The organism is Paraburkholderia sp. SIMBA_054 (assembly GCF_046534875.1).
Taxonomy (GTDB): Bacteria; Pseudomonadota; Gammaproteobacteria; order Burkholderiales; family Burkholderiaceae; genus Paraburkholderia; species Paraburkholderia hospita.
This window is the reverse complement of sequence record NZ_JAWRXV010000081.1, coordinates 1-42,993: the sequence shown is the minus strand read 5'-3', so window position 1 is coordinate 42,993 and position 42,993 is coordinate 1. Positions and strand designations below refer to the sequence as shown.

Below are 42,993 nucleotides of genomic sequence, written 5' to 3'. Positions count from 1 at the left end.
GGGGGTGGTACGGATGAGTTACCTGAAAACGTCGGCTTCCAGCGTCACTTACGGGCGCAGTTGTCTGCGGACTCCAACTCGCCGACCGAAAGCCTGTGGGGATCGCTCAAGCGAGCCCGCATCCTTGGCCAACGCTTTGCAACGCGTCGCGACGCCATGGACGAGGTAATCGACTGGTTGAGCTTCTACAATCATTCGCGCTTGCACTCGACCTTGGGCTACGTCAGCCCGATGCAATTCGAGCAGGACTGGTACGCCGCCCAGAATCAACGGGTGGCATAATCTCCGCTCAGTTAAGGGATCCGAAATTCGCGGGCAACGTCAAATAGCAACGGACCTCTTCTCGCGAAGAGGTCCGTTTTTCTTTTTTCACTGCCACTTCCTCTCAGGTCCGCCACTACGCCGACAAAATCGCGCCTTCAAGAAAGCTCACGCCGTCAAACGCTCTTCGAGCCGCTGGAAGATCCGCTTCGTCTCGCCCTTTGCATGCAACGAGAACAGCAACAGCGAACGGCCCGTCACCTGATACACATCGCCCGATCCGAAATCGGGCAATTCGTCGCGCTCCGGCGCATTCGTGTCAATCATGCAGCTCCACTGATCGCTGCCCGGTATCTCCGGCAACATGAAGTCGACGACGTCGTGATACGCGTTGATGACGAGCAACAGCGTCGCGTCGGAGGCCGGACGCCGGATACCGCTCGCCTGCGCACGCCCGTCGATCACGAGGCCGAAGCAGCGCATCGCCGAATCGTCCCATTGCTCGTCCGTCAGCACGACGCCGACGGGACTCAGCCATTTCACATCCATCACGCCGATGTCTTCGCGCATCTCGCCCGTGAGAAAGCGATTGCGCCTCAGCACGGGTAACGCGTGGCGCAGCGTCGTCAGCTTGCGCACGAACTCCGTGAGCGCGCGGCCGTTGTCGTCGATACCCGCCCAATCGATCCAGCTGACCTCGTTGTCCTGGCAATACGCGTTGTTATTGCCCTTCTGCGTGCGGCCGAATTCATCGCCTGCAAGCACCATCGGCGTGCCTTGCGAAAACAGCAGCGTCGCGAGCAGATTGCGTTTCTGGCGCTCGCGCAATGCGATGATTTCGACGTCGTCGGATGGCCCTTCCTCACCGCAATTCCATGAGCGGTTGTCGCTATGACCGTCGTTGTTGTCTTCTCCGTTCGCCTCGTTATGGCGCTCGTTGTACGAGACGAGATCATTCAGTGTGAAGCCGTCGTGCGCGGTGATGAAGTTCACGCTCGCCCAGGGGCGTCTGCCGCGTCGGTTGAAGAAATCGCCTGAAGCGGTGAGGCGTTTGGCGAGATCGGCGGCGGACGCTTCGTCGCCCTTCCAGAACGAGCGCACCGTGTCGCGAAAGCGATCGTTCCATTCGGCCCAGCCAGGCGGGAAGCCACCCACCTGATAGCCGCCCGGACCGCAGTCCCAAGGTTCGGCGATCAGCTTCACGCTGGAGATGATCGGGTCCTGCCGGCAACTGTCCAGAAAGCCGCCGCCTTCATCGAAACCATACGGCTCACGCCCGAGGATGGTCGCGAGATCGAAGCGGAAGCCGTCGACGTTCATCTCCGTCACCCAGTAGCGCAGGCTGTCCGTGACCATCTGCAGCACGCGCGGGTGTGAGAGATTCAGCGTGTTGCCCGTGCCTGTATCGTTGATGTAATAGCGGCTTTCTTCAGGCATCAGCCGGTAGTACGACGCGTTGTCGATGCCGCGAAACGACAGCGTCGGCCCACGTTCGTTGCCTTCGGCCGTGTGGTTGTACACGACGTCGAGTATCAGTTCGAGACCGGCGTCGTGCAGCCGGTCGATCATCTCCTTGAACTCTTCGATCACGCCGGGGCCGCGCGCGAAGTAACGCGGATCGGCCGCGAAAAAGCCGATCGTGTTGTACCCCCAGTAGTTCGTCAGCCCTTTGTCGAGCAGGTATGAATCGTTGACGAACGAATGAATGGGCAACAGTTCGAGCGTCGTCACGCCCACGCGTTTGATATGGTCGATCACGGCTTTCTGCGCCAGGCCGTCGAAGGTGCCACGCATCTTTTCTGGCACACCGGGATGCATCTTCGTATAGCCACGCACATGCGTCTCGTAGACGATCGTGCGATCCCACGGTACGCGCACGCGCGTCGGATGTGTCCAGTTGAACGTCTGGTCGACCACCTGGCACTTCGGCATGAACGACGCGCTGTCGCGCTCGTCGAACGTGAGATCGTCTTCCGTTTCGAGCGTATAGCCGAACAGCGACGGGTCCCAGCGCAACGACCCGACATGCGCCTTCGCATACGGATCGAGCAGCAGCTTGTTCGGATTGAAGCGATGACCGGCCTCGGGCTCATACGGACCATGCACGCGATAGCCATATACCGTGCCCGGCTTCAGGCCTGCCATGTGCACATGCCACACTTCGTCGGTGTACTCGGGCAGTTCGATCCGTTCGAGTTCCTTCTTTCCTTCATCGTCGAACAGGCACAACTCGACCTTCGTCGCATGCGCGGAAAAGAGCGCGAAATTGACGCCTCTGCCATCCCAGGTCGCGCCGAGTGGAAACGGCAAGCCCTCGGAAATGCGGGAATCGGTTGGCATAGTTGTGTTCCTCAGGCGAATTGGACGGGCGTGGCGCGTGATGTCTGCGTGCACACAACAACCATATACCTTTAGCAATCGTTGTGCCTGACAGGTCAACGAAATCCCGCAAGTGCCTGCGCGCAGAACCCGCAACGCGTATGCGAGAATGACGCGACCGTCACATGGAGAAAGCATGTCGAACGTATCGCGCGTCAACGAAGAGCCCACCGCAGACATGGAACGCGCGATGGTCGATTGCGCCCGCGAACCGATCCATATTCCGGGCGGCATCCAGCCGCATGGTTTTCTCTTCTGTGTGACGGACGACGGCATCGTCATTCAGGTCAGCGAGAACGTTGCGTCACTCGTGCAAACGCCGCTCGACGAAGTGCTCGGCAAGCCCTTGTCAGGCGTGCTCGGCGAAGCAGCGTCGCTGGCCATTACCGCGCTCGCATCGCTCGATACGGAAGGCGTGCCGCTCTATGTCGGCTCGATCGACGACCCGCGCCGCGCCGCGCAGCACGACGCACATCGCTCGCCGCTCGCCATCGTCGTGCATCGCTATCAGGGCATCGCCTTCGTCGAACTGGAACCGGCGCGCGGCACGGCCGATGTGTTCTCGTCGATGTATCCGCTGGTGCGCACCTTCATCAACCGCTTGCAGGAAGTACACAGCGTCGCCGATCTGGCCGCACTCGCCGCGCAGGAGGTGCAGCGCATCACGGGCTATGGGCGCACGCTCGTCTACGACTTCGACGACGAAGGCAACGGCCACGTGATCGCCGAAGCGCTCGAAGAAGGCTACCCGTCGTACATGGACCAGCGCTTTCCCGGCTCCGATATTCCGCCGCAAGCGCGCGCGCTCTACGTGCGCAACCGCATCCGCCTGATCGCCGATGCGGACTACGCGCCCGCCCCGCTCGTGCCGGCACTGAATCCTGTCACGCACGCGCCGACCGATCTCACTTACGCGTCGCTGCGCAGCGTGTCTCCCGTGCACGTGCAATACATGAAGAACATGGGCACATGGTCGTCGATGTCGATGTCGATCGTCGTGCGCGGCAAGCTGTGGGGGCTAATCTCATGCCACCACGCGAGCGCGCGCGTGCCGCCTTTCGAAGTGCGCACCGCATGCGAGCACATCGCGCAGGTGCTGTCGCTGCAAGTCGAAGCGAAGGAAGATTACGCGGAAGCCGAGCACCGGCTCGAACTGCGCCGCCGCCAGTCGCGCCTGCTCGCGACGATGGCGAACACCGATCACTTCATCGACGCGCTCACGAACGATCCGCGCGAACTGCTCGCGCTGACCAATTCGACGGGCGCGGCGATCGTGTTCGACGGACGCATCGTGCCCATCAGCAACGCCCCCGACGGAGCGACCATCGAGCAACTCGTCGCGTGGCTCGACACGCAAAGCGACGACATCTGGTCGACCGACGATCTCGCGCATGCCTGGGGACGCCCGGCGAACGCCGAGTACGCGGGCATGCTCGCGCTGTCCATCTCGAAGCTGTTTCGCAACTACGTGATCTGGTTTCGCGCGGAGGTCGTGCGCACGCTCAAATGGGCGGGCGACCCGCGCACAAAACTGTCGTCGCTGTCGGCGTCGCTATCGCCGCGCGAGAGCTTCGAAACATGGACAGAAACCGTGCGCGGCCGCTCGTCGCCGTGGCGGCAGGCCGAGCTCGAAATCGCCGGCGAATTTCGCACCGCGCTGCTCGGCATCGTGCTCGGGCGCGCCGAAGAACTGGCGCAGCTCGCGCTGGAACTCGGCCGCGCGAACCAGGAGCTCGAAGGCTTTTCGTACACGGTGTCGCACGATCTGCGTGCGCCGCTGAGGCACATCGTCGGCTTTGCCGATCTGCTGCGCGAGATGGACAGCGCGAAGCTCTCGGAACGCGGACGGCATTTTGTCGAGCGGATCATCGGGGCCGCGCGCTTCGGCGGCAAGCTGGTCGACGATCTGCTCGCGTTCTCGCAAATGGGCCGCGCCGCGCTGCGCCCGCAAAGCATCGATCTGCGTACGCTCGCACAAACGCTGGCCGCCGACGAGCAACGCAACACGGGCGAGCGCCCTATCGAATGGCGCATCGGCGATCTGCCGGAAGTCACGGCGGACCCCGTGCTGCTCCATGTCGTGCTGCGGAACCTGATCGAGAATGCAGTAAAATTCAGCCGCCTTCGCGACGACCCTAAAGCCCCTGCCATCATCGAGATTTCGAGCAAGGCGGGCGTTGGCGAGCTTGCGGGCCAGCGCGTCGTGTTCGTGCGCGACAACGGCGTCGGCTTCGACATGCGCTATGTCGACAAGCTGTTCGGCGTGTTCCAGCGGCTGCATCGCGCGGAAGAATTCGAGGGAACGGGCATTGGGCTTGCAAGCGTGCGACGTATCGTCGAACGTCATGGCGGCAAGACATGGGCCGAAGGGAAATTGAACGAAGGCGCGACGATCTATTTCTCGTTGCCGCTGACGTTTACGCCCGACATGTATCCGCGCGACGAGAGCGCGACGGCGGCCGTGGCACGGCTCGCGGCGCTTTCGCCGGGACAACCGTTCAGGCCGGTGCCAAAGGAACTCAACGCCGAGTTCAACACGGAACCGGCTCCAGATGGCGCGAACGACGCCAGGCGCGAATGACGCGCTCATGCTAACGAGGAACTACGCGTGCTAAGACCCATCCTGCTGGTGGAAGACAACGTCAACGACATCGAACTGACGCTCATCGCGCTCGAAAAGACGCGCCTGGCGAACCCCGTCGTATCGATTCGCGACGGCGCGGAAGCGCTCGATTATCTGCGGCGCGAAGGTCAGTACGCTGACCGCAAGGACGAGAATCCCGCCGTCATTCTGCTCGACAAGAAGTTGCCGAAAATCGACGGTCATGAAGTGCTGAAACACGTGCGCGCCGACGACAAGCTCAAGCGCATCCCCGTCGTGATGCTCACGTCGTCGCGCGAAGAGAAGGATTTACTGCGCAGCTACGACCTCGGTGTGAATGCCTACGTGGTGAAGCCCGTCGAATTCGACGACTTCATGGGCGCGATCAATGATCTGGGCATGTTCTGGGCCGTGCTCAACGAGCCGCCACCTTATCGCTAACGATAAAGCGGCAACGTCACCTTGAATGTGGCGCCCTGCCCGCGCCCCGCGCTTTCCGCCGTCACGCTGCCTTGATGCAGATCGACGAGATGCTTGACGAGCCACAGCCCAAGCCCGAGGCCCGCAACGCGTCCGCCGCTTTCGGGGTTGATCTGCTCGAAGCGCTCGAAAATGCGCGCCAGCGCATCGGGCTCGATACCGCAGCCCGTATCGCGCACGCTCAGTTCCGCCTGCTGGCCCTTCACCGTCACGCTGAGCTCGACTTCGCCCTGCGCGCAGAACTTCACGGCGTTCGACAGCAAATTCCACGCGACCTGCTTCATCCGGCTTTCGTCGGCCATCACGACGCACGGCGCCAGTTCGCCGACCCGCAGCCGCAGCCCTTTCGTTTCCGCCGTCATGCGAATGTCTTCGGCGACGTTGCCCGCGAGCGCGCCGAGGTCGACAGGTTGGAGGCTCACCGACAGCTTGCCCGTCGCGATCGCGCCGCTATCCAGAAGATCGTCGACCATGTGCGACAGTTGATGCGCATTGCGTTCGATCACGCCCGCCGCGCGTGTGACATGTGACAGATCGGCCGCGCGCTGCAGCAGCAGCGTCCACGACAAGATCGCCCCGAGCGGCGAACGCAGTTCGTGACTCACGGCCGTGACGAAGTGATCCATGGCGCGCGCCACTTCGTCGCTATGCTCTCTCGCGCGCTTCTCGGATTCGGCGATCGCGCGCTGTTCGAGTTCGGCCTCCTTGCGCGACGTGATATCGAGCGTGAAGCCGACGATCGCCTTCAGTGTTTCGTCTGCCTGGTAACGGCCGAGGCCGCGCAGCAGAATCCAGTGCACCGAGCCGTCGGGCCATGTGACGCGGAACTCCACTTCGAAGTGCTCGCGCTGCGCGAGCGCGCGATCCATCGCCTCTTTCACGCGCGCACGGTCGGCTTCATCGACGAGTTCATCGAACAGCAGCGTCTGCGTCAACGTGTCTGACGGTGCAAGACCGAGGTTCACCTTGCATTGATCGGTGCCTTCGATCATGCCTGTGGCCTGATCCAACTCCCACGCGCCGACATGCGCGAACGCAAGCGCCTGACGCAACTGCTCGCGATGCGCGCGCAATTCCGCATTCGCCTCGTCGACCAGCACCTGACGCAAGCGTGCCTGCGAACGCAGCTTGGCGCGCTCGCGCTGATCGCGCTCGGTGACGGCAATCGAATCGCTGACATCCATCACGCACAGGCCGATCATCGGCGCACTGCCGTCGCCGGCATCGATCATCGACGTGCGCACCTGCCAGTAACGTGGCGTCAGCGTGTCGTCGCGATGGTCCGGGGCGGGTGTGTCGTAGCGCAGCAGCGGTGAGAGGCGGGTTTCGCCTGGCGCGAGACCGGGCAGCATCGAATCGAGCCAGTTGCGTCGCAAATCGCGTTGCGATTGCGAGCCGAACTGGTTGATGTCGTAGACGGAACGACCCTGGATATCGGACAGCATGACGCCATGCATCTGGCGATAACGCGCGTTCGCCAACACGAGATTCGCAGTCTACCTGAAAGAAACCGGACACAAGGCGACCAACGGCAAGCAGGAGAGACTAACCAGCCAACAGCGCGCCGCGTTGCCGGTGAACACCACGCAGGTGTTCGAACTGTTGCCGGATGCATGGCTGATCCTCGACGAGCAGTTCGAAGATAATCGACACCGCAGCGCGTCAGAACTTACAACTATTCCTGCTCCGACGTAGCGGGAAACGCGCACAAAACGCGCCGCGAGCCGACGCGGATATTTTTTGCTAAACGCTCTTACTTGCAAGACAGCCGCGTCGGGCGCGCCATTCGTGCTCGCACGGTGAGCGACGGCTGGCTGGAAGTCCCGCTGCGCATGGCAGCGGGCTATGTTCGGCAGCGCGGCAAACCGTCCGCGCAGCGGCGTCAAACGTGACGCTGATTGGATTGGCACGGGTCATGCGTGCGTGCAAACCAATTGACGATGACGTTTCGCTTGCACCCGAGCCCGGCTGCGAGATCAGAAGTTTGCCTGTACCTATGGATTCGAACGCACTATCGGACAGCCGCCTTCCTACCATCCTGCTCATCGACGACGAGCCGGACCTGTTAATCGCGTGGGCGCTTCTGCTCGAACTGGAGGGTTTCCACGTACTCACGGCCTTCGAGCCGCGCAAGGGCGTCGAGCTTGCGCAGCGCGTGCACCCCGCCCTTGTCATCACGGATCTGATGATGCCCGGCATGGATGGCGCCGAGGTATGCCGCACGCTCAAGAACGACCCCGCTCTCGACGGCATGCCCGTGATCCTGTGGAGCGCATCGACCGACATTCCAACCGACCTGGATTGCGAATGCACGCTGCACAAGCCCGTTGCGCGCGAGACCTTGCTGGATCAGGTCGATCTGCTGCTGGGCCGTCTGCACGACGGCGCCAGGCCCGTACGCGGCGGGGGCGATGCGTCGTTGAACTAGCGCCACGCGCCGTTTCAATCCTCCCTGATCAGGCCGCACGCGTCTCCGGAAGCAATCCCAGCAACCGATCGAACGCCACCTTCGCGCCTTCACATGCACGCGCGATCTCGTGCGGCGTGACGACCTGCGCGCGCATGGCGTCGATGAAACTTTTCCAGCGCGGCCCCGGCGGCACGCCGTCGCCGCTCAGATAGCGCAACGGATGCGGTGCGAGCGTCTCGCTCAAACGCCGGTACAGCACGGTGCCGCCCAGTTGCGACCCTTCGATCACATAGCACACGCCCCAGCGGAAAGCGGCATCGTCGACATCCGGCGGCATTGCCTGTTCGAGAGGCTCATCCGCGATCTGTTCGGTACGCAATGAAGACTCAGCGAGATCGCGCACGATCAACGGCATCCGCGCAACGAAGGGCAATGCGCGTTGCGGTCCATCGTCGAAGTTCGCCAGCCATTGCTCCAGCGGCGCGAGCCATGCAGCAACTAGTTGCACGTGCAAGCGATAGTCGCGTAGCGTCGGTGCGTCGGCTGAGAGCGGCATCGCCGAATCGATCAGTGCATGGCGGCTGCCCGTCGCTTCGCGCAGCGCGGCGAGCACATCGGGCGTATCAGTAGAAAGCGTTGCAGGCGGCAGACTCACGCAGGATTCCGGTATGGGTTGAATGGACCGTTCATTTTAATGGCGATGGACCGCACGCACCGCGCGATCCGGCATTAACTCGACACAAAACGGGCCGCGCTTTCACGCGGCCCAGCGGGCTTCGCCCGTCTGCTTGTTCGCTCCCTATGATCGAACGGCCGGGCGGCCATTAACACAACAGAAGCGCCGCCCGGCAACGCCGCGATCAGTGATGCTTGCGGTTTTCGCGTGCGATGTCCTTTGCGTTTTCCTTTGCGTCTTCCTTCGCATCGCCATACGACTTCTGTATTTCGCCGGCGCCTTGCTGCAGGTCGCCCTTCAGTTCCTGGCTACGGTTGCCCGTGGCCTTGCCGACAGCCTCGTTGACCTTGCCCTTCACCTTTTCGACCGTACCCTTCACTTGATCCTTGTTCATGGCTGACTCCGTCTGGTTACGCCGACGCAACGGTTGCGCCAGTCATCGGGAATCGAGCATTCGCTGTGCCTGACCCACGCCGTACAGCCGCCGTACAGCGTCAACAACCGACGGCAGGCGCGCGCGCTTCGAGCGCCCGCAGCAATTCGTCGAGCCTGCTGGCACGCGAGCGTTGCGACGGCACCAGCCGTGCCGCCAGCACGGCGTTGAGCCGCGTGCGCCAGTATGAAAGCGGGAAACGATGTTCGGCGGCCATACGGGCGAGTACCCGCTCGAGATGTTGCAACTCGCTTTCCAGTTGATAGTTGTCCATTGTCGGTCCCCTGATATTGTTTCAGCCCGAGGGGCATAGGCGTGGCGTTCGTAATGTCGATCGCGCCTGAAACGAGCCACGCATGCGCTGGCCCTTATACAGCACCCGCCATACCCGGATGCACTGCGCATCGCGGGCGCGCTAGACGTACGGGCGCTCACGCATCCATTTCGTCATGATCCACTTGTCGCCGCTCGTGACGGGCGCGCCGCCGTGCAGCGTCAGCGGATCGAGCTGGCGGCGCCCGTTCATGTAGCGGAAGTAGATCGCGCCGCCTTGCCGCGCCATCACCGCGAGCCCCGCGTCCGGAAACACCGTTTCACCGCCGCCCTCGACGTCGCTCAGGTAGACGATCAGCGTCGCGACACGCTGGCCGCCGCGCGCCGTGTGCAGCACGCTGCCGTTCTGGCCTGGCGGGAAATAGTCGAAGTGCGGACGGTACTCGCCGCCTTGCCTGTAGTGCAAAATCTGCAGGCCTTCGCCGTGTTCGAGCGGCCAGTTCATCAACGCGGAGATGCGGTGGTCCAGCCGTTCGATGAACGCGTCCTCGCAGCGCTGGAACCAGAAGCCTTCGCTGGTGCGCAGCTGGATCACGTCTTCGCTGCCATTCTCGGGATTGACGGTGGTCGAACGCTTCAGCCGGTGCCGTGCGCGTTCGATCAACTCTGCGCATTCTTCGCCCGACAACACGTCGTCGAATGCGATCACCTGCGGGCGCTCGAAGCGTATGCGCACCGTCACGTCGCGGTCGTGCGCGTGCACCGTGTTGCCCGCCGCGACGGGACAGGCATCGTAGTGATAGGCGCGCGCTTCGTCTTCCGGCGAAGCAATGACGGCCGCCACCGCGCCCGTCTCCGATGTCGCGCGGCGCACGATTTCACGCGCTGCGTCGATCTCGAAGCCGCCCTGCACCATCGCCTCGATCATCGATTCCTGCGTACACCCGCGGCTCACGTTGGTCGCGAGCCATTCCCGCCATGCAGCATCCATCTCGCGCATCCCATCCCCCGCTGCTTCGTTGTCGCGCTCGCCGGGGCCCGGTCAGGACCGGCTCAACGCGCGTTCATGCTCCGTTCATGCCGCTTTCGCGCGAAACGCGGCCAGCCCGCGTTTTGCCTGCGCGCGGATCGCGTTCTGCACGAAAGGCGTCCAGCCGAGCAGCGCGCCCTTCGCGCCCAACGCCTGACTGGCCCAGCGCCACAGATCGAAACGGTCGTGATGCTCGACGATCAGTCCGTCGCGAAACACGAAACGCGCGTCGATCTGGTTGACCACCGTCCTGCCTGTCTGGCTGAACACATAGCTCGCGACCCAATGCGCGCTGCCGCTGTCGCCATCGGCAACGACATGGCTGAAGGCCAGCGTGAACTTCTGCGCACGCGACACCAGCATGCGCCACATGTCGGTCACTTCGCCGCCGTGCAGCTCGACGAACACGGGGTCGCTGAAGGTCACGTCGGGCGCGTAGCACGCTGCCATCGCGTCGACATCGCGCCGCTGGAATGCTTCGTAGAATCTCTCGATCAATGCCGCATTCGGATGAGTCATCTCGGTCTTGTGCTCGCCGTTTTCGTTTTTGCCAGCCTATATCAGGCTATACCAGGCTATATGAGCCTGTGTCTTCCGGCACCAGCCGCTCCGACAGCGCCGCATCGCGGCGCGTCGTTCCGGACGTCAGTGCCATTCGCCCAAGGTACAACACGCTCACGCGATTGCGCAATCGTCCAGATATGTCGCCGTCTTACGCCGCTTCCGGGTCCGAGCGATGAATCGCGATGCCTTCCATCGGGTCCGGCTCCTCGCGCCACGGCGCGCGTTCGATCATCCGTTGCGCGTCGGCATAGCCCGCTTCCCAGCGCCGCCGGATGCCGTCCTTCGAAAAATCGATGTCCTTGTGCATATCGTCGCGCCCGAAGTTCGGCGCATCGAGCTCGATCACCTGCATCGTGGTGCCGCAACCCCAGTTCAGCAGTTCCTTGACGGCAGCCGTGTCGCGCTGGTCTTCGGGCAGATGCTTGCCGAGTTCGCGGATCACGTGCCGCAGCCGGTGAATCTGCCGCTGCCGTTCGAGATGGCTCTCGGCGCGGCTCGAATACTGGATGTCGCGCTGGCGGCTCATCGCTTGCTGGATCGACGCGGGTTCGTCGCCATGCGCGGGCCACAGTTGCACGGTGAAGATCACGGAACTGTTCCGCGGCCGGTCGTCGAGCACGGCTTCGAGCGGCGTGTTCGAATAGATGCCGCCATCCCAGTACGCCTCGCCGTCGATGCGCACGGAAGGAAAGCCCGGCGGAAACGCAGCGGACGCCATCACATGCTCGACGTCGAGCGGTGCGTCGCGATTGGTGAAATAGCGCATATGGCCGCTGCCCACGCTGACCGTGCCGACCGTCAGCCGCGTCTGCTTGCGGTTCAGATAATCGAAATCGATCAGCGAAGCGAGCGTCTCGCGCAGCGGCTCCGTGTGATAGAACGCCGCCTGCTCGATGCCGACGGGCGCATGCAGCGCGAGCCATGCGTCGGCGCGCGGCGTGAAGAAGGCGGGCAAGCCTTGCGCCATGATCGACAGGTTGCGCAGCCACTGCTCGTAGCCGGGAATCCATGCGGCCCACGCAGTGGTCAGATACGCGGGCAGACCGAGCGCAGCGCAGGCGGGCGCGCAGGCCGCAACCCAGTCCGGCGCATGCTGGCCCGTCCACGTGACGCGGTCCCAGAATGTGCGCAGGCGGCTCATCCGGTCTTCGGGACGGTTGCCCGCGATGATTGCGCCGTTGATCGCGCCGATCGACGTGCCGATCACCCAATCGGGTTCGATCCCGGCATCGTGCAGCGCTTCGAATACGCCCGCCTGATAGGCGCCCAGCGCGCCGCCGCCTTGCAGCACGAGCACGACCTGGGCGTCGATCCCGGGACGCGCGGACGCGCCGCGCGTTTCCTCGCTCTTGCGTACCCCCGTAGCGGCGCGCGAGGCCTGTGCAGAAGGCTGCGCCGCCGCGTGCGCCGCGGTTTTCTTGACCATCGTGCTTCTCCGTCGAGAAACGAAGCGTTCATCTGGAGACCTGCGGCCGCGCCGCAGGCAATCACACGATAGCGCACCTTTATTGCGCGCGCACTTCAAGGCGCGCCTATCACGGCAACGCCACATGGCCCGGCTCCCGCCGCTACTTCGCGATGCGCAGGATGGCCGAGGCCAGTTGCGCGTAGCACGGCTTGATGTCGTCGGGAGTCGCCGCGTAGCAGTACACGCCGACGGGCTGCTTCGCGTCGTAGCAGCGGCTCGGCCCATCCGCCACGTTGGCGATGCATTTGAGAATGTCCTGGCCAAGCTCGCCGCTGCCCACGCCCGTCTTGGTCAACAGCGACGGGCCGTAGCCGAGCGCGAATACAAAGATGCCTTCCGCGCGCGCTTTCGCCGCCATCATTTCCATCAGATTGCGCGCCGCGTTGTTCACGTTGTTGAACTTCGTCGTCATGGCGGTGACTTGCGCGGGGGTCGGCTTGCCATTATTCACCGTGCCGACAATGGGCATCTGGCCGTCGACCGGCCGCGTCAGCGTGCCCGCGGCGGGCGACGCCGATGTAATGGGCAAGGTGGCTGAAGCATCCGATGCAGCGTGCACGTCGTAGGTGGCGGGCAGGCTCTTCACGTTGTCCGCATACTTGTCGTAGCAGCTGCTCTGCTGGTTTTGCGCCGTCATGCTGTCGAATGCGCCAGGGTTGCCATTCCAGCTGTTCGTATCCTTGCCCGTCGTGGACGGCGGACCGTCGCTCGTGATGATCGTGTATTTGCCCGCTGCGCACGTCGTGTTTGCTGCCGCGAACGAAGCCGCGAAGCTGTTCGGCGCGCCGTCCGAAAAGAACACGATCACGCGCAGGCTGGACGGCTGCGTGATGACGTGGTCGAGCTGGTACTTCGCATTCCAGATCGCATCCACGGATGCCGTATTGCCACCGAAGCTGTAATTCGTGATCTTGTTCGTCATCGTCGTGCGGTCGAAGCCGCGGCTCTGGTCGCTCTTGAACGGCACGTCGACGACCGTGCCCGCCGCGAAGTGCATCAGCGAGACGCGGTCGGTCGACGTATTGAAGTTGTTGAGAAACGCCGTCGACCCCGAGCGCACGGCCGCCTGCGTCTTCGTGTCGCTCATCGAGCCCGTCACATCGACCACGAACGACATATCCAGATCGCGCCGGATCGCCTCGCCCGTAGTCGCCACATTGAGCAGCTTGAAACCCTGAACCTGCATCAGCGTGAGCGGTACGCTCGCCTGCGCGGCGAGATCGATGGTCACCGTGCCCTTGTTGATGTTGACCGACGGCGCACTGAGCGTTGCCGTCGAGCCGAGAAAGCCCTGCGGATAGTTCGCGGCAAAGAACGCATTCGCGGCCGTGGTGGCGTTGCTGATCTGCTCGTCCTGGGTCGAGCCGCGCGTGACAGCCTGGCCCGCCGCGACCAGCGCGCCGTCCACCGCCGAATCCAGCCGCGCCTTGACCATGTAGCCGAGACCCGAGTCGATCGCGAGCCCCGCGATGCCCAGCAGCGCAATCAGCGACACCGCGACTAGTATGCTCACCGAGCCTTGCTGGCGCCTGAGCGCGCGCGTGTTTCTTTTGAATGTTTTCATTGCTTCCCCCGGTGCATCGAACTGCTTGACCTTCAGAACACGCTCATCGAATACAGGTTTGGCGACAGCGCGGGCGTCGTGATGCCGCCGCCCAGGTTGATCGCGCCGATCAGCGGCTGCTGCACATAGAAGCTTTCGACGGCATACGCGATCTGTCCGTCGGACAGCTTGCCCTTGAGCAGATCGACCGCTTGCGCGGGCGTCTTGCCGCCAAGCCCGTTGCATGCGCCGCTGCCGTCCGTGGCCCACGAGGTGCCCGCTGACTTGCAGTTCCAGATCTTGCTGGCCGCGCTGCCGTCGCTGCCGCCCGTCCATTTCCATTGCGCGACGACCGTCCCCGTGCAGCCGTTGCCTTTCGCGTCGCAGCCTTGCGAGCCCATGATCTGCGTGATGTAGATCATGCCGTTCGCGCTCATGTTGAGCGGCGGCGTCGTGGCCGCGAGCGACGACATGATGGTCTGCATCGGATACGTGGCCGCCGCGCGCGACGACAGGTTCGCGCCTTCGCGGCTCACGTTGATGAGGATCATCTGCGCCTGAATGTTGCGCGCGATGTCGTAGAGCGGCAGAGCGATGCCCAGCAGCAGCGGCAGCAGCAACGCAAACTCGACACTGACGATCCCTTTGGCATTGCCTCGTGCGTAACGGCGCCCCTTGAGCTGTGGTCTCGTCTTCATGTCAGAAGCCCTCGTTACGCATGGTCGCGGCGACGCTGAAGTTGAAGAAGCCGCCGGGAAAGAACGAGCGGATCATCGGCGTGATCATCGGCCACGCACAGTTGACCTGCAGCACGACGATGTCGCCGGGATTGCCGAACATGCTCGACGTGTAGCTCGCGTCGCTCGCATAGCTTTGCGCCTTGCCGCTGTTGACCGTGATCGCGTAGCTCGGATTGACGAGGGGATACAGGCCCATCGACTGCTCCCTGATCTCCTGAATCACGGCGAGATAACGCTGCGGACTCTTCTGGTTCGGGTCGAGCCCCGTCTGTCCCGTCACCGCGTAGCGCGCCCCCTCGCGCACCGCGTATTGCATGGTCAGGTTCACCCACAGTGCGACGCCGAGATCCATCACTATGCACAGCAGAAAGAACAGTATGGGCGCGATAAACGCGAATTCGAGCGTCGCGACGCCAAGTTGCCTGCGGCGGCGGCCTTGAGAACGGCTCGCGCATGGCACTCGCAGATGAGGACGCGTGGTTTTCATCGTGTCTCTCCCGCAATGGGTTCAGTGCATGCCGCCCATCGTCGGCAGCAGTTGCCGCGCGACCTGCATCGCAGCGGGCCCGATCAGCACCATGATCAGCGTCGGAAAGATGCAGAACATCAGCGGAAAGAGCAGCTTGAGCGCGATCTTCGCCGCCTGTTCTTCGGCGCGCATCCGGCGTTTGGTGCGCAGCGTGTCGATGAACACACGCAGCGAATCGCCCACGCTCGTGCCGAAGCGGTCCGCCTGGATAAGCATCGACGTGAGCGTGTCGATGTCCTCAATGCCTGTGCGCAGCGCGAGATTGCGCAGCGCCTTGTCGCGCCCCGCGCCGGCGCGCAGTTCGAGCAGCACCAGCTCCAGCTCTTCCTTCAACGCGTGGCTCTTCACGCCGATTTCCTCGGCGACGCGCTGCATCGCCGCGTCCAGCCCGAGTCCTGCTTCGACGCAGACGGTCATCAGATCGAGCGCATCGGGCAGGTCTTCGAAGAGGCTGCGCTGGCGCTTCTCGACGAGACGGCTCAACACCACGTTCGGCAGATAGAAGCCGAGCGCCGCCATCAAGAGCGTCGCCATCAGCAGGAATTTCTGCGCGTCGGGGCCCGCGAACAGCGTGACGCCGAGCAGCGCGAGCGCGGGCAGCACGAGCGCGAGCAGCGTCTTCGCGGCGAAGTAGATTGCGGGCGCGACTTCGCTGCGCATGCCCGCATTCGCGAAGCGCCGCCGCAACGCGGACTTGTCCCAATCGTCCTTCGGCAGCGACAACTTTGCGACGTGTTGCGAGACCTTCGTGACTGTTTCCATCCACGCCGGGCTGTCGTCGGCGTCCGCACCCGGCGTGCCTGCTGCAGCCCCCATCGCACCCGCCGACGACGACGCCGCAATGCCGTCGATACGGCGCTTCAACGGATCGGGACGCAGCAGCGACATCGCCTTCCACGCTGCGCCGAACACGATCGCAAACATCGCGGCCAGCACGGCAAGCTGTTCGGTTTCCATGATTTCCCCGTTGTGTTGCGTTCGTTATTTGTTCGCGTCGTTGGTCGGCTGCTAGACGTGGATGCGCACCGTTTTGCGCAGCCACAGAATGCCGAAGAACATCATCCCCAGCCCGAGGCCCGCAATCTGCTGGCCGGTGGGGTCTTCCCAGAACACCTTGCAGTAGCTGGGGTTCAGCACCGACAACGCGGCGATCACAATGAACGGCAGCAGCCCCAGAATCCACGCGGACAGCCGCCCTTCCGCCGACAGCACGCGCACCTTGGCGAGCAGCTTGAGCCGTTCTCGGATGATGCCCGCGATATTGCCGAGAATCTCCGCGAGATTGCCGCCCGCCTCGCGCTGGATCAGCACGGCGATCACGAAGTAGCGTACGTCGTCGACGGGCACGCGGTTCACGAGATTCAACAGCGCGTCGTTCATCGAGACGCCGTAGTTGATCTCATCGAAGGCGATACGGAACTCGCCGCCGAGCGGATTCGGCAACTCGTCGCCCACCATGCCGAGCGCGGCGGGAAACGAATGGCCGGCGCGCAGCGCGCGGGCGATCAGATCGGCGGCATCGGGCAGCTGGCGTTCGAGCTTGACGATGCGCTTCGCGCGCTTGCCGCGCAGATACACGAGCGGCAGCAGCGCGGCCGCGCCCGCCACGACGAGCGCGATGGCGAACGGCAGATGCATCGCGCCGACGCCGAACACGAGCCCCGCGCCGCCGAACGCGACCGTGTAGCCGACGAAGCGCCCGACCGACCACGTCAACCCCGACTGCTGCAGATACAGATCGAGCCGATGCACGCGCGGCATGCGCAACAGCATGCGCGTGAGCGTCGGCGATTCGCTCAGCATGCGCTGCTTGAGAATCGACATCTGTTCGCCGCTGACGTGGCCGCCCGCCGACATCGCGCGAATCCGCGCGTCCGTGCGCTTGACCACCGGGCCATGCCGGCTGTTCCAGTACAGGTACACGCTCTCGATCAGCAGCACGATCGCGACGAAGCCGAGAACAGCAAAAGCCAGCAGTGTCGTATCCATTTCCGCCTCCTTGGTATCAGACCCGGCGTCAGACTTCGAAACGCCGCGACGGATCGAACACTTGATCCGGCAATGCGAGACCGAACGAAGCGAGGCGGTCGGCGAACTTGGGCCGCACGCCCGTCGCGCAGAAGTAGCCCTTGACCGTGCCGTCTTCTGCCACGCCCGTGCGTTTGAACGTGAAGATTTCCTGCATGTTGATGATCTCGCCTTCCATCCCGGTGATTTCGGAGATGCTCATCAGCTTGCGGCGTCCATCCGTCAGACGCGACGCCTGCACGACCACCGTAATTGCCGAGGCGATCTGCTGACGCATCGCCTTGATCGGCATCGTCAGGCCCGCCATGCCGACCATGTTTTCGAGGCGCGTCAACGCATCGCGCGGCGTGTTCGCGTGCAGCGTCGCCATCGATCCTTCGTGGCCCGTGTTCATCGCGTGCAGCATGTCAAGCGCTTCCGCGCCGCGCACTTCGCCGAGCACGATGCGGTCGGGGCGCATCCGCAGTGCGTTGCGCACCAGCGAGCGCTGCGAGATTTCGCCCTTGCCTTCGATATTGGGCGGCCGCGTTTCCAGCCGCAGCACGTGCTCCTGGCGCAGTTGCAGTTCGGCGGCGTCCTCGATCGTGACGATGCGTTCGTCGTTGGGAATGAAGCCCGACAGCAGGTTCAGCATGGTCGTCTTGCCGCTGCCCGTGCCGCCCGAGATCAGCACGTTGAGCTTGGCCTTGATGAGCGCTTCGAGCAGTTGCGCCATGGCGGGCGTGAAGCTCTGGTTCTTCACCATGTCGTCCACTGTCAGCGGATTCACCGCGAACCGCCGGATCGACACGAGCGGCCCGTCGATCGCGGAAGGCGGAATAATCGCGTTCACACGCGATCCGTCGGGCAGGCGCGCGTCGACCATCGGCGTCGATTCGTCGATACGCCGCCCGACGCGCGACACGATGCGCTCGATGATCTTCATCAGATGCGCGTCGTCGAAGAACGTGATGTCGGTGTGTTCGAGCTTGCCGCGCCGCTCCACGTACACGTGCCGCGGCGTGTTGACGAGTATGTCCGACACGGTCGGGTCGGCGAGCAGCGGTTCGAGCGGGCCGAGGCCGAACATTTCGTCGTGCACGTCCTGCGCGAGACGGCGGCGTTCGAGCTCGTTCATCGGAATCTTGTCTTCGTCGACGATGCGCTCGACCAGTTGCGCGAGCTCGCGTTTGATCTGCTCGGGCGTGAGGCGTTGCAGCTTGTCGAGTTCGACACGGTCGATGATCTTCTCGTGCACGGTCATCTTCAGTTGCTGATACGCGCGGCGCGCGGCGATGCTTTCGGCGCTGTTGCCGGCTGCGGCCGCAGTCGCCGCGTCGGACGGCATCGATCCGCTCTGCAGTTTCAGTTGATCGCGCAATGACATGGTGTCGCTCCCCGGTTCCTGTTGTGTGGCGCCTCTCGTCAATGACCCGGCGTCAATAGTTCGGCGTCAATGATTCGTCTTCAGTTGCGGCACGTCGCGCGGCTTCTGCGCAAAGAGGCGCGCGAGGCCGCTCTTCTTCTCTTTCTGCGGCGCGGGCCACAACGTGTGCGCGAACGCGACGATGTCCTGCGCGAGCGCGCTGCCCTTTGCGACGCTCATGATGGGCAGCCCCTGGTCGAGCGCCGCGCCTGCATGTTTGTCGTCGCGCGCGAAGCGATGCGCGACGCCCATGCCGAAGCTCTGCTCGAACGCCTGCAGGTTGACGGGCGCGTGCTTGTCGTACTGGTTCACGAGCACGCTGACCTTGCCCGTCGCGTAGCCGAGTTCGTGAAAGATGTCGAGCATGCGGCGGCCCGTGCGCAGATACAGCACGCTCTGGCGCACCAGCATGCAGATGCGGTCGCTCTGATCGAGCACGTGGATCGCGAGCGGATTGATGCCGAGGCCAAGATCGACGATCACCGCGTCGTATTGCGAGCGCGCGAGCGTCAGCACGCGTTCGAGTTGGGCGGGGCGCAGCTCGCCTGCGCGGATCGGATCGCCCGCGCCCGCGAGCACGTCGAGGTTGTCGTTCACATGCATCACGCAGGAATCGAAAAACGCGTTGTCGAGCCGGTCGATCTGCGCGCACAGATCGGCGAGCGTCGCGGCGGGCGTCTGGTCGGACATCAGCAGGCTCGCGTCGGCGAACTGCTGGTTCGCATCGACGAGCAGTACGCGCTTGCCGCGCTGCGTCGCGAGCGCATGCGCAAGGTTCATCGCGATGAAACTCGTGCCCGTGCCGCCCTTGCACGATGTCAGCGCCACCACGCGCCCTTCGCGGCGCGCGCCCGCCGTCTTCTTGCCCCACACGTGCGAAAGCTCGGCGGCGAACGCCTGCGCGTCGAGCGGCCACGGCAGCACATGGCGCACGCCTGCGCGCATCGCGGCCATCAGCAGCGCGGTCGAAGGCGCGGGCGTCACCAGCATGCAGTTCAGTTGCGGCACGTGCGAGACGGCTTCTTCGATCGACGCCATGTCTTGTGGTTCAAGACCGACATCGTCGACGATCAGCAGGTCCGCCGACTTGATCGATGCCGCATGCGTGCGCAGGTGCCGCACCGAGCCGTGCACGGACCGCACGCGATGCGCGACGCCGCATCCTTCCAGCAGTTGCTCGATATGGTGCGAGCGGTCTGGGCCCGATGAGATGAGGAGGATGTCGATCATGTTCAGTCTCCGCGTGCGGGGAGTGGGGTGTCGTGCGTCGTTTCTGTTGCGGTTACGAGCGCGCCGCGCGTGCCGCGCGCCCGATCAGTTCGAATCAGTTCGAGCCGGGCAGGCCGACCGCGAACACGTTGATGGGCGGCGGCGGCGTCGTGAACGACTTCGCGTAGCTCTTCTGGATCGCGTGGGCTGTCGGGCCGTCGACGCCCGCCACCGGGTCGGTGTTCATGCCCGCGTTCGGGTTCAGCGTCTGCATTTCCTTCAACTGCGAGACGGAACTGCCGAACGTCTCGTCCCAGTGCGGCGTCGAGGTCAGGCAGCCGGCGAGCGTCAGGCTCGCCGCTGCGCACAGCGACGCGCGGATCAATGTCTGGATGGTTTTCATATCGGTCTCCCGGAGTTCGTCAGATGCGCGTCGCGTTCACTGCGTGCGGCGGTCGTCGTTGCTTTCGCGTGCTTCCTGCGTGCCGGACGGCACGGCGCGCTGCGTGGCGGACGGCGCGGCTTGCGCCGCGAGCGGCTGCACGCTCACGCTCACCGCCTGCACGGCGGCCGTATGCACGTTGCCGTCTGTCGGTTCGGTGCGTGTGACGGGCGCCGTTCCATCGCCGTCGCTGCCGCTCCCCGTCGAGCGCGGCGTGGCGGGTGCACGGATCGCGTCGGACGCGGGCTGGGTGCGCTCGGGCGCCGGCACGGGCGACGGCGCCGTCGTGCCTTGCGACGTGATGATGGGCGTCAGCACCACGGGCGCAGCCGTGCCGCCAGCCGCTGCAATCGAGCCACCCTTGACGGGGATCGGCGACGGGATCGCGGCACCCGTCGACGGCGTCGCCGGTTCGGCGGCAGGCTGCGGCTTCTTGCCTTCCATGTTGCCCGTGAAGAGCACGCCTGCTTCCGTGACCTTGCCGAAGTGATCGGTGGGCAGCGGATAGTTCTGCGGCAGCGGTTTCGCGAGACGCGGCGTCACGACGAACACGAGTTCCGTCTTGTCCTCCTGGAAGTTCGTGCTGCGGAACAGCGCGCCGAGCACGGGCACTTCGCCGAGGCCCGGAAGGCCCTTGAGCGTGCCCGTCACGTTGCTCTTCATCAGGCCGCCGATCGCGAAGCTCTGGCCGTCGTAGACCTGCAGCGTGGTCGACGCGCGGCGTGTCGTGATGAGGGGCAGCACGGCCGTTGTGCTGACGGTGCCCGCCGTCACGGCGACGCCCGTCGGCGACAGCTCCGACACTTCCGGCGAGACCTTGAGATTGATGCGGCCGTTATCGAGCACGGTCGGCGTGAAGGTCAAACCGACGCCGAACGTTTCTTCCTGCAGGATGATCGTCGAGCCCCCTGTGCCGTTGCTTTGCGGCACCGGGATAAAGACCTTGCCGCCCGCGAGGAAGCTCGCTTCCTGGCCGCTGATCGCCATCAGGTTAGGCTCGGCGAGCACCTTGACGAGCTGGTCGGTCTTCTGTGCGTCGAACGCGAAGTTCAGCGGCTTGTTGTTCGCCTTCGAGCCGATCAGCGCACCCATGCCGCCCGACAGGAAATCGGCGAGCAGGCCGAAGCTCCAGCTGCCCGTGCCGCCCTGGATGTTGGCGGCCATGCCGAGCTGGTCGATCAGCGTCTTCGACACTTCGGCCACCTTCACTTCGAGCATCACTTGCTGCGGCGCGGCGACATGCATCATGTTGACGATGCGCTCGTTGTTGCCGTTACCCGATGCGCCCGCCGTCTTCATCACGGCGGGAATCATCGCGCCACCCTGGGCGCCCGCCCCGTTGGCGGGCGCGGCGACGGGCACGGGCGCAGTCTGGCGCGACACATAGGCGTGGGCCAGTTCGACGATGCGCTCGGCCTTCACCGAGTCGGACACGGTGCCCGTCAGCACGAGCGTGTCGGCGGCGGCCTTGACCTGCACGCCTGTTTCTTCTGGCATCAATACGGCGAGTGTCTGTTGCAGGCCGCCCGGATCGGCGCCGACGGCGACGTCGATGATCGTGCACGAGCCGCTTCTGCCCTGCACGATCATATTGGTCGTGCCGACATCGGTGCCGAGCAGATAGAGCGTTTGCGGCGACACGAGCATCGCCTGCACGATCGACGGATTGCCGACCGTGCGCGTCTTCACCGACTCGCGGATGTTGACCATCAGCGACTTGCCGACGGGAATCGTCACGCTCTGGTGATCGGCGATCGTGCCCGTACAGTTCGGGCCGCGGCCGCCTTGCGTCACGCCTGCGGCGGCCGCCGGCGCGGCACCGCTCATGCCGATCGTCAGATGCACGGCGCCGCCGTTCGACGCCATGCTCATCGGCAGCGGCGCCTGGCCCGGCAAACCGGCTTCCTGGCTCACGGCCTGCGCGACGGGCAGCGCCCACAATGCGGCGCCGATCAGACCGCAGGCGCTGGCCTGCGCGAGACGCGAGCGGCGCGGAAACGTTGCGGCTTGCGTCGTATCGCGCTCACGCCTTGCATGCGCGCGCTGGTTCTCTGTGGCATTCATGTCCTTCCCCCGTATTGGCGCCGTTGTCTGGTCTCGTCACGGCTTGCGGTTCGCGCCTGGTTCTGTGCCCGCGCGGTTTTCACGCTGGTCTCACGCGCTGGTCTCGCGCGCAGTTCTCACTCGTTGTTCTCAAGGATTACGTGCCGCTCAAAAGCATTCCTGTCTGGCCTGCGATCCGTCGATCACGCTCACACAGTTCGCCGGCGCCCGCGCAACGATCTTGCGCACCACGGGCTTCGGCGCGGGCGCGGCTGGCGCGGGCGGCACGGCGACGGGAATCTTCAGCAGCGACGCCTTGGTCGCGCCCGCCGTCGTCGTGTCCTGCGGATCGATCTGGTTGCGCAGCACGAGCGACAGCGAACCGATGCTGCGCGCGAGGTCGATCTTCTCGGCCTGCTCGGGCGTGACTTCGAGCGTCACGGCATCGACGACCTTCGGTTTGGTTTCGTCGCGGCCCACTTCCTGCGCGACGGCGAGCACGAGGATCTTTTCGAGCACGATCTTCGAGATGTTCTGGTCGCGTCCCGTTACGCCGCCGTCCTTGTTGTCCTTCTCGGTGTTGACGAGGATGTCGACGTAATTGCCCGGCAGCGCGAAGCCCGCGACGCCGATCACGTCGTTCACGCGCACGGTGATCGCGCGCTTGCCTTCGTTGATGACGGCCGACAGCCCGCCGACCGTGCCGACGGGCGAGAGCTTCGCCTCGAGCACGGGCTCGCCGCGCGCCAGGCTCGTCTTCAGCACGCGTCCTTCGAGCTTTTTCACGTCGTTGAAGGTGCCCGTCGGCACGCTGCCGGCGGGCCAGTCGGATACCTTCAGCATGTCGGGCGAAACGCGCTGACCGAGACTCATATCGGCCGATGCGATCACCACCTTGGTCGTCGTCGTCGACGACTGCTGGATCATCCAGCGCGACGCGAACACCACGGCCGCAAGACCGGCCGCCGTCGCGACGACCAACATCACCAACGCGCGAGCGTTCTTCATGTCGTTCTCCTGACTCTCGCCGTCGGCGACGGCGCTCTAGGGATCGTGTTGCAGGGATTGGGCAGTGAGTCTGTCCGTCAGTCCATCAGATCGCGGTCGCGGTCCGGCGGGCTGTGCGCGTCGTCATCGTCTGCGCTTGCAACTGGCTGATGCGCCGGCAGCTGCAAAGCGGCGCGCAACGGCGCGGCTTGCTGCGCGCGGCGTTCCGCTTCGCGCTTCGCCACCCACCGCGCGACGACGAGTTCCTCGAGCAGCGCTTGCAGCGCGTATTCGCGCTCCAGCCGGCCCGCCGGCGTGAGCAGCGCGCGCTGGCGCAGATAGTTGGCGGGATCGGTCGTGTAGAGCAGTTCCGGCGCCGCGTCCACGTAGTACATTGCGTACGCCGTGGACGCGGCCTCCGTGCGGTGTGGCCGGTTCATAGTGCCGGCCTCGATGCCGCTGCCGTTGTCCGCCGATGCGGAACGGCTCCCCCGTGTTGCCGATGTATTGGCATTGGCCGTCTTGCGGCCTGAATCGTTCGTCTTCATCACTTCCCCCGTATCTGGCCGGCCTTCCTGCGAAGGCTCTTTCCAGGTGGACGACCCCGCGTCCACACCCCGTTCCTGGATTTGCTTCACGCCTCTCTGCGAAGGCTCAGTGCTGCTGTTTCTCTTGTCACTGCCGCTGCGTTTTTTTGCTGCGTTCTGGTGGGCTTCGGCTGTTGTCCGCCGTTCGCCTCTTGTTGTCGGTCGCTAACGCTGTTTGTCGTTATGAACTGCCGTCCTGCCCTGATTCACCTGCTGGCCCCGTCGCTGCTTCCCCGTAGAAATCCGTTTATTCGCTTCTTGCCCCGTGCTGCGTTATTCGTTGTTCTTTTTGCTTGCCGCTTCGTCACACGTTCACGAACAGCGACAGCATCGTGCCGATCGCGATGGCCACGCCGTATGGCAGCGTGCCTGTTGTCGGCCGTCTTGTTCTCGTGTTGCTCGTACCCTGCTCGCTGCCGCCCGGCGCGCCGCCCGAAGGCATCGACACGTCGATCAGCACGGCAGCCATGTTGTGCAGTCCGGCGCGCATCTGCCGGTGCCGCAGCATCTCCACCAGCGCCCAGACGCCACCGGCCATGCACACCATCAACGCGGCTTCGAATGCACCGCTCGCCCCGCAGAAACAACCGACAGCCGCCATCAGCTTCACGTCGCCCGCGCCCATCATCCGTAACAGATAACCGGGCAAAAGCACCGCGCCGCCGACGAGCAGGCCGCCACCCCACAACTGCATCCCGTCGATCGCGCCATGCAGCGCGCACTGCACGACGAGTCCCGCGCCCAGACCAATGACGACCAGCCAGTTCGGAATGCGCCGCGCGTGGATGTCGTAGATCGCGGCAATCACGACCAGCGCCAACACGCAGGGACCCACCGGAAAAGGCACACCGTTCATCGAAAGCTCCGCTGGTTGAATGGACTTCTCTGTTTGCCGCTGCCTGCCTCGAACGACCGTGTTTCGAGGCCAGGCGGCGGTCAGGTGACGCGAACGCGAAACAGCCTGGATCAGGTCGGTTGGGTGATGCCAACCAGCTTGTCCTTGACGTAGCCGAAGACGCGATCGAGATTGGTGCCTATCAGCCCGACCGTCGTGACGATCGCCACTGCGATCAGGCCTGCAAGCAACCCGTATTCGATGGCCGATACGCCGTCTTCTTCGCGCAGAAAGTTCTGAACTGCATTTTTCATGGTCTTCCCCGTAGAGATTTGGACTGGTGCGGACTGGATCTCGCCAAGCTCAGGTCGGTTGCGTGATGCCAACCAGCTTGTCTTTGACGTAACCAAAGACGCGGTTGAGATTGGTGCCGATCAAGCCCACCGTCGTAACGAGCGCCACCGCAATCAGCCCAGCCAGCAGGCCGTATTCGATTGCCGATACGCCGTCTTCTTCGCGCAGAAATTGTTGGATTGCGTTCTTCATATGTCCCCCGTAGGAAATAAGATGTCACATGGCCGCCGCGCCCCATGCGCATTGACCAATAAAACCGCCCTTTCGGACGGATACAACCGGCAAGTGCCGCCGAAGGTGTCGTCATGGTCGCGAATGGCCGTACGTCGTACGAACCATTCGCGCCACTTTCTGCCGACGTCCGCCCCCCATTGGCTCCGCCGCCCCCACAGTCGCATGTGGCAAACCCCGGCCGCGACTGCGAAGTTCTGTGCTGCTGTCGGAGACTTCCCTTGGCCCTGCTTTCCGGCAGCAACGTTTTCGTCGTGACAGCCATATCGCAACGGGTGTGCCATGTACCCGCAAACCCTTGTCGCGCCGTGATCGGGCTTGCGCGCCACGCAGTTTTTCAGAGGCCCGCGGTTCGCGATGTTGCGAACCCGTAACGTGATTTCGAAGCGCGGGGCGCGCGTTCGCCAGGCCACATAGCCGTCGGCGCGCGCTCAAAGATGCGATGAATCGGGCCGCGAAGCCCGGTGCCAATGGCTTCCGGTCAGATCTACCGTTCGCCGGCAGCTGCCGTTCGGTCTGAAGAACCGATTGTCAAATGTGTCGCAGAGTTGAGACGGCGGGAAAAGGCCGGCGGCAAAGGAGGCGCGGCCTTGTGCAGCAAGGCGACGCGTGCGACACCCACTTGCACGTGCCTGTCAGGTGCCGCGATCCGCAAACGATTTAAGCGCCGGTAGAAATTGCAGAAGGGTGTATCTGCATCCAGATTTACGCTTATATAAAGCCCCTACCCTTTCATTTATCTTTGTTTTCACCGTGCATTTCATGCGACGATAACTTCGTGTTGCGAAGCATGTACGCAGCGCAAAGGCATGGCGACATTGCGGCATTCATGACCCGCATATAGAAGAAAATGAAAAATGCTCGGGTTCGCGCATGCGGACCCTCAAAAGACCACACCGTTTTGCCGTAGTACAAGGATCACTGACCTTGCTGCACGATGCGCAAGGGCGACGTCCACTACCGGGGGTAACATGAATTCCACTTCCACAACGGGCGCTTCCGACCGCACCGTGCTTTGTGTGGCCTCGACGCCCGACCAAGCGCTCGCAGCCTTTCTGGGCGCGGCCGGATGGCAGGTCGTACACGCCAGGACCACGGCCGCTGCGGAAAAACTGCTCGATCGGGGAGACATCAAGGTCGGCCTCGTCACGCTGCCCGACGACGTCACGCAGCAGCAGCTCTCGGCGCTCGAGGCCTGCATGCGTCACGGCGAGGCAAACTGGATCGCGCAGATCGCGCCCGGCCACGCCACCGACGACCTCACCAGCCGCTTCATCCTCGACTACTGCTTCGACTTCGTCACCGCGCCGTGCATGAACGACCGGCTGATCTTCGCGCTCGGTCACGCGCACGGCCTGTCGAATCTGCGCCGCGCGAGCTTCCGGCCGCAGCCGTCGCTCGGCGCGCACGGCATGGTCGGCCATTGCGAGCCGATGCAAAAGCTGTATCGCCGCATCGACAAGTGCGCGCAGACGGACGCGCCCGTGTTCATCGCGGGCGAATCGGGCACGGGCAAGGAACTGACCGCGCGCGCGGTCCACGACGGCTCGACGCGCGCGCAGCAGGCGTTCGTCGCTATCAATTGCGCGGCGATTCCGCCTACCCTGTTGCAGGCCGAACTGTTCGGCCATGAGCGCGGCGCGTTCACGGGCGCGCTGCAACGCAAGATCGGCCGGATCGAGCATGCGCACGGCGGCACGCTGTTCCTCGACGAAATCGGCGACATGCCGCACGAATGCCAGGCCGTGCTGCTGCGCTTCCTGCAGGAAGGCACGATCGAGCGCCTGGGCGGCAACGCCTCCGTCAAGGTCGACGTGCGGGTGATCTCGGCGACGCACGTGAATCTCGAAGCCGCCGTGAAGGACGGACGCTTCCGCGCCGACCTGTATCACCGGCTGTGCGTGCTGCGGCTCGATGAGCCGCCGCTGCGCGAACGCGGCAGCGACATTCGCCTGCTCGCCGACTATGCGCTCAGCATGTATCGGCAGGACGGCACGCACAAGATTCGCGGTTTTTCCAGCGGCGCGGTGGTCTCGATGTCGAACTACGACTGGCCTGGCAACGTGCGCGAGCTGATCAACTGCGTGCGGCGCGCCGTCGTGATGACGGAAGGACGCTTCATCACGGAAACCGATCTCGGCTTGCCGGAAATATCGGGCGTGCGCGCGAAGACGCTCGCCGAAATCCGCACGCAGGCGGAAATCGAGGCCATTGAAGAAGCGTTGAAGCGGCACGGCCACAACCTGTCGGGCGCGGCGGCCGATCTCGGCGTGTCGCGCGCGACGCTCTACCGGCTGATGAACGCGAACCGGATGAACCCGGACGCGAATGCGATGCGCTCGATGCGCCGTGCCGGCGGCGAAGGCCGCACCGATGGTGGCACGGACGGCTCATCCGATCCGGGCGGCGCGGACGACGGCGACGACAGCGATGCGGGCTCGCACCGGCCGCGCGCTGTCGCGGCGGTGTCGGTAGGCTGAGTTCGTCTTTTCTTTCTTTGAGTTTGTTCCCTTGAGTTTCTTCCTTTGAATCACGCGGCGGCCTTCACGTCGTTCAGTTGATGCTGAACGGCGTGGCGCTAAATGTGTCCATTGCATTGTCGATCGCACCGCAATGGAGTGGACACCCGTCATGTCCGACCGCGCTTCTCTGAACCACGCGCGCGACCAGCCGCACGCCTTCCCTGCCCAGGCCAGCCCCTGCGACGATCTCGCGATCCGCGCGCAACCCGCCGCCGGGATTCCCTGCCGCCGCAAGCGCCTCGCGCTCGGCGCGACGATACTCGGCTCCAGCATGGCGTTCATCGACGGCTCTGTCGTCAACGTCGCGCTGCCCGCCATTCAGACCGAACTCGGCGCGAGCGTCGCGGCGATGCAATGGGTCGTCAACGCGTATCTGCTGCTGCTCGGGTCGCTGGTGCTCGTCGGCGGCGCGCTGGGCGACAAGCTCGGGCGGCGCACCGTATTCGTCGCGGGCATCGTGCTGTTCACGGCGGCATCCGCGGCGTGCGGCCTCGCGCCCGAACCCGCCGCGCTGATCGCGGCGCGCGCCGTGCAAGGCGCGGGCGCGGCGCTGCTGGTGCCGAGCAGTCTCGCGATCATCGGCGCCGTGTTCGACGAACGCGAGCGCGGCCGCGCTATCGGCACATGGGCCGGCTTCGGCGCGATCACATCGGCACTCGGGCCCGTCGCGGGTGGCTGGCTCGTCGACGCGTTCTCGTGGCGCGCCATCTTCTATCTGAACGTGCCGATTGCGGTCGTCACGGTTGCGCTCGCGCTGTCGTCGATACCTGTTAGCCGCGGCTCAAGCGCTGCGCAGCGCCTCGACTGGCCGGGCGCACTGACGGCGGCACTAGGACTCGGCCTGTTGACGTACGGTCTCACGCTCGCTTCGTCGCATGGTTTCACCGATGAGATCGTGATCGGCATGATCGCCGGCGGACTGGCTCTGTGCGCCGCGTTCGTCGCCATCGAGGCGCGCAGCCAGGACCCGATGATGCCGCTCGATGTGTTTCATTCGCGAGATTTCAGCGGCGCGAACCTCGTCACGCTGCTGCTGTATTTCGGTCTGGGCGGCGCGCTGTTCTTTCTGCCGTTCACGCTGATTCGCGCGCACGGCTACACGGCGACGCAAGCGGGTGCGGCGCTGCTGCCCGTGCCCGTCGTGATCGGCGTGCTGTCGCGCCTCACGGGCGGGCTGGCCGTGCGTTACGGAGCGCGCCGGCTGCTGACGGTGGGCCCTGTGATCGCGGCAGCCGGCTTTGCGCTGCTCGCGCTGCCCGGCTGGCTCGACATCGACCGCGCGCGCTACTGGACGAGCTTCTTCCCTGCCCTCGCCGTGCTCGGCCTCGGTATGACGATCACGGTCGCGCCGCTCACGACGGCCGTGATGACGTCCGTTGCCACCGCGCGTACGGGTGTCGCGTCCGGTATCAACAATGCCGTCGCGCGGATCGCGAGCTTGCTGGCGATCGCGGTGCTCGGCATCGTGTTCGTCTGGTCGCACAACGCGGCGCTGTCGGAGCGGCTCGAACAATTGAACATTCCCGCCGATTTGCATCGCGAGGGTCAGCTTGCGCCGGACATGATGACGGGCGCGCATGCTGTGCCGGCTGAAATTGTCGCCGCGCAGTCCGATGCCATCGACGCGGGGCTGCGCGCCGTCGCGCTGGTGTCGGCGCTGTGCGCGCTGCTGGGCGCGGCGTGCGCGGCGGTGACGATTCGCGGGCAGCAGAAGCCGCAGAGTGAACAATAGCGCAACGCACATCGACACTTCCATCCAGCCTGAAACATCGCGCGCTACGCGTCGCGGATACTGACCTCATCCACTTAACGGCAACCACGACGGGAGTCTCCATGACGATCACCTGTTTCATCCGCTATCAGATCGATCCGTTCCAGCGCGACGCGTTCAGACAGTACGCGGAGAACTGGGGAGAAATCATTCCGCGCTGCGGCGGTCATCTGCTCGGCTATTTCCTGCCGCACGAAGGCACCAACGACATCGCGTGGGGCCTGATTGCGTTCGACAGCCTCGCCGCTTACGAAGCGTATCGCGCGCGGCTGCGCACCGATCCCGCAGCGCTCGAGAACTTCGGCATGGCGCAGGCCAAACGCTTCATCCTGCGCGAAGAACGGACGTTCACGGAAGTCGTCGACGGGACGCTCGGCAAGCCCGCCCACCCCGCTCACGCGTAAACGCGCATGACGCGCCAGCGGCGTCGTCGCGCCGCGCATCAGCACAAAAAACGCACGGAAAATGCCCGCATCGCACGCATTCATGCCCGTTGGGTCACGGGATTCGCTGCTTTGCGGAACTTATCGCGCGCCGCCGGGGTCGTTTTATTTTCCAGTCGAATCGTGGTGGCTCCCGGCGCCGCATCGCGTCCAGCCGTGCGCGCATCACCGCCGACCACCGGCCCTACATGCGCAAATTTCTCCTGATCTGTCTGCTCGCGCTGTTCTGCGCGCCCGCCTTCTCCGCCGTGACGGCAACGACGAGCGCGTCCGGCGCGTCCGCCACCACTGTCACGTTGACGCCCGACCAGGCCCGCCAGGCGTTGCAGGTGCTGAACGACCCCCAAAAGCGCGCGCAGATCGAAGACACGCTGACGGCCATCGCCGCCGCAGGCGTGCTCGCGACACCCGCCGCGCCAGCCTCGGGCGCATCGGCGACGGCGGCGGACGCCGCGTCGGGCGCGAGCGTGCCCGCCGCGTTCAAGTCGAACGGCCTCGCGTCGCAGCTGGTGCGCCAGGGCGCGCACTGGATCACGCAAGGCGGCATGACGCTCAAGCGCTCGGCCACGGTGCTGCTCGATACGTCGTCGGCCCGCTACTGGTGGAACGTGCAGCTTTCCGATCCGCACGAGCGCGCAAGAGTGTTCGGCGTGCTGCTCGCGCTGATCGGCACGCTGCTGCCCGCGATCGGGCTCGAATGGCTCGCGCGCCGGCTGCTGCGCCGGGCGCGCGCCGCGATCATCTTGCGGCGCGAGGCACGTGAGGCCCGCGAAGCGCACGAGCATGCACGCGAAGCCGCGGCCTCGGATGCCGTTGCGAGCGCCGAGGCCGCCGATACCGCCGAAGCCGCCGAAGCCGCAGCAGCCCAGGCGGCAGCCGGCTTCGCGGCGAGCCCGGCCGCGCCGTCGATGTCGACGCCGCCCAGGTCATCGGCTGCATCGTCCGCGTCCGACGCGTCCTTGCCGAAACCCGACAACCAGCAAAAGGAAGCGCGCAGCAAGCGCCAGGCGGAACATCACTGGACCACGCTGCAGCGTCTGCCGAGCGCGGCGCTGCAACTGCTGTTGCGGATGCTGCCGCTCGTCGTGTTCGTCGCGGCGGCGAGCGCGCTGATGTCGATCTTCACCGACGACGGCACGGTTCAGGACGCGGCGCTCAACGGCCTGATCGACCTGTACGTGATCTGCCGCGCGATCGTGATCGCCGCGGGCTTTTTCCTGCAGCCGGATGCGCCGCGGCTGCGTCTGTTGCGGGTGCCCGATGGCTGGGCGCTGTTCATGCAGCGCTGGGTGATTCGTGTGGTCAGCGTGATCGGCGCGGGCGGCGCGCTGATCCAGATCGCCACCGCGCTCGGCCTGAGCGACGCGGCGCATTTGCCCCTCGTCAAGCTGCTGGCGCTGGTCGGGCACGTGATGGTGTCGATCATGATCCTGCAATGCCGCGCGCCGATTTCCGCGCTGCTGCGCGAGCGCACCGGCGAGACCGATGCCGACAGCCAGCGCACCGTGACGATGCTGGCGCACGGCCTGATCGACATGTGGGCGTGGGTTGCCGTGTTCATCGTGATGGCGCTGTGGTTCGTGTGGGCGCTCGACGTGCACAACGGCTACCGCACGCTGCTGCATCTGGGTGGCGTGTCGCTCGCCGTGCTGGTGGCCGCGCGCGTGGTGGCGATCGTGCTGTTCGGCGCGCTCGGGCGGCTCTTTCATGTCGAAGACGGCGAGCACCGCTCGCTGATTCATGAGCACGCGTACCGCTACTACCCGTTGATCCGGCGCGCCATCTCAGCGCTCGTGATCGTCGTCACCGCGCTCGTGCTGCTGCAGTTGTGGGGCCTCGACGTGTGGCAGTTCTTCCGGCCCGGCGCGATCGGCCACCGGCTGACGTCGGCCATCGTCACGATCTGCGTGGCCGCCGTGATTGCGCTGGTCGTATGGGAGATCGCGAATGTATCCGTCGAAAAGCGCCTCGCGCAGTGGACCAGGAGCGGCGACCTGATGCGCGCCGCGCGGCTGCGCACGCTGGTGCCGATGCTGCGCTCGGCGCTGTTCGTCGTGATCGCGCTGGTCGTCGTGATGACGTGCCTGAGCGAGCTTGGCGTGAACACGGCGCCGCTGCTCGCGAGCGCGAGCATCTTCGGCGTTGCGCTCGGCTTCGGCTCGCAAAAGCTGGTGCAGGATTTCATCACGGGGATTTTCCTGCTGATGGAAAACGCGATGCAGGTCGGCGACTGGGTGACGCTCGCGGGCGTGTCCGGCACGGTCGAGTATCTGTCGATCCGCACGGTGCGCCTGCGCGGCGGCGACGGCTCGCTGTACACCGTGCCGTTCAGTTCGGTGTCGACGGTGAACAATACGAATCGCGGGCTCGGCAACGCGGCCGTTCGGGTCAGCATCGCGTACGGCCAGGACGTCGACCTCGCGATCGCGACGCTCAAGGAAATCGGCACCGCACTACGCGAAGACGAGCAGTTCAAGGACGGCATCCTGTCGGACTTCAGTTTCTGGGGCGTCGATGCCGTCGATGGCGCGTCCGTCACGCTCGCCGGCCAGATTCAATGCCGCGACTCGGCACGCTGGCCGGTGCAGCGCGAATTCAACCGGCGCATCTTCGACGCGTTCCGCGCGAAGGGCATTGAGATCGCAAACCCACAGCGCAGCATGCTGGTCGCGGCCAATCCCGCGCAAGGCGGTTCTGATTCCGCTAATGACGAGCTCGAAGGCCCACCGCGTCCGTCGAATGTGCCGGATGGACCGCAACAAGTGCAAAAGCCGACATCGAAGGTGGCGCGGCACTGAGCTTCAATAACCCGGCTGCCCGTCTCATGACGAATGCTCGACGCCAAGCAGCCGCGCGTCGAGCAGATTCGCGAGCGCTTCGCCGCCCCGCTGCATCACGTAATCGTGATTCCATTTGAAGAACGGGCGCGCGAGCGGCGCAAGCAGGTTCATCCAGCCGCGCTTCGTGCGCACGCGCCATTCGTAGCACACCACCGTCGCTTCGCCGTGCGTCGAGAAGTGCCAGCGCCCCGTTCCTTCGACGTCGCCGCACGCCTCGCCTTCGAGCACGGCGAGCGGCTCGACGCGGGTCACGCGCATGTCGAACGCGACGCGATACGGCAAGCGCCCTTTCCACGTGTAGCGATGCAATGCCCCGACGCCGTCGCTCGCGCCCGGCTCCACTTCGATCACGCGCTCGACGCAGGTCCACCATTGCGGCCACCGCGCCGGATCGTGAATGGCATCCCATACGGCCGGTAGCGGCGCGTCGACGCGCCAGATCGTCGTGAAGCGGTATTCGCCTGCGCGCACGGGTTGTCTCCTGTTCTTGTTGCTTCTTGTTGCTATATAGCGACCTTCCACCATCGCGGCAACAACCGCTTCACATCCGCGCGCCGATACCGGTCGTCGATCAGATGCACGACGCCCGCATCCTGCTCGGTGCGAATCACGCGCCCCGCCGCCTGCACGACCTTCTGCATACCCGGATACAGATACGCATAGTCGTAGCCGTTGCCGAACTGCGCATCGAAGGTGCGGCGCATCTGTTCGTTGACGTCGTTCATCTGCGGCAAGCCGAGTGTCGCGATGAACGCGCCGATGAGCCGCTCGCCGACCAGATCGATGCCCTCCGAAAACGCGCCGCCCAGCACCGCGAAGCCGACGCCCGCGCCGCTCGTCGTGAAGCGCGCGAGGAACGCGTCGCGCGCGGTCTCGTCCATGCGCGGCTCCTGCGTCCAGATGGGCACCTGCGGATGCCGTTCACGCATCGATCCCGCGACGCGCTGCAAATAATCGAAGCTGCTCAGAAAGCCGAGGTAGTTGCCCGGACGCGCGGCGTACTGCTGCGCGATCAGATCGACGATCGGTTCGAGCGAGCGCTCGCGGTCGCGCCAGCGCGTCGACACATGATGCGCGACGCGCACATCCAGCTGCTCGGCCCTGAACGGCCCTTCGACGTCGAGCCAGTTGGTGTCGTCGGGCAGACCGAGCATGTCGCGATAGAAGTGCTGCGGGCTGAGCGTGCCGGAGAACACGATCGTCGCGCGCGCAGCGGCGTAGCGCGGCTTGAGGAATGGCGCGGGAATCACGTTGCGCACGCAAATCTCTGTCGATGACTTCGCGTGGGCCTGGCCGCGATGCGCATCGAGCGTCACATCGACGATCGAATGATCGCCGAACTGCTCGACGAGCGACATGAAATGCAGCGCGTCGAAATAGAAACGCAGCGCGTTTTCATCGACGGATTGCGGGGTTTCCGCAAGCTGATCGCCAATCGATGCGATCAGATTTTGCAGTGCCGACTGCAGCTTTGGCGGCACGCCGGGCAGCACCTCGTACGCGGCATTGCGCTCGCGGTTCAACGCATTCCATTCGCGGTTCAATCGATCGAACGGCTTTTTCAGCGCTGCGGGCGCGGCATGGCGCGCGCCGCGAAACGCGTGTTGATCGAGCGTCGCGCTGTACATGCGGCGCGCGCGGTCGGGCAGATTGTGCGCTTCGTCGGCGAGCACGGCGACGCGCCAGCCGTTCAGTTGCGTCAGCGCATACAGCATCGCGCTGCTGTCGAAGTAGTAGTTGTAGTCGCCGATCACCACGTCGCACCAGCGCGCCATTTCCTGCGCGAGATAGTACGGACAGATGCCATGCGCGAGCGCCGCTTCGCGCACGGCTGCGCGGTCGAGCGTGCGCGCCTGCAACGCCGTGTCGCGCGCGTCGGGCAGCCGGTCGTAGAAACCGCGCGCGAGCGGACAGGAATCACCGTCGCACGATTTGTCGGGATGCTCGCAGGCCTTGTCACGCGCGACGAGTTCGAGCGTGCGCAGCGGCAGCGCGGCTTCGCTGCGATGCAGGGATTCGACGGCTTCGAGCGCGAGCGCGCGGCCCGGCGTTTTTGCCGTCAGGAAGAACACCCGGTCGAGATGATCCGCGCCGCACGCCTTCAGCAGAGGAAAGATCGTGCCGAGCGTCTTGCCGATGCCCGTCGGCGCCTGCGCCATCAGACAGCGCCCGTCGCGCGCCGCGCGAAACACGGCCACGGACAGTTCGCGCTGACCGCTGCGAAACTCGCCGTACGGAAAGCGCAGCGCGTTCAATGCGGCGTTGCGCGCATCGCGATGCGCTTCTTCGCGCGCGGCCCACGCGACGAAACGCTCGCACTGTTCCTCAAAGAACGCGCGCAGCGACGCGGCCGTGTGCTGTTCCGTCAGCACGGTTTCTTTCTGGTCAGCGATATCGAAGTACACGAGCGCGACCGTCAGTTCGTCGAGCGCGCGCGCCTCGCACAGCAGATGCCCATACACCAGCGCCTGCGCCCAATGCAGCGTGCGATGATTCGCGGGCATCCGTTCGAGATCGCCGCGATGCGTCTTGATCTCTTCGAGCCTGTTCAGCGCCCGGTCGTAGCCGTCGGCGCGGCCACGCACCGTGAGGCCGCGATGCGTACCCGTCAGCGTGATCTCCGCTTCATAGCCGGATGCGCGGCGCGCCGTCACGGCCTGATGTCCGGCGATGCCTTCGAGCGCCGACGGCGCGGGCGTGAAGCGCAGATCGAGATCGCCGCGCCGCGCGGTGAATTCGCAGAGCGTGCGCACGGCGACGACGTAGGTCATGCCGCCTCCGCGTCCGTTGCACCGACCAGCGCATCGTCGGCGCTTTCGGTCCAGCGAACATCGAGCACGCGCACGGGCACATCGTGCTGCACGCAGTACGCGAGCCAGCGGATCTGATTGTCCTGCAGACGATCGCCCGGCCCTTTCACTTCGATCAGTTCATAGCGCCGCTCGCGCGGCCAGAAGCGGATCAGGTCGGGCAGGCCCGAACGGTTCGCGCGAATATCCAGCAACAGCCGCTCGAACCACAGCTTCAGATGCGCGGCGGGCAGGCAATCGAGCGCGAGCGTCAGCAACTCGGGCGTGAGCATGCCCCAGAACACGAACGGCGATTGAACCCCGGCTTTAGTTTCGAAGTAACGCAGGATCGTCTCGCGATACACGCCGCTTTCGAGTTGCGCGAAGCAGGCGTCGAACTGCGCGGCACGCCGCGCGCGGAAGTCGGGCGCGTGCAGATCGGCGGGGCCGCGCTGGAACGGGTGAAAGAACGCGCCCGGTACGGCCTCGAAAACAGGCTCCCAGCACAGCAGACCGAACAGCGAATTGATCAGCGCGTTTTCGACGTAATGCACAGGCGCATCTTCCGTCGACAGATGATCGCGCACCGCGTATTCGACGGCGACGGGCTCTAATGGACGCGGCAATTCGAGCATGCCGCGCTGCGCCGCGCGCACGCCAGCTGGTTTCTGCGCGGCGACGCCGAGCCGCCGTTGCAGGCGCGGCAGCATGCGCGCGACGCGCTGCTGCTCCTCTTCGCTCTCGGGAACGGCGGCCGCCTGCAGCGCCAGCGCGAGCGCCGCTTCGTCGCGCCCGTCGCGCTCCAGCACGCGCATGCGCCTGTGCCTCGCGCCCGGCCATGCGCAGTGCTCGTAAATGCGCAAGGCAGCATCCCAGTCGCGCCGGCGTTCGGCCTGATAGCCGATCGCATACAGCAGCTTCGCGCGGCGCAATGCGAGCCAGGGGTTGTGCTGGGTATCGATTGCATCGACGGCTTCGAGCAGCGGGTCGAACGCTGCGTTGTCCGTCAGTTCCAGGGCATCGCGGCACGCTTGCAATGCCAGATAACGGTCGACGTCGCCCCGCTGCTGGAACGCCCGCGACGACGGCGCGAACGCCACGCGCTCGTACTGATACACGCCGAGATCGGCGAGCACGAACTCGGACCAGTCCTGATGCAGATTGCCGAAGAACATCAACCGGAAGCGCTCGCAGAGCGGCGCGACGAGCACGCGCAGCGCGGCTTCGTCAGCGGCTGCGTCCCACTCGCGATAACGCCGTGGCAGCGCGTGCGCGGGGTCAGCGACGCGCAGCGCTTCGAGCCATTCGGCCTTGCGCAGGCCCTTGAGCGCGGGAGACGCGGCGAACATGCGTTGAAGTTCGGGGCGCGTCGCGCACGCGAACAGTTCGTCGAGTGACACGCCTGCGTCCGCATCGATCCAGCCGAGTGCGGCCAGCGGCGCGGCCGCCTGCACGGGACAACCGATCTCCGCATACGCGAGCCGCCCCGTGCGAAACAACGTGCCTTTGCGCATCAGCATGCGCACGAGCAGCGCGCGCGATGCTTTCGGCAGGCGCGCGCCGTCGCGCAGGAATGCGTCGAGAAAGGCGCGCTCGCTGTCGTCGAGCAGATCGTCGTAACGGCCCGCGATCCACGCGAGGGCGCGCTCGAAATTCGACAGGTAATAGAACTGATCGGGAGCGTCGGTCGGCACGGCTATCGGACACGGAAGGCTGTATATTTATACAGCCATGATAGCAAACGCGGCAGTCTGCCGAGCCAGAAAGCGCGCACGCCCCTCATGGTCCTCAAGCGCTCCTCAAGCGCCGCGCACTTCCGTCTCGGCATAGGTCACCTGCACGGCGGGCACGAACCACGCGAGGCATAGCCCGATCAACGCGGCGAGCGCGGCGACGGACAAGCCGATGTGAATCGACGCAATGAGCGCTTCGCGCGCCATGTGCATCATCGGATCGCTGGAATGCCCGGCCGCCACCAGATGCTCGATCAGCGCGGACTGCTCGTTGCGATCGACCAGCAGATCGGGACTCGCGAACGACTTGAGCCATTGCGTCGCCTGATACGAATCGAGCGAGCGGGTCACGCCCTGCGTGTACATATGCCCGAGCAGCGCGCCCGTGATCGCGGTGCCGAGCATGCCGCCAAAAATCCGCAGCGATTGCATCAGCGCCGTCACTGCGCCGAGGTGATCGCGCGCGACGATCTGCTGCGAGCAGATCGTCAGGTTGGTCGCGACCAGGCCAAGCCCCAGTCCGCTCAAGCCCATACACGCCATCCACACGATATGCGGCTCGTGGCCCTTGAACGAGACGAGCGCAACGCAGCCGATCACGAAGAACGCGAAGCCGGCATACATCACCCCGTTCGCGCGCCGGATACGCGTGACGATGCGATTGTTCAGCACGCTGCCGACGGTCGTACCAAGCAGCAGCGGCGTGATCAGCATGCCGGAATCGTGCGGCGACATCGCGTAGCCGCCCTGGAACAGCAGCGGCACGTAGAACACCATCGAAAACAGCGCAAAGCCGCCGAGCACCGACATCGCGAAGAGCGGCGCAAGCTTGCGGTCGAGCAGCACGTCGACGGGCACGACGGGATAGCCCATGCGCTTTTCCCAGAAGTACAGCGTCAGGCTGCACACGGCCGTGATCGCGAAGAGCAGCCCCGTCGTGCCGCTGATGCCCTCGCGCGGCAGCAGTTCAATCAGCAGTTGCAGCGCGCCGAACGTCACGGCGACGACGAATGCACCGAGCCAGTCGAGCTGGATCGGCCCGCTCGCTTTCAGATGGCGCAGCTTTGGCACAAACATCTGAACAAAGATCAGCGACACAACGCCGACGGGCACGTTGACGAAGAACACGAGCCGCCAACCCTGCATCTGCGTGAGCATGCCGCCGAGCGTCGGCCCGACGATGTTCGCAATGCCGAACGACGATGTGACGAACACGAGCCAGCGCAGCCTGAGCTTCGGATCGGGAAACAGATCGGCGACGGTGGCGAACACGGTGCCGATCAGAATGCCGCCGCCGATGCCCTGCAGGCCGCGCGCGGCGATCAGGAACAGCATGCTGTTCGCGAGCCCGCACAGCACCGACGCCAGCGTGAACAGCAGGATCGCGGCGATCAGGAACGGCTTGCGGCCGTACAGATCGCCGAGCCGCCCGAAGATCGGAATGGTGATGACGGACGCGAGCATGTACGAGGTCGCGACCCACGCGTAGAAGTCGAAGCCCTTCAGATCGGCGACGATGCGCGGCAACGCGGTGCCCACGATGGTCTGGTCGAGCGCGACCAGCATGGTGACGAAGGCGATGCCGAGCATCGCGAGCAGCGACTCGCGAAACGGCAGCAGTTGACGGCTGGGATCGTGAACGGCACTGGCGGACCTCATGGCGTGCTCCACCGTAAGAACGTCCGCGTGCGCAGCGGACAGGCTGCCGGTCTTTGACCCGGCATGCGGCTCTATCGAGAGTGATACTCGCGTTTAAAAATAGCAAGGGCATTTCCCTGGCGGGCGCCCGTCATCGCTGCCGGCTTTGCCGCCCGGCTTCCCGCGACGTCCGACGCAGCCCGGCCGCCGGATTTCCTGCCTATACTTACCTGGCCGTTTCGGACAAAGGCAAGCGGCCAGCCGCCGCGCAACAGGTGACTCTCTCATCCGTTTGCTTACACGAAGGAGACCTCTGGTGAACGACGCCGATCTGGTCGCCGCGGCCAACGCCGCCTTCAATCCCTACGTCCTCGAGCAGTTGAGCAGCCGCATCGGTTTGCCGCCCGACGCGATCCGGCAGGTCGTGGAACGCGCGGCGCCCGGCATCGTGCTGACGATGATGGCGAGAGCAGGCAGCGCGGAAAGCACGCAGCGCCTGTTCGTCGTGATCATGTCCACCGAATCCAATCCGCGCATCGCGGCGCAGCTCGCCGGCCTGACCGCGAGTTCGCACGGGCTGAAGGCCGTCGAGCGCTCAGGTCATGCGCTGGCGACGCGCATCGCCGACAGCCGCGAGATCGCGTTGATCAGCGACCACATCGCCGCCCTGACGACCGTGCCGCCGCAAGCCGCGCATGCGCTGACGGATGTCGCATCGGCCGTGGTGTTCGGCGCCGCCAAGCACCATATGCTGCTCGAACAGGGCAGCGCCGGCGACCTGCCGGGACTGCTCGCCTATCAATGGCCGATCGCTGCGCCGTGGCTTGCAGAGGGATTTGCGACGGCGCTCGGATTCGCGAGTTCCGCTGCGTTCGCGGACAGCGTCCCGCAACGGCTCGTCGAACTCGCGGCGGGCATGCCGCGCGCGCACGCCGTCGCTGGGAACGGGCCACCTGGTTGGGCGACGAACGGGGCGCCGCCATCCGCGGATACAGCGCCGTCCGGCGGATATTCTGGCGGCGATCTTTACGGACTGGCGGGTGGCGCTGCCGGCGCTTCTGCTGCTGCCGCGCCCGGTGCGCCCAAGCAGTTGCTGACGACAGTCGAACCCGTCGCGCCCCGCCCGCGCCGCGTTCCCGTCTGGGCTTGGGGCATACTCGTCGTCATCGTGCTGCTGATCGGTATCATCATGTACGGCTACCGGCAACGAACGGCCGCGGACGAAGGGGCTCCGCAGCTCACCAGCAGCACGGCATCGGGTACGTTGTCCACGCCGGCGCCCGTGTCCGGCGCATCCGTGCCGCCTGCGGCACAGACGGCAGCCGATTCGGGTGGGTCGGGAACGGCGGCGGCGTCGGAGGCGGTGGCGTCGTCCGAAGCCGCGTCCGCTGCAGGCGCGGCCGCCAATGTGGGCGGTTCGCCTGCCAGCAGCGCGAACCCGGCCTCGGCGGCAAGCCAGTGAAACGGTCATTGCGCGATTGCCGCGCCGGGCCGCGATCCGTCGATCGCGTCTCACCGTGCGCGCACTCGACGAGACGCCGCTTTCCCTCATGCGAACCTTTGCCCAATTGTGACGACTCGCACCATGGAACCGTCCACTGATCCCGCCGATCGCGAACCTTCAGCCGACACGGCGCGCCGCGAGATACCCGCGAGGCACCCATTTGCCGCGCTCGGCGGCTGGCTCGCGCGCGTCGATCCCGGCACGCATCGACGCATCAAGGGGCTGCGCCTCGTGACGGCATACGGCCTCGCCTCGGCGCTCGGCACATTGCAGGACGTCACGCATGGATTGCCACGCGATGCGTCAGTCGGCCTGCTCGCGGCCAACTTCGCGCTGTGGGCGAGCGTGTCGGAGGCGCGCACGACACGACCCGAATCGAGTCGCGATCTCGCGCTGCTATGCGCGGCGGCCGCGCTCGGCGCGGCGATGTACGTATGTCTTGCACAGCCATTGCTCTTCTTCGGGCATGCGGGTCCCGAGCTCGTACTGGTCACGGGTGCGTTCCTCGTCGGCTATCTGAAGCGATTCGGCGTGACCGGCGGGGGACTCGGCTCGCAGATCTACATCGGGCAACTGCTGGCCTACGGCGCGAAACTCGTTCCCGCCGATCTGCCCGGCATTGCAATTGCCGGGTTGATCGCGATGCTGGCGTCGATCGTGCCGCGGCTGCTGAGCGGGCCCGCCGAACGGCCAGCCGTCGTCGCCGCGCTGTCGCCCGGACCCGAGCCTGTGGCCGGACGGCCTTCACCCGAGTTCGTGATGGGACTGCAGGCCGCGAGCGGCGCGCTCGTGATCGTCGCGTTGAACGCGTGGCTGAACCTCGCGGAATCGGTGTGGGCGATCACGGCCTGCACGTACGTGGTCGCGGGGTCCGCGACGGGCACCGTGCAGCGCGTGCGGCGGCGGATCATCGGCACGCTCGTTGGGGTGCCGCTCGGGCTCATCTGTTTGCCGATTGCGGAGCATGCGCCGTTGCTGATCTGGCTCGCTGCGGCGCTGGCGATGATCGTTTATTCGATGGCGCTGCCCGAGCGATACGACATCGCGTGCGGCGCGTTTGCGTTCACGCTGATCGTCACGCTCGCGGTGAACGGCATCCACTCGATTCCATTTCTCACGGCGCGGGCGTGGGAGACGTTGATTGGTGGCGTGCTGGGGTTGCTGGCGGCGATGGTTATTTTTCCGTTGAGGTTGAGGGAGAAATAGGGGCTGGCTGTTCAAGCATCGTCGTTTGTGCCGTCTTCGGAAGATTCGCTGTGTTCAACATACATGCGCAATCCTTTCCTGTGCCCCCCCCAAACTCTCCGGGCGCCTTTGAGGCGGAACGGCTTCTGCCCGGGATGCGCACGCATCCACTCCGCATCCTCGGCCGCATCGCGCGCGTACCGTGCCGTGCGCTCGTGCTCCGTTTCCAGCCCGTCCGGATACGGCGGGATCTTCGCCGCATCGATCGGGTTGCCGGCAGGATCGAACGCAAAGATCTCCGTCAGGTCAGGCGTCACCGCCTTCAGCAACCGGCCCACCGGGTCATAACCGTATTCCGACGCGCCACGCGTGCGGTCGTCGATGCGTGCCAGTTGCCCCGCCCCGTCATAGCGCAGCCGACGCACCGCAACCCGCTCATGTTAGGAGAGTTAACTATGGCTATTGCCAATCTGAGAGCACGTTCACACGTCACGGAACATTTCGTGACCATCAAGCAGCCGAGACACTTCCGGAAATTTTCAAGCTAGTTGTCGCCTCAACGAATAAATATCAGGCGGCTTTTCTCTCCTGGTTGCGACGTTGTGGTGTGACGCTCGGGTTATCGATGCGATCGGGATTCAGATGCACGGTGTCAACGCGCTGCCAGTTGCGGGTGGGGCCTTTCCATCGGAGTGGATTGCGCTGCCTTGCCGCCTGGTAAAGCGCAGCGCGTCGAAACAGAATGTCCTGATCGAGGTTGGCATGACGTTGCGCCGGCGTCACGAACCGGATCGCGCTGTGACGATGCTCCTCGTTGTACCAGCGCACCAGCGCGCCCACCCAGGTGCGCGCGGCGAACAGGGTATCGAACGCCTTGAGAGGATAGGCAGGCCGGTACTTCAGGGTCTTGAACAGCGACTCGGAATACGGGTTGTCGTTGCTCACGCCGGGGCGACTGAGCGACGGCATGACGCCCAGCGCTTGGAGGGTAGCGAGCATCGTCGCGCCTTTCATCGGGCCGCCGTTATCGGAGTGCAGGATCACCTGTTCGGGCTGTAT

38 protein-coding genes are annotated in these 42,993 nt (G+C 64.9%); 10 read left to right on the top strand and 28 right to left on the bottom strand.

What is annotated here, in order from left to right:
- A partial coding sequence (locus SB822_RS48805) for an IS3 family transposase (RefSeq protein WP_410858123.1) occupies nt 1-282 on the top strand: 282 nt, incomplete at its 5' end.
- A 147-nt stretch (nt 283-429) separates the two neighbouring features.
- Here SB822_RS48805 and glgX read toward each other — a convergent pair.
- A complete protein-coding gene (glgX, locus tag SB822_RS48800; protein ID WP_410858122.1) occupies nt 430-2,601 on the bottom strand; it encodes a glycogen debranching protein GlgX in 2,172 nt (723 codons plus the stop codon).
- A gap of 175 nt (nt 2,602-2,776) precedes the next feature.
- Between glgX and SB822_RS48795 the strand changes: the two genes are divergently transcribed.
- Both SB822_RS48795 and SB822_RS48790 read left to right on the top strand, forming a co-directional pair.
- Nucleotides 2,777-5,221 (top strand): ATP-binding protein, encoded by a 2,445-nt coding sequence (locus SB822_RS48795; RefSeq protein WP_410858121.1) that lies wholly within the window; start codon nt 2,777-2,779, stop codon nt 5,219-5,221.
- Between the two features lie 27 nt (nt 5,222-5,248).
- Nucleotides 5,249-5,683 carry a response regulator gene (locus tag SB822_RS48790; RefSeq protein ID WP_039900743.1) on the top strand — a complete coding sequence of 145 codons (435 nt, stop codon included), beginning with the start codon at nt 5,249-5,251 and terminating at the stop codon, nt 5,681-5,683.
- On the opposite strand, the gene SB822_RS48785 is transcribed toward SB822_RS48790, so the two are convergent.
- Nucleotides 5,680-7,167, bottom strand: coding sequence for an ATP-binding protein (locus SB822_RS48785; RefSeq protein ID WP_410858120.1), 1,488 nt, complete (start codon nt 7,165-7,167; stop codon nt 5,680-5,682). The two genes, SB822_RS48790 and SB822_RS48785, sit on opposite strands and share 4 nt — an antisense overlap.
- 551 nt (nt 7,168-7,718) lie before the next feature.
- On the opposite strand from SB822_RS48785, the gene SB822_RS48780 reads away from it, so the two are divergent.
- Nucleotides 7,719-8,150 carry a PleD family two-component system response regulator gene (locus SB822_RS48780; protein ID WP_007583571.1) on the top strand — a complete coding sequence of 144 codons (432 nt, stop codon included), beginning with the start codon at nt 7,719-7,721 and terminating at the stop codon, nt 8,148-8,150.
- Nucleotides 8,151-8,178: 28 nt separating this feature from the next.
- Here the strand turns inward: SB822_RS48780 and SB822_RS48775 are convergent, their stop codons facing one another.
- The 20 genes from SB822_RS48775 to SB822_RS48680 all read right to left on the bottom strand — a co-directional run bounded on the left by SB822_RS48775 (nt 8,179) and on the right by SB822_RS48680 (nt 25,470).
- Complete coding sequence (locus SB822_RS48775; RefSeq protein ID WP_007583573.1) at nt 8,179-8,787, bottom strand: biliverdin-producing heme oxygenase; 609 nt, start codon at nt 8,785-8,787, stop codon at nt 8,179-8,181.
- Nucleotides 8,788-8,992: 205 nt separating this feature from the next.
- Nucleotides 8,993-9,202: a CsbD family protein gene (locus SB822_RS48770; RefSeq protein ID WP_007583575.1), complete on the bottom strand. Its 210-nt coding sequence runs from the start codon at nt 9,200-9,202 to the stop codon at nt 8,993-8,995.
- Between the two features lie 100 nt (nt 9,203-9,302).
- Nucleotides 9,303-9,515, bottom strand: a complete 213-nt coding sequence (locus SB822_RS48765) for a hypothetical protein (RefSeq protein WP_042308191.1) — start codon at nt 9,513-9,515, stop codon at nt 9,303-9,305.
- Between the two features lie 141 nt (nt 9,516-9,656).
- Complete coding sequence (locus SB822_RS48760; RefSeq protein ID WP_007583579.1) at nt 9,657-10,514, bottom strand: 2OG-Fe(II) oxygenase; 858 nt, start codon at nt 10,512-10,514, stop codon at nt 9,657-9,659.
- 75 nt (nt 10,515-10,589) lie between these two features.
- Nucleotides 10,590-11,063, bottom strand: coding sequence for a nuclear transport factor 2 family protein (locus SB822_RS48755; RefSeq protein ID WP_007583581.1), 474 nt, complete (start codon nt 11,061-11,063; stop codon nt 10,590-10,592).
- Nucleotides 11,064-11,256: 193 nt separating this feature from the next.
- Nucleotides 11,257-12,534: a patatin-like phospholipase family protein gene (locus tag SB822_RS48750; RefSeq protein WP_410858119.1), complete on the bottom strand. Its 1,278-nt coding sequence runs from the start codon at nt 12,532-12,534 to the stop codon at nt 11,257-11,259.
- A 142-nt stretch (nt 12,535-12,676) separates the two neighbouring features.
- On the bottom strand, nt 12,677-14,140 hold the full coding sequence (locus tag SB822_RS48745; protein ID WP_410858118.1) for a VWA domain-containing protein: 1,464 nt from the start codon (nt 14,138-14,140) through the stop codon (nt 12,677-12,679).
- A gap of 32 nt (nt 14,141-14,172) precedes the next feature.
- Nucleotides 14,173-14,817 (bottom strand): TadE/TadG family type IV pilus assembly protein, encoded by a 645-nt coding sequence (locus tag SB822_RS48740; RefSeq protein ID WP_079488380.1) that lies wholly within the window; start codon nt 14,815-14,817, stop codon nt 14,173-14,175.
- A 1-nt stretch (nt 14,818) separates the two neighbouring features.
- A complete protein-coding gene (locus tag SB822_RS48735) occupies nt 14,819-15,346 on the bottom strand; it encodes a TadE/TadG family type IV pilus assembly protein (RefSeq protein WP_410858117.1) in 528 nt (175 codons plus the stop codon).
- A 21-nt stretch (nt 15,347-15,367) separates the two neighbouring features.
- Nucleotides 15,368-16,345, bottom strand: coding sequence for a type II secretion system F family protein (locus SB822_RS48730; RefSeq protein ID WP_007731089.1), 978 nt, complete (start codon nt 16,343-16,345; stop codon nt 15,368-15,370).
- A gap of 51 nt (nt 16,346-16,396) precedes the next feature.
- A complete protein-coding gene (locus tag SB822_RS48725) occupies nt 16,397-17,377 on the bottom strand; it encodes a type II secretion system F family protein (protein WP_086915106.1) in 981 nt (326 codons plus the stop codon).
- 28 nt (nt 17,378-17,405) lie between these two features.
- Nucleotides 17,406-18,782, bottom strand: a complete 1,377-nt coding sequence (locus SB822_RS48720; protein WP_007583594.1) for a CpaF family protein — start codon at nt 18,780-18,782, stop codon at nt 17,406-17,408.
- Nucleotides 18,783-18,848: 66 nt separating this feature from the next.
- On the bottom strand, nt 18,849-20,051 hold the full coding sequence (locus tag SB822_RS48715) for a CpaE family protein (protein ID WP_007731087.1): 1,203 nt from the start codon (nt 20,049-20,051) through the stop codon (nt 18,849-18,851).
- A 94-nt stretch (nt 20,052-20,145) separates the two neighbouring features.
- Nucleotides 20,146-20,433, bottom strand: a complete 288-nt coding sequence (locus SB822_RS48710; protein WP_007583598.1) for a hypothetical protein — start codon at nt 20,431-20,433, stop codon at nt 20,146-20,148.
- A 36-nt stretch (nt 20,434-20,469) separates the two neighbouring features.
- Nucleotides 20,470-22,536: a pilus assembly protein N-terminal domain-containing protein gene (locus SB822_RS48705; RefSeq protein WP_410858116.1), complete on the bottom strand. Its 2,067-nt coding sequence runs from the start codon at nt 22,534-22,536 to the stop codon at nt 20,470-20,472.
- A 147-nt stretch (nt 22,537-22,683) separates the two neighbouring features.
- Entirely contained in the window at nt 22,684-23,523 is an 840-nt protein-coding gene (gene cpaB, locus SB822_RS48700) for a Flp pilus assembly protein CpaB (RefSeq protein ID WP_007583602.1), read from the bottom strand.
- Nucleotides 23,524-23,600: 77 nt separating this feature from the next.
- Nucleotides 23,601-24,140, bottom strand: a complete 540-nt coding sequence (locus tag SB822_RS48695) for a hypothetical protein (RefSeq protein WP_410858115.1) — start codon at nt 24,138-24,140, stop codon at nt 23,601-23,603.
- 253 nt (nt 24,141-24,393) lie between these two features.
- Entirely contained in the window at nt 24,394-24,945 is a 552-nt protein-coding gene (locus SB822_RS48690) for a prepilin peptidase (protein WP_007583606.1), read from the bottom strand.
- Nucleotides 24,946-25,055: 110 nt separating this feature from the next.
- Nucleotides 25,056-25,238 (bottom strand): Flp family type IVb pilin, encoded by a 183-nt coding sequence (locus SB822_RS48685; protein WP_007583607.1) that lies wholly within the window; start codon nt 25,236-25,238, stop codon nt 25,056-25,058.
- A gap of 49 nt (nt 25,239-25,287) precedes the next feature.
- The gene (locus SB822_RS48680) at nt 25,288-25,470 is read right to left on the bottom strand and encodes a Flp family type IVb pilin (protein WP_410858114.1); all 183 of its coding nucleotides are present in this window, start codon (nt 25,468-25,470) and stop codon (nt 25,288-25,290) included.
- 1,010 nt (nt 25,471-26,480) lie between these two features.
- Here SB822_RS48680 and SB822_RS48675 point away from each other — a divergent pair.
- From SB822_RS48675 to SB822_RS48660, 4 genes are all read left to right on the top strand, one after another.
- Nucleotides 26,481-27,989 (top strand): sigma 54-interacting transcriptional regulator, encoded by a 1,509-nt coding sequence (locus SB822_RS48675; RefSeq protein WP_410858113.1) that lies wholly within the window; start codon nt 26,481-26,483, stop codon nt 27,987-27,989.
- Between the two features lie 151 nt (nt 27,990-28,140).
- The gene (locus tag SB822_RS48670; protein ID WP_410858112.1) at nt 28,141-29,763 is read left to right on the top strand and encodes an MFS transporter; all 1,623 of its coding nucleotides are present in this window, start codon (nt 28,141-28,143) and stop codon (nt 29,761-29,763) included.
- Between the two features lie 101 nt (nt 29,764-29,864).
- Complete coding sequence (locus SB822_RS48665) at nt 29,865-30,206, top strand: NIPSNAP family protein (protein ID WP_007731072.1); 342 nt, start codon at nt 29,865-29,867, stop codon at nt 30,204-30,206.
- Between the two features lie 227 nt (nt 30,207-30,433).
- Nucleotides 30,434-33,043: a mechanosensitive ion channel domain-containing protein gene (locus SB822_RS48660; protein WP_410858111.1), complete on the top strand. Its 2,610-nt coding sequence runs from the start codon at nt 30,434-30,436 to the stop codon at nt 33,041-33,043.
- Nucleotides 33,044-33,067: 24 nt separating this feature from the next.
- Here SB822_RS48660 and SB822_RS48655 read toward each other — a convergent pair whose 3' ends face one another.
- The 4 genes from SB822_RS48655 to SB822_RS48640 all read right to left on the bottom strand — a co-directional run bounded on the left by SB822_RS48655 (nt 33,068) and on the right by SB822_RS48640 (nt 39,266).
- Entirely contained in the window at nt 33,068-33,556 is a 489-nt protein-coding gene (locus SB822_RS48655; protein ID WP_410858110.1) for an SRPBCC family protein, read from the bottom strand.
- A gap of 32 nt (nt 33,557-33,588) precedes the next feature.
- Entirely contained in the window at nt 33,589-35,856 is a 2,268-nt protein-coding gene (locus SB822_RS48650) for an ATP-dependent DNA helicase (protein WP_410858109.1), read from the bottom strand.
- Nucleotides 35,853-37,568, bottom strand: a complete 1,716-nt coding sequence (locus tag SB822_RS48645; protein WP_410858108.1) for a VRR-NUC domain-containing protein — start codon at nt 37,566-37,568, stop codon at nt 35,853-35,855. Before SB822_RS48645 ends, SB822_RS48650 begins: the two co-directional genes overlap by 4 nt.
- 105 nt (nt 37,569-37,673) lie before the next feature.
- Nucleotides 37,674-39,266, bottom strand: coding sequence for an MFS transporter (locus SB822_RS48640; protein ID WP_410858107.1), 1,593 nt, complete (start codon nt 39,264-39,266; stop codon nt 37,674-37,676).
- A gap of 295 nt (nt 39,267-39,561) precedes the next feature.
- On the opposite strand from SB822_RS48640, the gene SB822_RS48635 reads away from it, so the two are divergent.
- Together SB822_RS48635 and SB822_RS48630 are read left to right on the top strand one after the other, a co-directional pair.
- Complete coding sequence (locus SB822_RS48635) at nt 39,562-40,707, top strand: hypothetical protein (RefSeq protein WP_410858106.1); 1,146 nt, start codon at nt 39,562-39,564, stop codon at nt 40,705-40,707.
- A 123-nt stretch (nt 40,708-40,830) separates the two neighbouring features.
- Nucleotides 40,831-41,955, top strand: a complete 1,125-nt coding sequence (locus tag SB822_RS48630) for an FUSC family protein (RefSeq protein WP_007730080.1) — start codon at nt 40,831-40,833, stop codon at nt 41,953-41,955.
- An 11-nt stretch (nt 41,956-41,966) separates the two neighbouring features.
- Here the strand turns inward: SB822_RS48630 and SB822_RS48625 are convergent, their stop codons facing one another.
- Together SB822_RS48625 and SB822_RS48620 are read right to left on the bottom strand one after the other, a co-directional pair.
- Nucleotides 41,967-42,359, bottom strand: coding sequence for an RHS repeat domain-containing protein (locus tag SB822_RS48625; RefSeq protein WP_079501477.1), 393 nt, complete (start codon nt 42,357-42,359; stop codon nt 41,967-41,969).
- A 145-nt stretch (nt 42,360-42,504) separates the two neighbouring features.
- Nucleotides 42,505-42,993, bottom strand: a 489-nt coding sequence (locus SB822_RS48620; RefSeq protein WP_410858105.1) for a transposase, incomplete at its 5' end; no start/stop codon positions are given.

Excerpts from the sequence above, each read along its gene's own strand:
- SB822_RS48740 (WP_079488380.1), bottom strand. The coding sequence starts at position 14,817 with ATGAAGACGAGACCACAGCTCAAGGGGCGCCGTTACGCACGAGGCAAT.
- SB822_RS48795 (WP_410858121.1), top strand. The coding sequence starts at position 2,777 with ATGTCGAACGTATCGCGCGTCAACGAAGAGCCCACCGCAGACATGGAA.
- SB822_RS48650 (WP_410858109.1), bottom strand. The coding sequence starts at position 35,856 with ATGACCTACGTCGTCGCCGTGCGCACGCTCTGCGAATTCACCGCGCGG.
- SB822_RS48680 (WP_410858114.1), bottom strand. The coding sequence starts at position 25,470 with ATGAAGAACGCAATCCAACAATTTCTGCGCGAAGAAGACGGCGTATCG.
- SB822_RS48630 (WP_007730080.1), top strand. The coding sequence starts at position 40,831 with ATGGAACCGTCCACTGATCCCGCCGATCGCGAACCTTCAGCCGACACG.
- SB822_RS48725 (WP_086915106.1), bottom strand. The coding sequence starts at position 17,377 with ATGGATACGACACTGCTGGCTTTTGCTGTTCTCGGCTTCGTCGCGATC.
- SB822_RS48710 (WP_007583598.1), bottom strand. The coding sequence starts at position 20,433 with ATGAAAACCATCCAGACATTGATCCGCGCGTCGCTGTGCGCAGCGGCG.
- SB822_RS48780 (WP_007583571.1), top strand. The coding sequence starts at position 7,719 with ATGGATTCGAACGCACTATCGGACAGCCGCCTTCCTACCATCCTGCTC.
- SB822_RS48770 (WP_007583575.1), bottom strand. The coding sequence starts at position 9,202 with ATGAACAAGGATCAAGTGAAGGGTACGGTCGAAAAGGTGAAGGGCAAG.
- SB822_RS48660 (WP_410858111.1), top strand. The coding sequence starts at position 30,434 with ATGCGCAAATTTCTCCTGATCTGTCTGCTCGCGCTGTTCTGCGCGCCC.
- SB822_RS48730 (WP_007731089.1), bottom strand. The coding sequence starts at position 16,345 with ATGGAAACCGAACAGCTTGCCGTGCTGGCCGCGATGTTTGCGATCGTG.
- SB822_RS48640 (WP_410858107.1), bottom strand. The coding sequence starts at position 39,266 with ATGAGGTCCGCCAGTGCCGTTCACGATCCCAGCCGTCAACTGCTGCCG.
- SB822_RS48690 (WP_007583606.1), bottom strand. The coding sequence starts at position 24,945 with ATGAACGGTGTGCCTTTTCCGGTGGGTCCCTGCGTGTTGGCGCTGGTC.
- SB822_RS48665 (WP_007731072.1), top strand. The coding sequence starts at position 29,865 with ATGACGATCACCTGTTTCATCCGCTATCAGATCGATCCGTTCCAGCGC.
- SB822_RS48755 (WP_007583581.1), bottom strand. The coding sequence starts at position 11,063 with ATGACTCATCCGAATGCGGCATTGATCGAGAGATTCTACGAAGCATTC.
- SB822_RS48705 (WP_410858116.1), bottom strand. The coding sequence starts at position 22,536 with ATGAATGCCACAGAGAACCAGCGCGCGCATGCAAGGCGTGAGCGCGAT.
- SB822_RS48750 (WP_410858119.1), bottom strand. The coding sequence starts at position 12,534 with ATGGTCAAGAAAACCGCGGCGCACGCGGCGGCGCAGCCTTCTGCACAG.
- SB822_RS48720 (WP_007583594.1), bottom strand. The coding sequence starts at position 18,782 with ATGTCATTGCGCGATCAACTGAAACTGCAGAGCGGATCGATGCCGTCC.
- SB822_RS48675 (WP_410858113.1), top strand. The coding sequence starts at position 26,481 with ATGAATTCCACTTCCACAACGGGCGCTTCCGACCGCACCGTGCTTTGT.
- cpaB (WP_007583602.1), bottom strand. The coding sequence starts at position 23,523 with ATGAAGAACGCTCGCGCGTTGGTGATGTTGGTCGTCGCGACGGCGGCC.
- SB822_RS48760 (WP_007583579.1), bottom strand. The coding sequence starts at position 10,514 with ATGCGCGAGATGGATGCTGCATGGCGGGAATGGCTCGCGACCAACGTG.
- SB822_RS48785 (WP_410858120.1), bottom strand. The coding sequence starts at position 7,167 with ATGCTGTCCGATATCCAGGGTCGTTCCGTCTACGACATCAACCAGTTC.
- SB822_RS48715 (WP_007731087.1), bottom strand. The coding sequence starts at position 20,051 with ATGATCGACATCCTCCTCATCTCATCGGGCCCAGACCGCTCGCACCAT.
- SB822_RS48745 (WP_410858118.1), bottom strand. The coding sequence starts at position 14,140 with ATGAAAACATTCAAAAGAAACACGCGCGCGCTCAGGCGCCAGCAAGGC.
- SB822_RS48685 (WP_007583607.1), bottom strand. The coding sequence starts at position 25,238 with ATGAAAAATGCAGTTCAGAACTTTCTGCGCGAAGAAGACGGCGTATCG.
- SB822_RS48735 (WP_410858117.1), bottom strand. The coding sequence starts at position 15,346 with ATGAAAACCACGCGTCCTCATCTGCGAGTGCCATGCGCGAGCCGTTCT.
- SB822_RS48670 (WP_410858112.1), top strand. The coding sequence starts at position 28,141 with ATGTCCGACCGCGCTTCTCTGAACCACGCGCGCGACCAGCCGCACGCC.
- glgX (WP_410858122.1), bottom strand. The coding sequence starts at position 2,601 with ATGCCAACCGATTCCCGCATTTCCGAGGGCTTGCCGTTTCCACTCGGC.
- SB822_RS48765 (WP_042308191.1), bottom strand. The coding sequence starts at position 9,515 with ATGGACAACTATCAACTGGAAAGCGAGTTGCAACATCTCGAGCGGGTA.